Annotated in this window: 45 protein-coding genes, 1 tRNA gene and 1 riboswitch (1 of these 47 cut by a window edge); of the genes, 18 read left to right on the top strand and 28 right to left on the bottom strand. The window is 42.1% G+C overall.

The genetic code is table 11. The features are described from left to right. The coding region (locus tag OU792_RS03970) for a RelA/SpoT family protein (protein WP_274669528.1) at window positions 1-1,023 on the bottom strand (1,023 nt) is incomplete at its 3' end. 150 nt (window positions 1,024-1,173) lie between these two features. On the opposite strand from OU792_RS03970, the gene OU792_RS03965 reads away from it, so the two are divergent. The 4 genes from OU792_RS03965 to clpX all read left to right on the top strand — a co-directional run bounded on the left by OU792_RS03965 (window position 1,174) and on the right by clpX (window position 4,650). After that, window positions 1,174-1,255 (top strand) — tRNA-Leu (locus OU792_RS03965). 89 nt (window positions 1,256-1,344) lie between these two features. Further along, window positions 1,345-2,673, top strand: a complete 1,329-nt coding sequence (gene tig, locus OU792_RS03960; RefSeq protein WP_134201805.1) for a trigger factor — start codon at window positions 1,345-1,347, stop codon at window positions 2,671-2,673. A gap of 76 nt (window positions 2,674-2,749) precedes the next feature. Further along, a complete protein-coding gene (locus tag OU792_RS03955; protein WP_026945583.1) occupies window positions 2,750-3,424 on the top strand; it encodes an ATP-dependent Clp protease proteolytic subunit in 675 nt (224 codons plus the stop codon). Then, window positions 3,424-4,650, top strand: a complete 1,227-nt coding sequence (gene clpX / locus OU792_RS03950; protein ID WP_026945582.1) for an ATP-dependent Clp protease ATP-binding subunit ClpX — start codon at window positions 3,424-3,426, stop codon at window positions 4,648-4,650. The genes OU792_RS03955 and clpX overlap by 1 nt, the downstream gene beginning before the upstream one ends. Window positions 4,651-4,737: 87 nt before the next feature. On the opposite strand, the gene OU792_RS03945 is transcribed toward clpX, so the two are convergent. Then, complete coding sequence (locus OU792_RS03945) at window positions 4,738-6,243, bottom strand: S1C family serine protease (protein WP_134201806.1); 1,506 nt, start codon at window positions 6,241-6,243, stop codon at window positions 4,738-4,740. A gap of 141 nt (window positions 6,244-6,384) precedes the next feature. Then, window positions 6,385-6,813: an Hsp20/alpha crystallin family protein gene (locus OU792_RS03940; RefSeq protein ID WP_134201807.1), complete on the bottom strand. Its 429-nt coding sequence runs from the start codon at window positions 6,811-6,813 to the stop codon at window positions 6,385-6,387. 184 nt (window positions 6,814-6,997) lie between these two features. On the opposite strand from OU792_RS03940, the gene OU792_RS03935 reads away from it, so the two are divergent. Continuing rightward, a complete protein-coding gene (locus OU792_RS03935) occupies window positions 6,998-9,535 on the top strand; it encodes a mechanosensitive ion channel family protein (RefSeq protein WP_134201808.1) in 2,538 nt (845 codons plus the stop codon). 48 nt (window positions 9,536-9,583) lie between these two features. Here OU792_RS03935 and OU792_RS03930 read toward each other — a convergent pair whose 3' ends face one another. Next, window positions 9,584-9,775, bottom strand: a complete 192-nt coding sequence (locus OU792_RS03930; protein WP_024281570.1) for a cold-shock protein — start codon at window positions 9,773-9,775, stop codon at window positions 9,584-9,586. A gap of 90 nt (window positions 9,776-9,865) precedes the next feature. Here OU792_RS03930 and OU792_RS03925 point away from each other — a divergent pair, with 90 nt between their 5' ends. Beyond that, window positions 9,866-10,357, top strand: coding sequence for a SixA phosphatase family protein (locus OU792_RS03925; protein ID WP_134201809.1), 492 nt, complete (start codon window positions 9,866-9,868; stop codon window positions 10,355-10,357). On the opposite strand, the gene OU792_RS03920 is transcribed toward OU792_RS03925, so the two are convergent. From OU792_RS03920 to OU792_RS03900, 5 genes are all read right to left on the bottom strand, one after another. Next, on the bottom strand, window positions 10,354-11,088 hold the full coding sequence (locus OU792_RS03920) for an SDR family NAD(P)-dependent oxidoreductase (RefSeq protein ID WP_134201810.1): 735 nt from the start codon (window positions 11,086-11,088) through the stop codon (window positions 10,354-10,356). The two genes, OU792_RS03925 and OU792_RS03920, sit on opposite strands and share 4 nt — an antisense overlap. Before the next feature lie 125 nt (window positions 11,089-11,213). Next, on the bottom strand, window positions 11,214-12,608 hold the full coding sequence (gene hslU, locus OU792_RS03915) for an ATP-dependent protease ATPase subunit HslU (protein WP_134201811.1): 1,395 nt from the start codon (window positions 12,606-12,608) through the stop codon (window positions 11,214-11,216). Between the two features lie 58 nt (window positions 12,609-12,666). After that, a complete protein-coding gene (gene lon, locus OU792_RS03910) occupies window positions 12,667-15,138 on the bottom strand; it encodes an endopeptidase La (RefSeq protein ID WP_134201812.1) in 2,472 nt (823 codons plus the stop codon). A 167-nt stretch (window positions 15,139-15,305) separates the two neighbouring features. Then, window positions 15,306-16,625 carry an RIP metalloprotease RseP gene (rseP, locus tag OU792_RS03905; protein ID WP_134201813.1) on the bottom strand — a complete coding sequence of 440 codons (1,320 nt, stop codon included), beginning with the start codon at window positions 16,623-16,625 and terminating at the stop codon, window positions 15,306-15,308. Beyond that, the gene (locus OU792_RS03900; protein ID WP_274669525.1) at window positions 16,625-17,791 is read right to left on the bottom strand and encodes a 1-deoxy-D-xylulose-5-phosphate reductoisomerase; all 1,167 of its coding nucleotides are present in this window, start codon (window positions 17,789-17,791) and stop codon (window positions 16,625-16,627) included. Before OU792_RS03900 ends, rseP begins: the two co-directional genes overlap by 1 nt. A gap of 200 nt (window positions 17,792-17,991) precedes the next feature. On the opposite strand from OU792_RS03900, the gene OU792_RS03895 reads away from it, so the two are divergent. Both OU792_RS03895 and OU792_RS03890 read left to right on the top strand, forming a co-directional pair. Next, entirely contained in the window at window positions 17,992-19,440 is a 1,449-nt protein-coding gene (locus OU792_RS03895) for a S1C family serine protease (protein WP_134201815.1), read from the top strand. Window positions 19,441-19,556: 116 nt separating this feature from the next. Continuing rightward, window positions 19,557-19,970 carry a nucleotidyltransferase substrate binding protein gene (locus OU792_RS03890; protein ID WP_100627857.1) on the top strand — a complete coding sequence of 138 codons (414 nt, stop codon included), beginning with the start codon at window positions 19,557-19,559 and terminating at the stop codon, window positions 19,968-19,970. A gap of 4 nt (window positions 19,971-19,974) precedes the next feature. Here the strand turns inward: OU792_RS03890 and dnaA are convergent, their stop codons facing one another. Beyond that, entirely contained in the window at window positions 19,975-21,405 is a 1,431-nt protein-coding gene (dnaA, locus tag OU792_RS03885; RefSeq protein ID WP_100627858.1) for a chromosomal replication initiator protein DnaA, read from the bottom strand. A gap of 308 nt (window positions 21,406-21,713) precedes the next feature. On the opposite strand from dnaA, the gene OU792_RS03880 reads away from it, so the two are divergent. The 3 genes from OU792_RS03880 (at window position 21,714) to OU792_RS03870 (ending at window position 27,197) form a co-directional block, all read left to right on the top strand. After that, complete coding sequence (locus tag OU792_RS03880) at window positions 21,714-23,114, top strand: methylmalonyl-CoA mutase family protein (RefSeq protein ID WP_274669524.1); 1,401 nt, start codon at window positions 21,714-21,716, stop codon at window positions 23,112-23,114. After that, window positions 23,111-25,231, top strand: coding sequence for a methylmalonyl-CoA mutase (scpA, locus tag OU792_RS03875; protein ID WP_274669523.1), 2,121 nt, complete (start codon window positions 23,111-23,113; stop codon window positions 25,229-25,231). The genes OU792_RS03880 and scpA overlap by 4 nt, the downstream gene beginning before the upstream one ends. Window positions 25,232-25,313: 82 nt before the next feature. After that, entirely contained in the window at window positions 25,314-27,197 is a 1,884-nt protein-coding gene (locus tag OU792_RS03870) for a TIGR00341 family protein (RefSeq protein ID WP_274669522.1), read from the top strand. Here the strand turns inward: OU792_RS03870 and OU792_RS03865 are convergent, their stop codons facing one another. The 4 genes from OU792_RS03865 to OU792_RS03850 form a co-directional block, all read right to left on the bottom strand. Continuing rightward, entirely contained in the window at window positions 27,198-27,500 is a 303-nt protein-coding gene (locus tag OU792_RS03865) for an AtuA-related protein (protein WP_274669521.1), read from the bottom strand. A 106-nt stretch (window positions 27,501-27,606) separates the two neighbouring features. Beyond that, window positions 27,607-28,929, bottom strand: a complete 1,323-nt coding sequence (locus OU792_RS03860) for an acyclic terpene utilization AtuA family protein (protein ID WP_274669520.1) — start codon at window positions 28,927-28,929, stop codon at window positions 27,607-27,609. Between the two features lies 1 nt (window position 28,930). Next, window positions 28,931-30,214 (bottom strand): CitMHS family transporter, encoded by a 1,284-nt coding sequence (locus OU792_RS03855; RefSeq protein WP_134201821.1) that lies wholly within the window; start codon window positions 30,212-30,214, stop codon window positions 28,931-28,933. Between the two features lie 165 nt (window positions 30,215-30,379). Beyond that, window positions 30,380-30,760, bottom strand: coding sequence for a hypothetical protein (locus tag OU792_RS03850; RefSeq protein WP_134201822.1), 381 nt, complete (start codon window positions 30,758-30,760; stop codon window positions 30,380-30,382). Window positions 30,761-30,915: 155 nt separating this feature from the next. Between OU792_RS03850 and OU792_RS03845 the strand changes: the two genes are divergently transcribed. After that, window positions 30,916-31,488 (top strand): hypothetical protein, encoded by a 573-nt coding sequence (locus OU792_RS03845; protein ID WP_134201823.1) that lies wholly within the window; start codon window positions 30,916-30,918, stop codon window positions 31,486-31,488. A gap of 63 nt (window positions 31,489-31,551) precedes the next feature. Here OU792_RS03845 and OU792_RS03840 read toward each other — a convergent pair whose 3' ends face one another. The 6 genes from OU792_RS03840 to OU792_RS03815 all read right to left on the bottom strand — a co-directional run bounded on the left by OU792_RS03840 (window position 31,552) and on the right by OU792_RS03815 (window position 36,530). Further along, window positions 31,552-31,875 carry a 2Fe-2S iron-sulfur cluster-binding protein gene (locus OU792_RS03840; RefSeq protein WP_100627867.1) on the bottom strand — a complete coding sequence of 108 codons (324 nt, stop codon included), beginning with the start codon at window positions 31,873-31,875 and terminating at the stop codon, window positions 31,552-31,554. 15 nt (window positions 31,876-31,890) lie between these two features. After that, entirely contained in the window at window positions 31,891-32,895 is a 1,005-nt protein-coding gene (locus tag OU792_RS03835; RefSeq protein ID WP_134201824.1) for an NAD(P)/FAD-dependent oxidoreductase, read from the bottom strand. A gap of 72 nt (window positions 32,896-32,967) precedes the next feature. Then, window positions 32,968-33,417 carry a MarR family winged helix-turn-helix transcriptional regulator gene (locus OU792_RS03830; RefSeq protein WP_035483180.1) on the bottom strand — a complete coding sequence of 150 codons (450 nt, stop codon included), beginning with the start codon at window positions 33,415-33,417 and terminating at the stop codon, window positions 32,968-32,970. A 54-nt stretch (window positions 33,418-33,471) separates the two neighbouring features. Next, window positions 33,472-34,449 (bottom strand): ABC transporter ATP-binding protein, encoded by a 978-nt coding sequence (locus OU792_RS03825; protein WP_134201825.1) that lies wholly within the window; start codon window positions 34,447-34,449, stop codon window positions 33,472-33,474. A gap of 1 nt (window position 34,450) precedes the next feature. Next, window positions 34,451-35,476, bottom strand: coding sequence for an iron ABC transporter permease (locus OU792_RS03820; RefSeq protein ID WP_134201826.1), 1,026 nt, complete (start codon window positions 35,474-35,476; stop codon window positions 34,451-34,453). Continuing rightward, window positions 35,466-36,530, bottom strand: coding sequence for an ABC transporter substrate-binding protein (locus OU792_RS03815; RefSeq protein ID WP_274669519.1), 1,065 nt, complete (start codon window positions 36,528-36,530; stop codon window positions 35,466-35,468). Before OU792_RS03815 ends, OU792_RS03820 begins: the two co-directional genes overlap by 11 nt. A 166-nt stretch (window positions 36,531-36,696) precedes the next feature. After that, window positions 36,697-36,898, top strand: a riboswitch (cobalamin riboswitch). 124 nt (window positions 36,899-37,022) lie between these two features. Between OU792_RS03815 and OU792_RS03810 the strand changes: the two genes are divergently transcribed. Together OU792_RS03810 and OU792_RS03805 are read left to right on the top strand one after the other, a co-directional pair. Further along, window positions 37,023-38,861 carry a TonB-dependent receptor gene (locus tag OU792_RS03810; RefSeq protein ID WP_134201828.1) on the top strand — a complete coding sequence of 613 codons (1,839 nt, stop codon included), beginning with the start codon at window positions 37,023-37,025 and terminating at the stop codon, window positions 38,859-38,861. Continuing rightward, the gene (locus OU792_RS03805; protein WP_134201829.1) at window positions 38,858-39,910 is read left to right on the top strand and encodes a YncE family protein; all 1,053 of its coding nucleotides are present in this window, start codon (window positions 38,858-38,860) and stop codon (window positions 39,908-39,910) included. Before OU792_RS03810 ends, OU792_RS03805 begins: the two co-directional genes overlap by 4 nt. A gap of 71 nt (window positions 39,911-39,981) precedes the next feature. Here OU792_RS03805 and meaB read toward each other — a convergent pair whose 3' ends face one another. Beyond that, window positions 39,982-40,977, bottom strand: a complete 996-nt coding sequence (gene meaB, locus OU792_RS03800; protein WP_134201830.1) for a methylmalonyl Co-A mutase-associated GTPase MeaB — start codon at window positions 40,975-40,977, stop codon at window positions 39,982-39,984. Then, window positions 40,964-41,371, bottom strand: coding sequence for a hypothetical protein (locus tag OU792_RS03795; RefSeq protein WP_134201831.1), 408 nt, complete (start codon window positions 41,369-41,371; stop codon window positions 40,964-40,966). The genes meaB and OU792_RS03795 overlap by 14 nt, the downstream gene beginning before the upstream one ends. A 51-nt stretch (window positions 41,372-41,422) precedes the next feature. Here OU792_RS03795 and OU792_RS03790 point away from each other — a divergent pair, with 51 nt between their 5' ends. Genes OU792_RS03790 through OU792_RS03780 form a run of 3 tightly spaced genes read left to right on the top strand, consistent with a single transcriptional unit; the run spans window position 41,423 to window position 43,063 of the window. Next, on the top strand, window positions 41,423-41,956 hold the full coding sequence (locus tag OU792_RS03790; protein ID WP_026945547.1) for a CopD family protein: 534 nt from the start codon (window positions 41,423-41,425) through the stop codon (window positions 41,954-41,956). 4 nt (window positions 41,957-41,960) lie between these two features. Further along, window positions 41,961-42,617, top strand: a complete 657-nt coding sequence (locus OU792_RS03785; protein ID WP_134201832.1) for an SCO family protein — start codon at window positions 41,961-41,963, stop codon at window positions 42,615-42,617. Continuing rightward, a complete protein-coding gene (locus OU792_RS03780) occupies window positions 42,614-43,063 on the top strand; it encodes a c-type cytochrome (RefSeq protein WP_274669518.1) in 450 nt (149 codons plus the stop codon). Before OU792_RS03785 ends, OU792_RS03780 begins: the two co-directional genes overlap by 4 nt. Here OU792_RS03780 and OU792_RS03775 read toward each other — a convergent pair. After that, window positions 43,057-43,482, bottom strand: coding sequence for a hypothetical protein (locus OU792_RS03775; RefSeq protein ID WP_134201834.1), 426 nt, complete (start codon window positions 43,480-43,482; stop codon window positions 43,057-43,059). The two genes, OU792_RS03780 and OU792_RS03775, sit on opposite strands and share 7 nt — an antisense overlap. Window positions 43,483-43,703: 221 nt before the next feature. On the opposite strand from OU792_RS03775, the gene OU792_RS03770 reads away from it, so the two are divergent. Then, window positions 43,704-44,531, top strand: coding sequence for an aminotransferase class IV (locus OU792_RS03770; RefSeq protein ID WP_134201835.1), 828 nt, complete (start codon window positions 43,704-43,706; stop codon window positions 44,529-44,531). A 5-nt stretch (window positions 44,532-44,536) separates the two neighbouring features. Here OU792_RS03770 and OU792_RS03765 read toward each other — a convergent pair whose 3' ends face one another. The 5 genes from OU792_RS03765 to OU792_RS03745 form a co-directional block, all read right to left on the bottom strand. After that, entirely contained in the window at window positions 44,537-44,944 is a 408-nt protein-coding gene (locus OU792_RS03765) for a hypothetical protein (RefSeq protein ID WP_232724826.1), read from the bottom strand. A gap of 98 nt (window positions 44,945-45,042) precedes the next feature. Beyond that, a complete protein-coding gene (locus OU792_RS03760) occupies window positions 45,043-46,410 on the bottom strand; it encodes an ABC transporter permease (RefSeq protein WP_274669517.1) in 1,368 nt (455 codons plus the stop codon). After that, window positions 46,407-47,039 (bottom strand): ABC transporter ATP-binding protein, encoded by a 633-nt coding sequence (locus tag OU792_RS03755; protein WP_274669516.1) that lies wholly within the window; start codon window positions 47,037-47,039, stop codon window positions 46,407-46,409. The genes OU792_RS03760 and OU792_RS03755 overlap by 4 nt, the downstream gene beginning before the upstream one ends. 4 nt (window positions 47,040-47,043) lie before the next feature. Then, the gene (locus OU792_RS03750; RefSeq protein ID WP_274669515.1) at window positions 47,044-48,219 is read right to left on the bottom strand and encodes a hybrid sensor histidine kinase/response regulator; all 1,176 of its coding nucleotides are present in this window, start codon (window positions 48,217-48,219) and stop codon (window positions 47,044-47,046) included. 42 nt (window positions 48,220-48,261) lie between these two features. Further along, window positions 48,262-48,476 carry the 3' portion of an ATP-binding protein gene (locus tag OU792_RS03745; protein WP_274669514.1) on the bottom strand. The gene runs 3,217 nt beyond the window's last position, so 215 of the gene's 3,432 nt are visible here — the last part of the coding sequence; the start codon falls outside the window, past its right edge; it ends in the stop codon at window positions 48,262-48,264.

Here is a 48,476-nt window from a genome sequence, read left to right as displayed (position 1 = left end):
ACGAATCTGCACTTCCACCCACTGACCGAGATTACTCATGACAGTTGTATGAAGGGATTCATATCCATTTGATCGAGGTGTAGAAATCCAATCTCGAAGACGGTCTGGATTTGGACGATAAAAATCTGTCACGATTGAATACACTTGCCAACAGTCGGCTTTTTCATTTTCCAACTCAGACTCCAAGATGATCCGCACTGCAAAAAGGTCGTATACCTCTTCGAAAGGTATATTTTGCTTTTTCATCTTGTTGTAGATAGAATAAACCGACTTAGGCCTTCCTTTGATGCTAAATTTGAATCCTTGCCGATTGAGCTCCTCCTCGATGGGCTGGATGAACTGCCGGATAAATTTATTTCGGTAGGACTTGGACTCATTGATTTTATGAACGATCGCCTTGTAGGTGGTGGTATCGGTAAATTTTAGATACAAATCCTCGAGTTCGGATTTGATCGCATAAAGCCCTAACCTATGTGCAAGCGGGGCGTATAGGTACATTGTCTCAGAGGCGATTTTCAATTGCTTGTGACGGGGCATGCTGCCCAGCGTACGCATATTGTTCAGACGATCCGCTATCTTGATCAAAATTACTCGGACGTCATCAGATAGCGTCAGGAGCATTTTTCGGAAATTCTCAGCCTGCTGAGAACTCCCATATTCGAATACTCCTGCAATTTTGGTCAATCCATCGATAATGGTCATGACCTTATGACCAAATTCACGCTCAATATCTTCTAGCTCCCAATAGGTATCTTCCACTACGTCGTGCAAAAGCGCAGCTACTATAGATGTTGTTCCCAAGCCAATCTCCTCCACACATACCAAAGCCACCTCCAATGGATGATAGATGTATGGCTCCCCTGATTTGCGGCGCATATCCTTATGCGCCTCCAAAGACACATTAAAGGCCTTTTTGATGATTTTCGCATCTCCTGGCTTTAAGATTGGTTTGGCTTGTCGGAGGAGACGACGATACCTTTTTAGGATTTCTTTTCGCTCTTCTTCTATATCAACTTGGATCATGGACATATTAGAAATTTAACACAAAAATGGTAAGGATGATTTCTATTTCAGAATCTAAAATATTTTTTTCTCGGATGCTTGCAAATATTCAGGAAGTACCTACCTTTGCATCCACAATTGACAGCCGTACGAAAGTGATACGGTCGAAAAGCGGATGTGGCGAAATTGGTAGACGCACTAGACTTAGGATCTAGCGCCGCGAGGCATGGGGGTTCGAGTCCCTCCATCCGCACACAAATCGAACCCTCAATCACTCCCTGAAAACACTCAGGAAAGCGATTGGGGGTTTTTAGTTCGAAATCATCATAAATATTTTATACGTTGGAAATTACACTAGACAAGCATTCCGCAAATCAAGCCTCTATTAAAATTAAACTAACAGAGGCAGATTATCAACCCAAGGTAGACGCCAAGCTAAAAGACTACGCAAAAAAGGTCAGCATTAAGGGCTTTAGACCTGGCAAAGCGCCTGTTTCTATGGTAAAAAACATCTACGGAACTTCTATTCTAGTAGATGAGATCAATTCCATCCTTGGTGATTCACTAAACAACTACATCAAGGAGCAGTCCTTCAGAATTCTAGGAGATCCACTTCCTGTCGAAAAAGTTGAAGATCAAATCGACTGGAAAAAGCAGAAAGACTTTGATTTCGAATACAAAATTGGTTTTGTTGAAAACTTCGAACTTCCAATTGACGAAAGTCTTGAAGCTACCAAATATCAAATCCAAGTAGATGATAAGCTTGTGGACGAGACTATACAAAACCTTAAGTCTCAGTACGGCGAAAGTACTAACCCTGAATCCGTAGAAGCTGGCGATCACGTGTACGGTGATGTTAAAGCTAAAGAGGGTGATTTTGAGCATACCGTTTCTTTGGATCTATCTAAAATCACAAAAAAACTGGCTGAAAAATTCATCGGAAAAGGCAAGGAAGACCTAGTAGACTTCGATGCTAAGGATGTCAAGAAAGGTCAGTGGGAAGAAGCATTTGGATTGACAGAAGAAGATGCGAAGGATCTTTCAGGAGCGCTTTCTTTTTCCATTAAGAATGTAAACAGAAAGGCAGAAGCTGAAATGAATCAGGAATTTTTTGATAAAATCTTTGGTCCTGATCAAGTAAAAACTGAAGAGGAGTTTGTCGCCAAAGTAAAAGAGACCCTTCAGTCTAGCTATGATCGAGAATCTCAAGTTTTCACAGAGGAGGAATTGAAAAAGACCTTGGTGGAGAAAGCTAATCTTGACCTTCCAGAAGAATTCTTGAAAGAATGGTTATTAAGAGCCAATGAAGGTAAAGTGACTGAGAAAGATGTGGAAAATGAATTCCCTGCTTATTCAAGACAGCTGATTTGGTCATTGATCTCGAATGAAATCGCCAGGGCAAACGACATCAAGGCTGAGCATGCAGATGTTATTGAGAAAACTAAGGAAATGATTCGTGAGCAATTTGCTTCATCTGGCCTTGGTTCTTCTATGGAAGAGAGCATGGACATGTTTGTTGACAATTACCTTCAAGGTAATGAAGGTCAAAACTATATGAATATGCTGACCTCAGCTCAGAATGATAAGGTTCTGGCTTATGTCCAGGAGAAAATAAAACTTGTCGAAAAGAACCTAAGCATCGATGACTTTAAGGAACTTTTGGAAAAGTAAATTGCTTTAAAGCTTAAAAAAGTCCTTATTTAAGGGCTTTTTTTATTTTTAAGCGACCATATACAAAAAACCAATTATGATTAACAAAGAGGAATTCAGAAAATTTGCGATTCACAACCAGGGAGTAAGTGGATCGGCATTTGACCAGTACACCCAACATATCGAAAATATGACGCGCGCGGTCATCGAAGAGCGTCCTTCTAACTTCCGCGAAATCGACGTATTCTCTCGATTGATCATGGACCGGATCATCTTTTTGGGAACGCCTGTAGATGATCATATTGCCAATATTATCATTGCTCAATTACTTTTCTTGGAGTCAGTAGACGCTAAGAAAGATGTATTGCTTTACATCAACAGCCCGGGAGGCTCAGTAACAGCAGGCCTTGGTATTTATGACACTATGCAGTATATCGGACCTGATGTAGCCACTATCTGTACGGGAATCGCAGCGTCCATGGGAGCTGTATTGCTAGCAGGTGGAGCAAAAAATAAGCGATCTGCCCTTCAGCATTCGCGAGTGATGATTCATCAGCCTTCAGGTGGTATGCAAGGGCAATCTAAAGACATGGAAATCTCCTTGAAATTAATCCTTTCTATGCGTCAGGAGCTTTATCAGATTTTGGCAAATCACACTGGCAAAACTTACGAAGAAATCGAACGCGACTCGGACCGTGACTATTGGCTAAAGGCACCTGAGGCTAAAGAATACGGACTTATCGACGAAGTTCTAGTTAAAAAATCAGTTTAATGGCACAAGTTACCTGCTCTTTCTGCGGTAGAAACAAAAAAGATGTGGATCTGATGGTCTCCGGAATATCAGCCCATATCTGTAATTTTTGTATCGAACAAGCACATATGATCCTTGGCGAAGAGGAAAAGACAAAGAAGTCTGCCCCTTCTAAACCAAAGTTCAAACTCAAAAAACCGAAGGAGCTTACCGAATTCCTCGGGCAATATGTAATTGGTCAGGAGGATGCAAAAAAAGTACTCACAGTAGCGGTATACAACCACTACAAAAGGCTACAGCAACAAATAGACCCAGATGATATCAAGATTGAAAAATCCAATATCATCATGGTGGGCGATACCGGTACAGGAAAAACCTATCTCGCTAAAACTTTGGCAAGAATCCTTGAGGTACCATTCTGCATCGCAGATGCGACAGTGCTCACTGAGGCAGGATATGTAGGTGAAGATGTGGAAAGCATCTTGACCAGATTGCTTCAAGCAGCAGACTACAATGTGGAAGCTGCCGAGAGAGGGATTGTGTATATCGATGAGATTGACAAAATCGCTCGAAAGTCCGACAATCCTTCTATTACCAGAGACGTAAGTGGTGAGGGCGTTCAACAAGCTATGTTGAAGCTATTGGAGGGAACGGTTGTGAATGTACCGCCTCAGGGTGGCAGAAAGCACCCGGACCAGAAAATGATCGCTGTCAATACTGAAAACATCTTGTTTATCTGCGGGGGAGCTTTTGACGGAATAGCGAGACATATCGCCAAGCGTCTAAATACCCAGCCACTTGGCTTTAGCAAGTCTGCAGGAGCGGCCATGGCTGATAGAGAAAATTTACTCCAATATGTGACTGCCCAGGACCTAAAAGCTTTTGGATTGATTCCAGAACTCATCGGTAGACTTCCAGTATTGACTCATTTGGACCCTCTTCACAAAGAAGCGCTCAAGCAAATCCTAACCGAACCAAAAAACGCCCTTGTGAAGCAATACACCAAACTTCTGGAAATGGAGGGCGTGAAATTAGAATTTAAGGAAAGCGGATTGGATTTTATTGTAGACAAAGCGGTAGAATACAATCTTGGAGCAAGAGGACTCCGATCAATTTGCGAAGCTATTATTACCGATGCCATGTATGAATTACCCTCAGACGATAGCATCAAAAAGCTCGTAATCGATGAAACCTACGCCAAGTCTCAATTTGACAAATCAAAATTCAAGCGACTGCAAGTAGCTTAATATTAAGCTCGGTCTTTTCTACAAACCATATCAAAAAAAATCCCACTACTCATCGTAGTGGGATTTTTTTATTGCCTATTTTCTCTTTCAATCTAGCTCAACTTCGAAGTAATACTCGGTACCATCATTAAACATACCCAATACCACGATTTCTTGACCGCTTAAAGAGCTTAGTTCCTCGAGAAGATTCTCTGCGTCTGAGATTCTAGTACGCCCATCTTCGCTTATAATGGATGTAATGATAAATCCTGGTCTCGCTCCAGCAGACCTCCATGCAGATCGTCCAACTGTGGCAATCATTGCTCCTCCAGAAATCCGAAGTCGCTCTTTCTGCTCATCAGAAATATTTTCAAATATAACACCATCATATTCGAAAGTTTTCTTGACTTCTTTCTCTACAATTTTGGTATTGCCATCAAAGTTTCGAAGAGTAGCCATTGCCTCCATTTTCTTACCATCTCGAAGATACTCCACCTTCACTTGATCACCTGGACGCTTTCTAGCCACCATTTCTTGAAGGATAGAAACAGATGTAGTCTCTCTACCATCCACGCCTACGATGATATCACCTGGCTGCAATCCTGCTTCTTCACCACCACTATTTGGATTTACTCCATTGATATATACGCCTTGATCAACTGGAAACTCCTTGTTCAATTCCTCCGCTAATTCTGGACTCACATCTCTGATGGTTACTCCTAATAAACCACGCTGAACAGTTCCATATTCAAGCAGATCATCGACTACTTTTCGAACAAGAGAACTTGGAACAGCGAATGAATAGCCATTGAAAGTACCCGTACGGGTAGCAATCGCTGTATTTATCCCTATCAATTCTCCTGCTAAGTTGACCAATGCACCTCCAGAATTACCCGGATTGACCACTGCATCAGTCTGAAGGAAGGATTCTATTTGAAGGTTATTTTCTACTCCACGAAGAATCCCGATGTTTCGGGCTTTTGCCGAGATAATCCCCGCTGTCACGGTGGAATTTAGATTGAATGGGTTTCCAACGGCAAGGACCCACTCTCCTATTTTTGTTTGATCAGAATTACCAAACCGCACAAACGGAAGACCGTTAGCTTCAATTTTCAATAATGCTAGGTCAGTAGTAGGATCAGTTCCAATTACTTTGGCGACAAATCGCTTATTGTTATCTAAGGAAATATCAATTTGAGAAGCTCCTTCGACCACATGATTATTGGTCACAATATAACCGTCAGAAGAAATAATTACACCTGAGCCTGAACTCATGGGATTTCTGGATCCCGGGCCTTGCATTGGGTTTTCATCTCCAGGGGGAAAACCAAATAGCTCTTCGATAGGATTCCTTGGTCGGGAAGCTGTAAATCCTAGTGTACTTTTGACGTGTACTACTGCAGGCGTGACGATCTCGGCAGAAGCCACAAAATTAATCCCGTCAGGAATCGTAAAGTTTTCTCCTGCAAGTAGGTTTACGAAACTTGCATTTTGCTTTTCTTCAAATGTGGTAGCTCCCTGTGGTTGGAGGAAATAACTAACCCCAGCCAAAGCCACCATGCCTCCAATGAGGGAGGCCAATAGCATTCCTAGAAAGAATTGTCTTTTGCTCATAGTTTACTTTCTTCTTGTTTTGCTGATTTAACTCAAAAATTATTCAATCAGGTCCATTTGGAAAATCAATTTAACCAGTTTTAACCGGCTTCTATATTATTCTAACCCGAAAAAAAGAGTGGGGTTCACCCACTCTTCAGATTATTTTACCTCAATCAAGGCTTTATTGACTTTTTTCTCAGCTTTTGGAAGGGATATTTTCAAAATTCCATCTTCATAGATAGCCTCGATTTTATCTGCCTCCACGTTATCTGGGACATAAAACACTCTTGAGAATGCACCAAACTGAGATTCAAGGGAGTGAAAGTTTTTACCCTCCTTCTTTTCCTCAATTTTCCGCTCTCCAGATATAGTCAGACGGCCATCAGTAAGGTCTACCTTGAAGTCTTGCTTTTTCATTCCAGGGACTACAACCTGAATTTCGAATTGAGACTCATCTTCTGAAATATCCACTGCTGGGCTAAATCTTTTGTCCATCTCTCCAAATGAATCTTGGAGAAATCTATCCAACAATCCTCCAAAAGCTGAAGGATAAATGGAATTTAAGTGATTATGTTTTACTAGTTTCATAATTGTTTATGGTTAAGTTTCCGATTTAAAACTCATGCAAGAAATATTATACCAAGTAAAAAATCCTGTCATTTTGACTCAAAAAATTAATCAATAAACCAATAAACGGCCATTTTGACATTAAATTCATTTTATTAAAAACAAAACAAGATTTTTTATAACTTCCCAAAAACTAACAGGGGCTATGAACTTGCGCCAATTCATCCTATTCCTACTTATTTTTTGTGTGTCTTCAACAGTGTTGTACTCTTTTCAGGAACAAACGAGTGGAGACTCTTCGCTCGATTTGGCAAATCCTCAAACGCCAGCCACCAGCCAAGATTCAACGCTTCAGAATTTTGAAGAACTGAACAATGTAGAAGTCAAAGAGGAACGACTGAGCACCGTCCTATCTCAACTTATCTCCAAGTCAAAAAAATATGCTATTGACTTGAGTAAAATCCAATTGGGCCTTCAAGAGCCATTGGACACTTTGGAAATGATGGAAAACATTCCTGAAATAAGGAATGCTGTCAACTCCCTTGGGCAATTGGTCCAAGATACCCTGAGGCAAGACAATGTCCGATACATTAAAGGAGTTCTTAATTTATTAGAAGGGGTTAATGCTGAAGTTGAAAAATTTGAAGAAATTATTGATAGCCGTGTAAGCCTAATTGTAAGTTCGGGAGATAAACTCAATGAGATTCAACAGGATTCTATCTTCAGCCTAAATGAAGAAATACTCACAATCGCGCCTGACTTAAATATGGAGATTCGTTTTCTGCAAAATCAGATCATTGAATTGAAAAATGAAATTTTTCAGCAGGAATTGATCCTTACAAGATTTCAGGCTCAACTGAATGAGCTATACGGAAAAATCATCACGATAGGACAATACTTTCGGATCAGATCCAAAGAGCTGAACCGAAGGATGTGGCAAAAGGAAGCCAATTATATATGGGAACCCAGAGACCCAGAGTTTGGATCCCATAAATCTACCTTTGAAATCACGAAAGAATCCTTTTTTGCAAACAGCACCTTTGTATTGTATTTTCTGGAGCGAAATCTCGTTGATCTCACCTTTTACTTTCTTTTAATTTTAACTGTGGGTTTTTTACTCAAGAGAAACATTTGGAAGATCAAAAACCAAAAAGACTTCAGTCAATCCATATTTGCAAAAACTAGCTCCATCACCAAATTTCCTTTCATTGCCTCCTTTTTGATTATCACTCCTCTCTTTTTTGTCTTGTTTGATAGACCTCCATTGGCCTTCAACTCGGGACTATCCTTTGCTTTTGCATTTTTTAGTTCGTGGATGATAGGGGAATTCTTTCCTAAGCCATTCAAGCGAATTTGGTGGATATTTTTACCACTGAGCTTGATTGGACCTACTCTTGGTGTCAATTGGGAACAAAATTATGAAGAACGTTACCTTTTTTTAGTAGTAAATTTTATCACTATTCTCTTCGGATATTTTACCTATAAATCCATTCAAGAAAAAACTTTCAAGGGTAAACAGATTCTACTTTTCTTAATTGGATTTATGGTTTTAACCCAGCTTTTTTCACTTGGCGCAAATATACTTGGACGAGCAAGTATTACTAAGCTTTTTACAATCACTGGTATAACGAGCTTCTTCAGGGGAATATCCCTTTATATTTTCACCAACTTGGTGATGCAATTTTTTTTCCTCACACTTGAAACAAAAAAGAGCTCGGATATTATTTCTAGCTTTTTAGACTTTAAAGAGCTTGAAAAGCGGTTTTTAGGAATATTACAGTTATTTGCCTTCGGGATTTGGTCTTATGGGATTCTGATTCACCTTGGCTATTTCGATATTTTCTATGAGCGAGTTTTAAACTTCCTCACTGAGGAGTATACACTTGGAAACAGCACATTTACTTTTGGAACGATTCTGCTGTTTTTGGTAATTCTTCTGATATCATCATTTTTAGCTAATAGCATCGCCTATTTCTTTTCAACCTTTGACCAAAAGAACGCCACATCCCGAAAAAACCGATTGGGAAGCTCCGTCCTTTTGATACGGTTAGCTGTGATTACCGTAGGTTTTTTCATAGCGCTTACGGCAGCCAAAATTCCACTGGACCGAATCACCATTGTTTTAGGCGCACTATCAGTCGGTATCGGCTTCGGACTTCAAACTATCATCAATAATTTGGTTTCAGGAATAATCCTTGCCTTTGAGCGTCCGATTCAGATAGGAGATGAGATCGAAGTAGGTATCAACAAGGGGACTGTCAAAGAAGTCGGAATCAGGGCAAGTAAGATTCAAGCTTATGATGGTTCCGAAATAGTCGTTCCGAATGGCGATCTACTTTCTCAAAGCCTGATCAACTGGACACTTTCTGATAAAAGACGTCGGGTCGAACTGATCATTGGAGTGGCTTATGATTCCGACATGAAGAAAGTCAAAGAAATATTGACAGAGGTGCTGAATAGAGAAAATATCTTAAAAATCCCTCAGCCAAGAGTTTTTATGCAAAACTTCGGAGAATCATCGGTTGACTTCAGGCTGCTTTTCTGGGTAGGGAGTATGGATATATGGCTGGAAATGAGATCTGAGGTCATGACTTCGATCTTTGAAGCTTTTCTGGAAAATCGGATCGAGATTCCTTTCCCAAAAAGAGATTTGTACCTCAAAACCATTCCTTCCAACTGGCAAGAAAAAGTCTCTAATCCAAATCAGGAAAAACCTGATGACAAATCAGAATCTCAAGCATAAAAAAACCCCGGCCTAACCGGGGATTCATTTTCAAAATCAAAATGGCATTTATGCTTTTTTGACGTTGATGGCATTAGGACCTTTCTTGCCATCTTTGACGTCATAAGTGACTTTGTCATTCTGGGCAACTTTGTCCACCAATCCGGTTGCGTGCACGAAGACGTCACTTTGTGATTCATCGTCCACGATAAAACCGAACCCCTTGGCTTCATTGTAAAACTTTACTGTACCGGTAAACATAATAAATTGATATAAATTGTAATTGAACGTGCTGTTAATGTAAATATTTGTTTATAAATATCAAAAATTCCAAAATTCTATTTTGTTGCTATGAAAAAAATTTTTCTAATCCGACATGCAAAATCTTCTTGGGACGAGACTTGGCTAAGAGACCATGACAGACCGCTTGCCCCAAGAGGTCTTAAGGCTGCTCCCATCATGGGAAAGCGACTTTTAAAAACAGAAATTTTCCCTGATTTAATTATTTCATCTACAGCAAAGCGGGCAAAAGAAACAGCAAGCCTTATCGCAAAGGAACTAGGCATTACCAATCAAAAAATAGTATTGGACTCAAGTCTTTATCATGCTCCGCCCAGCACCTACCTCAACGTAATCAGACAACAACCCGAATCCATTCAAACCTTATTTTTGGTTGGACATAATCCGGGGATGACAGATTTGATTCAAAATTTAGGAGTGCCTCTTGGTAACTTGCCGACGGCTGGTATTTGCGGATTTACCTGCCTAGCCAAAACTTGGAAAGATTTTTCCGAGGAAAATAGCCAATTGATTTTCATTGATTATCCAAAGAAGAGCTCTTAAGGCGCCTCGTACTTGCGGACATCTTGCTGCACATCCTGAAACTCCTCTGGATTACTCAACAAATACTCGATTTTACGAGCAACTTCTTCTGCCTTTACAAGCTCTCCCTGTTCTTTGAACTCCAAAAACTTCTGTAATTCTGGAAAATCACTTTCTGCTGCCTTCCGGATTTCTTCTTGCATGCCAGTATCTACAATTCCTGGCGCCAAGCTAAAAAATCTAAAATCAGAAGCCCCATTTTCTTTGTCGGCCACCATGGTAAACATGGCTAAAGCAGCTTTGGTACTGCAATATCCACCCCAACCTGCTACCGGTCTTGTGGCTGCTCCTGAAGAAATATTACAGACCACTTTCTTCGCCGGGTGGTTTTTATAGGCCTTGATAAAAGCATTTGAAAGGTACATGGGAGCCAGCAGGTTGAGATTGACTTGCATTCGCATTTCGCGCGGATGCATCTTACCGATAGGTTTGATCTCTCCTATCCAGCCAGCATTATTTACCAGGATGATTTGTTCGTAGGACTCTTCTGGAAAAAGCCCCTCCAATTCATTTTTCAACACATCCAGATCCGAAAGATCTAAACTAACCTGAGTTAAGTTGGGTGAATCTATATCTAATCTACTCCTCGATATTCCGATTAACTCAACACTTTCTAAACTCAAGTAATGCTCTAAAAGGGCTTTCCCCAAGCCTTTGGAATGGCCGGTGATTACCACAAGTGACTTATTCATATTTTAATTGATCAGGGTGATGAGTCAATTCCAACAAGTATTAATCCAAATTACAAAACCAGATAAAAAAGTTCCAGTTTAACCATTCAAAGAAAAAAGCCCCGGGTTATTTCGGGGCTTGTCATTTACAGAATGTATTGGGAAAGGTCTCGGTTTTTCACCAAGGTACTTAGACGCTCTTGTACCATTTCCTTTGTCACCATTATCTTCGAGTTAGGTTCGATGGTATCCGGTACATCAAAAAGGAAATCATTTAATAAGTGGGACATGACGGTGTGCAATCTACGTGCACCAATATTTTCCACTTCCTGATTGATCAGAAAAGCAATACGAGCGATTTCCTCGATAGCCTCATCATTAAACTCCAATGAAACCTGCTCTGCATCGAACAGAGCTTGATATTGTTTGGTAAGTGCATTTTTGGGTTCACGAAGAATACGGGAGAAATCCTCCTGCGTCAGACTTTGCAACTCCACTCTTATGGGGAATCTACCTTGGAGCTCAGGGATCAAATCGGAAGGCTTACTGACATGAAATGCACCTGCTGCTATAAAAAGCACATGGTCTGTATTGATCACTCCATATTTGGTATTAACGGCTGATCCTTCTACAATCGGAAGCAGGTCACGCTGCACACCCTCACGACTTACATCCGGTCCTCCTCCATTTTTTCCGGATTTAGAAGCCACTTTATCGATCTCGTCTATAAAGATGATTCCGTTATTCTCGGCGAGTTTGATTGCCTCTTCTTTTACTTCGTCGAAATCTACCAACTTCGCCACCTCCTCTTCCAAAAGGATTTTACGGGCTTCGGCTATACTTACTTTTCGCTTTTTGGTCCGCTTGGGCATCATTCCGGAGATCATATCCTGAAGCCCCTGCATACTGGCATCATCCATCATGCCATTTCCAATCATACCTACTCCGACCGGAGGTGCAGACTTCACATTGACCTCAACCTTGCGGTCATCTAATTCACCATTCCGAAGCTTTTCCCGGAACCGTTCTCTAGTCCGCTCATTCAACTCGCTATCATCAGATGGCTCATCATCCACATTCGCTGCTACGGGAGTTGTCCTGAATCCAGCACCTTTGACTGGAGGGATCAAAATATCCAAAATTTGCTCCTCCACAGCTTCAGCAGCCCGAGCTTTCACAGCCTCATTTTTGACCTCTCTCACGAGATGAACAGACTGCTCAACCAGGTCCCTGACCATGCTTTCGACGTCTCGGCCTACATAGCCTACTTCAGTGAATTTGGACGCTTCCACCTTGGTAAATGGTGCCTGGGCAATTTTTGCCAAGCGGCGTGCAATTTCGGTTTTACCTACACCGGTAGATCCAATCATCAAGATATTATTTGGAACGATGTCCCGCTGAATATCGGATTTGACCATCATCCGGCGTATACGGTTTCGAAGTGCAATAGCTACATTTCTTTTTGCATCGCCTTGTCCGATGATATATTTATCAAGCTCCACGACAATTTGTCTAGGAGTAAGAGATTCAATTTTATTCATTTCAATGTTCTTTTAGTAAACAACCGGATTGATTAGCGGCTGTTTGGATGATTTTCAATCAGCCTTTCTTCTCATCTGGAAAAGAAAACTGTAAAGGCCTATCCACTTTTGACTTCAAGAGCGCAATGTCCAATACCTCACTGACTCGATCCACAAAGTGAAATTCTAGCCCTTTGAGATAATTTTCATCGATCTCATCTATATCCCGCTTATTCTTCTTACAAAGGATGATTTCTTTGATTCCGGCACGCTTGGCCGCTAGGATTTTTTCCTTAATCCCTCCCACTGGCATGACCTTACCAATAAGGCTGATTTCTCCTGTCATAGCGAGCTTCGTTTTTACCTTACGCTGAGTGTAGACAGATGCCATTGCAGTTAGCATGGTGATGCCAGCTGAAGGACCATCCTTGGGAACAGCTCCAGCTGGGACGTGAACATGCAAGTCATAGTGCTCAAACACCCGATGATCGATTCCAAGCTCTTCTGCCCTCGATTTGAGATAAGAAAGAGCAGTCATCGCTGACTCCTTCATTACATCTCCCAATTGTCCGGAAAGGGTAAGTTTTCCTTTTCCTCTGCTCAAGCTTGATTCAATAAAGAGTATTTCCCCTCCTACACTCGTCCAAGCCAGACCGGTAACTACTCCGGCAATCGTATTGTCTTGATAGGTCTCCTTATCAAAAATTTCCGAACCCAATATCTTACGAACTGCCTCAGCGTTAATCTTTGGTTCATATTCCTCCTCCATCGCAATGGATTTGGCGATATTCCTGACGACTTTACCGATGGCTCGCTCAAGATTTCTCACACCAGATTCGCGGGTATAATCTTCGATTATTTTCACCAAAGCAGCCTTGTCAAAACGAATCTGACTGGTCTTTAGACCATGCTCCTTCCGCTGCTTAGGGACCAAGTGGCGTTTGGCTATTTCCACCTTTTCCTCCTGGGTGTAGCCTGTCACCTCGATGATTTCCATTCTATCCCGTAGAGCGGGCTGTATCGTGTCAAGCGAATTAGCCGTAGCGATGAATAGCACCTTACTCAGGTCATACTCCACTTCCAGAAAATTATCCATGAAAGCAAAGTTTTGCTCGGGATCCAAAACCTCTAAAAAAGCAGAGCTTGGGTCACCACGGAAATCAGAAGAAAGTTTATCAATTTCATCCAATACGAATACCGGGTTGGAGGTTTTGACCTTTTTCATATTCTGAATCACCTTGCCAGGCATCGCACCGACGTAGGTTTTCCGATGCCCACGAATCTCTGCCTCGTCATGAAGACCACCTAGAGACATGCGGATATACTTTCGTCCCAAGGCTTTTGCGACTGACTTCCCAAGGGAAGTTTTACCTACCCCTGGAGGGCCATACAGGCAAAGAATCGGACCTTTCAAGTCATTTTTCAATTTCAATACAGCCAAGTACTCGATGATCCGTTCTTTGACTTTATCCAAACCAAAGTGATCTGCATCCAATACTTTTCGGGCATGCTTAAGATCAAAATTATCTTGGGTGAACTCATTCCAGGGTAGTTCAACCATAGTCTCAGCATAGTTCAATGCAATTGGATACTCTGCTGCGGATGGGTTAATCCGTAGAATTTTGTCAAGCTCTTTTTCGAAATGCTTTTTGACTTCAGCCGGCCAATTTTTCTTTTCTCCTCTCATTCGGAGGTCTTCGACTTCTTTCTCCGGTCCTTCTTCACCCAGTTCTGTCTGGAGGACTTTCATCTGCTGTCGCAAAAAGTAATCCCGCTGCTGCTGATCGATATCGGTATGCACCTTCTTTTGGATTTCGGACTTCAGTTCCAGCATCTGAATATCCTTCATCATGTACTCCAAAAGTAGCGTAGCTCTTTCTACTCCATCGTTGATTTCCAAAAGACGCTGCTTTGACTCTACAGGTGCATTGATGTTGGAAGAAAGAAAATGAGTTAGAAATGGCGTATTATCGATGTTATCCAGGGCTACCTGTGCCTCACGAGGAATTTCCGGATTGAGGTGTAGGATACGTACCGCGGCATCCTTTAGTGACTCCTCCAAAGCTTGGATTCGCTTTGAGCTTTTAGGAAAGTTCTCCTCCAAGTATTTTACTTTGGCAATAAAGTAAGGGTCTTCTGTCACTTGCTCTGTGACCTGAAATCTTTTTTTACCCTGAATAATAATTGTCGTATTTCCATCGGGAAGCACGATCATTTTGACAATTTTCGCAACGGTCCCAACCTGATAAATATCCTCCCAGCTTGGGTCGTCCGTATTGGGATTAATCTGGGCACAAACTCCAATCAATTTATCGCCTTTTTGTGCTTTTTTGACCAGCTTGATTGAGCGCTGTCTTCCCACTGTGATCGGAATGACCACCCCAGGAAACAGCACCGTGTTTCTCACTGAAAGTATTGGAATCTCTTCCTTCAAATTATCTGACACCTGCTGACTGTCATCCTCTTCAGTGATTAATTGAATAAGGTCACCCTCATTCGCAAAGTCACTGACCATCAAATTTTCAAGCAGGGATTTTTCGAATTGACTCATATAGACATTTTGACAGGCTAGCTGTCCGTTTTGGCTTAAATAAAAGAAGAACCTTCAATCTACAAAGGTTCTTCCATAAAGTTCAATGGCTGTGCCAAAGCTTATTCGGGTCAGATTGGCAGCTTAGAAAAAGAAACCCACCACCTAAAAGTAAATTCTTGAGGCTATCAACCTCCTGTAAATATTTTAAGAATGTCGTTTCCTATAGCAAATACCATCAAAACCAATAGGATTACCATCCCTACCTTTTGAGCATTTTCCAAGAATTTATCAGAAGGAGCTCTTCCGGACACCATCTCATACAACAGGAACATCACGTGTCCTCCATCCAAGGCCGGAATCGGCAATAAGTTCATAAAGGCCAAGATCATAGAAATCAAGCCAGTGATACTCCAAAATTTACCCCAATCCCAAGAATTGCCATAGATTTTAGCCATTCCGATAGGACCACTTACATTCTTCGCAGAGACCTCACCGGTAAACATCTTACCCAAAGCCTTGGCGTTGATGATCACCACTCCAAATGCTCGCTCCGTTCCTTTACTCAAAGCTTCAGCGAAACCAAATTGTCGCTTCACAGGCTCAATCAATGGATTGGCTGCAATTCCGATCGTTCCTTCAGCTGATACCGGAACTGACACAGTGTCTCTTACTCCATCGGATTCAATTAAAAGTTGCGCTTCTTGGGTTTTTAAGTCAGCTAGGACCGACTGCAATTCATCAAAATAATATACCTGCTGACCATTGACAGCTAAAATCTTGTCCCCTTCTTCCAGTCCTGCTGTCTCAGCAGCCTCTCCAGGTGCCACATCCAAAATCTCAAAAGGAAAGCGGATGGAAACAAACTTAGCGAAAGCTTCTTCGGAATTGAATGAATTGATAAAACCTCTCGGAATTTCGATTTTGACCTGCTCCCCATTACGATCTACGGTGTAGTATCCATTTTCTGAAAGGAGTACACTGCCACTGCTCAGTTCATTTAGGCTTTGGTAAGGTTGACCATTTACATCTAAGATTTTGTCTCCGGTCTGAAAACCTATGGATTCACCGTATTCATATGCAACAATTCCGTTTTCGATAATCTGATCCCTGGAAAAATAGGTCTCTCCGTTATTGTAAACTAGGATCACAAAAATGATTATCCCCGTAATTACATTGACTATAATTCCTCCTAGCATTACGATCAGCCTTTGCCAAGCCGGCTTGGAGCGGAATTCCCACGGCTGAGGTTCAGTAGAAAGTTGCTCTGTATCCATAGACTCATCCACCATACCGGATATCTTCACAAAGCCCCCTAAAGGAATAGCTCCAATCGAATACTCTGTCTCTCCCCACTGAAATCCCGCAATTTTAGGCGGAAAACCAATCGAAAATTTTTCTACCCGCATGCCAAACATTTTGGCAGTCAATAAGTGACCCAACTCGTGCAAGCCTACCAGGATTGATAATCCCAATAAGAGCTGGCCCACCATAATCAATGTATCCATTATTTATACTTTTTAATTAATTCATAAGAAATAGCCCGGACTTCTTCGTCACTCGACACATAGTCTGATAGGCTTGGGTGGCTGATAAAACCAACCTGATTCATAGCATCTTCGATCAAATCAGACATTTGAAGAAAACCAATTTCATCTTTTAGGAATGCCTCAACAGCCACTTCATTGGAAGCATTGAGAAGGCAGGCTGCATTTCCACCCTTATGCAAAGCGTCAAAGGCCAATTGAAGGTTCCTAAAAGTTTTCAAATCCGGCTTTTCAAAAGTCAAATTTGGATAGTTTAAGAAATCAAATCGTTCGAAATCGCTTTTCAATCGATCCGGATAGCTCATCGCAAACTGAATGGGGATACGCATATCCGGAAGTCCGAGTTGTGCTTTGATCGAGCCATCTTCAAACTGTACCAAGGAATGAATTATACTTTGAGGATGAACAACTACATCGATTTGCTCGGGAGTCAATCCAAAAAGCCATTTTGCCTCGATGACCTCCAAGCCTTTATTCATCAATGAGGCCGAATCGATAGTAATTTTCGCGCCCATATCCCAATTCGGATGTTTCAGCGCCTGCTCCTTGGTTACGCTTGCCAAAAACTCTCTGTCTTTGCCACGGAATGGGCCACCTGAGGCAGTTAGGATAATCTTCTCAATCGGATTGTGCCACTCTCCTACCAAGCATTGAAAAATTGCTGAGTGTTCCGAATCGACTGGATAAATGTTAACCGCATGCTCTTTGGCCAATTGGGTAATAATCTCCCCAGCTACCACCAAGGTCTCTTTATTAGCTAGCGCAATTTGCTTCCCTGCTTTGATCGCATGAACTGTGGGAATCAATCCGGCATAACCCACCAAGGCTGTCAAAACCACATCGATGGTTTCCATTTCCACCACCTGAGCAAGGGCTTTCGGCCCAGCAAAAACTTTGATATCATGTGGGATAAGGGCATCTCGCACCACCTGATACTTAGATTCATTGGTGATCACTACCGCATTGGGCTGGAATTCTAGCGCCTGCTTGATCAGCAAGTCACAATTATTTTGGGCCGTGAGTACTTCGACTTGGAAGTTTTCAGGATGCTGACGGATCACATCCAAGGTTTGTGTACCGATGCTACCAGTACTCCCTAGGATGGCTACGCGCTTTACTTCGCTCATTTTTTTGATTTGATGAAAAAACAGACTCCGAATTGGAAAGTTTTTAGAATAGCTGACAAAATTACAAGATGCTGAGAATTTACAGGTACAAATCGTCAGTTTTTACCAAAAGGAAAAGTTTTTGAGTTAGGCAAGCTTAAAATATGTGAATTCGCCCAACAGAAATGAATTTTGGTCGTCAAGTTGAGAAAAGAAAGCGTATGGAAAATTTACTCAAAACTACCCTAGTGGGTTTTTTGGCCGGCCTTTCTGGAGCCGCATTTTGGACACTTGCAGATATCGCCCCAGAAAAAGAAACCTACACTTCCCCTAGCCCAATGGCAGAGAGTTCGGAAGTCCTGAACACCGCAAATACTGAATCTACACCTAGAAGTTTTGCGACAAACCCTCCCGTCTCTTTCGTAGCTGCTTCTGAAAATAGTACGGAGTCAGTCGTTTTTATCAAAAACTTCTCTGGTAGTGATCCCCGCCGATACAGCATGTTTGATTACTTTTTTGGCACTGGCCCTACCCAACAAGTAAGTACTGGCTCAGGCGTAATCATATCAGATGATGGATATATTGTCACCAACAATCACGTGATAGACCGCGCAGAAACCATTGAGGTGATTCATAAGAAAAGAACCTATCAAGCGAGACTGGTAGGAACTGACAAAAACACAGATATCGCGGTTCTCAAGATTGAAGCTGACAATTTACCGGCAATTAGAAAAGGAAGTTCTCGAGACCTTCAAATCGGAGAATGGGTCATTGCCGTCGGCAATCCTTTCAATCTTACCTCCACCGTGACTGCAGGGATTGTCTCTGCCAAGGAGCGTCAAATCAATATTTTGGGAGGTGACTTTCCTCTGGAAAGCTTTATCCAGACAGATGCACCCATCAACCCTGGAAATTCAGGCGGAGCACTCGTTAATGTAAATGGAGAGCTGGTGGGAATCAATACAGCTATCCTATCCCGAACGGGTTCCTATACAGGATATGGATTTGCCGTGCCGGTGGACATCGCCATGAAAGTAGCCAATGACCTAATCAAATATGGAGAGGTACAAAAAGCCATTCCTGGAATTGAGGCGGTAGAAATAACTCCTGAGTTGGCGGAGGAAATGAATATTCAATCCCTCGATGGAGTGATTGTAACTCACGTCATTCGAAATGGAGCAGCTGAACAGGCTGGCATGAAGCGAAATGATGTGATAACCCGAATTGGCGATCAAGTCATCACGGGGATGGGATCTTTCGAAGAAGCGCTTTCATATCACTATCCCGGAGATAAAATTCCAGTTACCTATACCCGAGATGGAAAAGCCAATAACACAACCCTGACATTACAAAACCTGGAAGGTGGCACAGGAGTCTTGAAGAGGGAATACTATAGCTCAAGACTGCTAGGTGCCCGGCTCGAAGCAGTCAATACAATTGAGAAGGATAAGTTGGGTATTTCCTACGGAATTAAAATTACGGCTCTTTCAAGAGGTTATCTCAGAGATTTAGGACTTCGCAATGGTTTTGTCATCACAGAGATCAACAGAGAGCCCGCAAACAACCCGGAAAAGGTGGGTAAATTTTTGGAAGATTACAGCGGAAAATTACTGATAGAGGGGGTGGCATCCAATGGCCAACCGTTCATGCAAAGCTACACAGTACGATAAAAAGAGGGCTTCGGTCCTCTTTTTTTTGAAGACTTGTTGATTTATCCTTAGCTTTAATAAGGTCTCAGAAAATATTTCGAAAAGAATTAAAAGACCAAAACCTAAACGATAATCCAATGAAATCCATGCCGCCATCCTGTGAGGACTGCTTTCAGGAATTCAAAATAGCTTTGGAAGATTTACAGATTTTTGTCAAGCAAGCGCGATTGAGAGAGTTATCTGAATCTCGGAAAAGGGAACTGATTGCCAATTTTGAAGTGGCGCATGAATTGGCTTTGAAAGTCATAAAATCTTATCTAAAAAGATGCGGAAAAGGCCCTTTTACAGGTTCCCGAGATCTGACGGTTGAGGCATTTCATGCAGATTTGATTGATGATGGCAAAGCCTGGCTTGATATGGTCATAGACAGGATTCAATACAATCCTATTTACGAATTAGACAAGCAGCCTGAATTTTTCGAAAATATTGTCAAGAAATATACCCGACTATTGGATAGGTTTGAAGATACGATGGATAAAATACTAGCTTGAGAGGTTAGTAAGATCTCATTTTAAACTTCTTCTTCAGCTCGTTTATGGAGTTTTTGAACTGATTGTCCGTATCAATCATGTCATTAACGGTTGTAAGGGCATGAATCACCGTCGAATGATCCCGACCTCCAAAGTGATAGCCGATGGATTTCAATGAGTGATTGGTGAACTCTTTAGAAAAATACATAGCCACTTGCCTCGCAATTACAATTTCCTTTTTCCTTGTTTTTGCTTTCAGATCATCCAAAGCAATTCCAAAATATTCGGAAACCGTTTTCTGAATGAAATCAATACCAACCTCAGTTTCGATGTCTTTGATGATATTTTTCATCACCGTCTTCGCCAACTGCAGGTCAATATCTACGCGATTCAACGAAGCATGTGCAATCAGTGAAATCAGTATTCCTTCCAGCTCTCTTACATTGGTATCCACCGTGTAAGCCAAATATTCCACCACATCGTCGGGAATAAAAATCCCTTCCGACTGCATTTTCCTTCTGATTATCGCAACCCTCGTCTCAAAATCAGGCATTTGCAAATCAGCTGTCAAGCCCCATTTGAATCGGGAAAGAAGACGCTCTTCCAGACCTTTCAGATCCCTTGGGGGACAGTCTGAGGTCATGATGATTTGCTTTTTACTCTGATGCAAGTGATTGAAAATGTGGAAAAACATTTCCTGCGTTCTATCCTTTCCTGCCAAAAACTGGATATCATCGATAATCAAAACATCCACCTGCATATAAAAATTGGTGAAGCTTTTGACATTACCATCCTTGATAGAGTCCATGAATTGGTTCACAAACTTCTCTGAAGACACATAAAGCACGAACTTATCCTCAGGACCATTTTTAATCTCATTCCCTATGGCTTGCACCAAATGAGTTTTTCCGAGACCAACTCCCCCATACACCATCAACGGGTTGAAAGAGGTAATCCCGGGCTTGGTAGCAACAGCAAAGCCAGCCGACCTCGCCAAACGATTACAGTCACCCTCGATATAAGTACTGAAGGTGTATGTCGGATTCAAGTTACTTTGGGTAAGCATCTCATCGCCCAAACTATCCATCTGGAATGGACTTCTTTGAGATTCATCTTTTCCATTCGATCCTACAGGGACTTTTTTAGCCCCATGATTTCCTTGGGGATAAGAGACCATGTAAGGTTGATTGGAGGAGTTGCCTCGGTCCACGACCACAGCATATTCCAGGCGGCCACCTTGTCCTAGAATGGTCTTAATCGCAAGCTTAAGCTCCTGAATGTAATTGTCTTCTAGCCACTCATAAAAAAATTGGCTTGGCACCTGAATAGTCAAGGAGGTACCCTCAAGCTTAACCGGGTTGATAGGCTTAAACCAAGTAGAAAAGCTCTGCTCGCTAACGTGCTGTTCAATCACACGTAAACACTCATTCCAAACTGCGCTAGCTTCTGAACTCATTTGAGAAGATTTCTGAAAATTGGTAACCGGTCAGGCTTTGACAAGGAGGTCAAAATTGAAGAAAAATCATATAAATAAAAAATGTCTAAGCGCTTGAAAAAGTGATTTTTTTTGCTTTACCCAATTACTAAGAACGCTTGCATAAATTCAAGAATAATTCTTTAAACTGAAAACTAAGGCTATTGCTCTCCTACATTGAATGAATTATAGCTACCTAAAGGTTTTAAGAAAGGTTATCCTTGCAAGGAATCTCATTCGATTCCTTAATTTTGAAAAGAAGTCTTATCGATTTAACCAGATACCCAAATATGACAAATCCAGATTTTTTTCCTTTTCAAGCTACAAGCAAATCTGATTGGAGAAAGCAGATTGAAAAAGACTTGAAAGGAAAAAACTTTGAAGAAACATTAGAAAGCAAAATTTGGTCGACTATTAAGCAGTCACCTTATTATGATTCTTCCGACTCACAAGGATTAGCTACCCAGCTGAGATTTCATCCCGAACCAGAACTTTCAGTTTTGGGACCACGGATTTGGTCAAATGCAGTAGAAATCACTGCTCAATCGCCAAAAGAAGCTAACCAAAGCATCCTATTTCATCTCCAAAATGGTGCTGATGCATTAATAATCCATGCTTCAGAGTCCACAAATTGGAGCATTTTGCTGAAGGATGTGCAATTGGAATATATCTCTGTCTACATTTTACCTAAGAAAGGTATCCGGGATGCCATTTCATTTTTGAATTATTTGGAGCAAGTGAAATTTCCTTCCAAAAAGCTAATAGGAGCCATTCTTTGGTCTCCAACAGGCAGCTTATTTGAGGAAGAAAGAGACTGGACAAAGGCTTTGAAAGATGCTCATTCTTTAATTGAGAAGACAAAGCCATACCCCAATTTTTCGCCCATGACCTTTGATTTTGCGAGATATGCAAATGCAGGTGCTACGGGCCTGACCGAAGTTGAATTTGGCCTAGGAGAAATCATTGAGACAGCTTTCGGACTAAAAACGCAAGGCGTAGAATTGAAAGAGTGGTTTAGTAAAATATGCATTCACACAGCAGTTGGAGAGCCTCATTTCCCAGAAATGGTCAAGTTAAAGGCGATTCGGATTTTGACTTCAGAATTGGCGAAAAAATTTGATGTGAATTTGGGAATTGAACAGATTCAGGTCATTGCATCAAGCAGTCTTTGGACCAAGTCACTTATTGATAAAAACAATAATTTCATCCGTCAGACCTATGAGGGTCTAGCTGGAATTTTAGGTGGCTGTAATGTTCTTTGGGTCCGAAAATGGGATAGTAATGAATCAGATGCACTTAATTCGAGAATTGCACGGAATGTCTCTTCTGTCCTGAAAGAAGAGAGTTATTTAGATAAGGTTATGGATCCTATGGCAGGCAGCTTTTATCTGGAAAGCCTTCAGAAGGAATTTATCGAGCTTATTCAAGCTGCAATTTCCAAACTGGAAAAAGAAGGCGGCTGGCTTTCTCAATTTCAGGCAAAGTCACTTCATCAAAGAGTCAAATCGGAAAGGTTAGCAGCTCAAGAAAAAGTAAAGGGAAATCAACGAAGCAAAGTGGGGGTAAATCGCTACCAAGCAAGTGGAAAATTGATTAATAATTCGGCCTTCCAAGCTATCCAAGAAAGTGGCTACGAACTACAGCCAAGCAGAGAAACATACCTGATCGAACAAGAAATCCTGAAAAAATGAGACCTGACTTTTCTGACTGGAATATAAATAAGCAATCAACCACGACAAGCCAATCGGATGCTCGATGGAAGGCACCCGAGCAAATTGAGGTTCCTCCATTTTTTGATCCTGAGACTATCAAAAAACTGGACCATCTTAAGTTTTCGGCTGGAATCCCACCATACCTAAGAGGCCCCTATGCTTCCATGTATGTGATGAGACCCTGGACTATCCGGCAATATGCCGGATTTTCTACTGCGGAAGAATCCAATGCATTTTACCGGAGAAATTTAGCAGCAGGTCAGAAAGGGCTTTCGGTAGCCTTCGATTTACCAACCCACAGAGGCTATGACTCAGATCATCCACGGGTAGTTGGAGATGTCGGGAAGGCAGGGGTAGCGATCGATACAGTGGAAGACATGAAGCTTCTTTTTGATCAGATTCCTTTGGATCAAATGTCTGTTTCTATGACCATGAATGGGGCAGTCATCCCGATCTTGGCATTTTACATTGTGGCAGCTGAAGAACAGGGAGTAAGTCCCGAAAAACTGAGTGGAACCATACAAAATGATATTTTGAAGGAGTTTATGGTTCGCAACACCTACATCTATCCACCGGTGCCAAGCATGCAGTTGATCGCTGATATTTTCGAATACACATCGAAATACATGCCTCGATTTAACTCTATTTCCATATCTGGCTATCACATGCAAGAAGCTGGTGCCACAGCAGATTTGGAACTGGCCTATACCTTGGCAGATGGTTTGGAATACCTTCGAACGGGAATTAAAGCTGGTCTGGATATTGACGAATTCGCTCCGAGGCTTTCCTTCTTTTGGGCCATCGGGATGAATTACTTTATGGAAATCGCGAAAATGCGTGCCGGAAGATTGCTTTGGGCTAAAATCGTCAAGCAATTTAATCCCAAAAATTCCAAGTCCATGGCTCTCCGGACCCACTGCCAAACCTCTGGATGGTCGCTCACTGAGCAGGATCCCTACAATAACATCACACGGACAGCGATTGAGGCATTAGGCGCTGCCATGGGCCATACACAGTCACTTCACACCAACTCTTTGGATGAGGCGATTGCATTGCCGACCGATTTCTCTGCTAGAATTGCACGGAATACACAGCTTATTCTTCAGGAGGAAACAGGTATCACCGATGTGGTAGACCCTTGGGGAGGTTCTTTGTATGTGGAGTATTTGACAGATCAATTGGTGGATAAAGCTTGGAAACTAATTGAGGAGGTAGAGTCATTGGGAGGAATGGCTAAAGCGATCGAGGCGGGAGTACCTAAGCTTCGAATCGAAGAGGCTGCCGCCAAAAAACAAGCACGAATCGACAGTGGTCAGGATATCATTGTCGGAGTAAATCGCTATCAGATCGATGAAGCGTCTACGATTGAGCTTCTTGAAGTGGATAATCAAGCTGTACGCGAATCGCAAATCAAAAGACTGGAACAAGTCAAGTCATCCAGAAATGAAGCTAAGGTCAAAGAATCCCTAGATCGAATCACGGAAGCCGCTCAAAGCAAATCTGGAAATTTATTAGCTTTAGCAGTAGATGCAGCCAGGAACCGAGCTACCCTTGGAGAGATTTCTGATGCCATGGAAAAAGTTTTTGGAAGGCATCAAGCACAAACTAAATCCGTGACCGGCGTGTATGCAAGTGAAGTAAAAAATCAGGATTCATTTAAAAAGGCACTTTCCCTTTCTGACGAGTTTGAAAAACTGGAGGGAAGAAGACCCCGGATTCTGGTCGCAAAAATGGGTCAGGATGGACATGATCGAGGTGCCAAGGTAATTGCAACAGGCTTCGCCGATATGGGTTTTGATGTGGATATCGGACCACTCTTCCAGACTCCAGCGGAAGTAGCCATGCAGGCAGTTGAAAATGATGTCCATATTGTCGGCGCTTCCTCCTTGGCAGCTGGGCATAAGACACTCATTCCACAATTGATTCAGGAACTAGCCAAGCTTGGTCGAGAAGATATCATGGTGGTAGCAGGTGGAGTTATTCCTCCGAAAGACTATGACTTTCTTTACCAACAAGGTGTGGCTGCTGTATTTGGCCCTGGTACAGTACTTTCTGAAGCGGCAATAAAAATCTTGCAAAAGTTGTTGGAAGAGTAAATCGCAATCAGAGGAATCAGTTTCAATCTTGAGCTTTGAGGATTTTTAGATTACCTTAAGGAAATAAGTTTTAAGTAATCACATGAACAACTACCTCCTCATCTACGATCCAAATTTGGATGAAAGCGAGCGTCAGAATTTTTTCGAGAAACTGGAGCCCCAACCTCAGCAATTTATCGCTTACGAATCTGAGAATTGGGATCAGTTTTCAGAGTCTGACGTACTTCTTCTTTGGGTAAATGATGAGCAGGGCTATTCCATCCTTCGATCGATTCCCGATCAGGGACCTAGCTTGGTATTTTTGCCACATCCAGATCTCAAGATGATCGCTCGATCCTTGAATATCCCGAGCTCAAAAGAAAAGGCTTTTCGACTTTTCTCAGAAAGTGAATCGATTCCAAACTTCGATTTACTCAAGATCAATGAGAAACTCTGTATGAACTCTCTTGTCATCGGAGATTCGCTCAGTGTGCTCTATGATTCATTTGGAAAAAGCTTTTTCGGAAACCTGAAGGATCGATTTTCCAGGTTTTTTATGCTTTTCAGAAAAGTAGATCTCAAGCAAATTAAACTAAGCTACCTCTCCGGAGAGGAAGAAAAAACTATAGAAACTGCGGCGATGGGCATTTTAGCTGTGCCGCATTGTGAGAGCAATTTGATTTTCAAGCGTGTCATCAAAGATAGTGGACTCGATGACGGGCTCATTCACGTGATTTTAGTATCACCGAAAAGTCTTTTTTCTATTATCCAGTTTGGAATCCAGCACCTTTTTTTCCCAATTAAAGGATCTACCATACCTGAATTTTTGACCTATATCTCCACTTCAAAAATGACGATTGAAAGCCAATCTGCTCTGACCTTTGCGATAGATGGAGAAGAACTTCAAGGTGAAAAAATTGAGCTAAATATCGATGAAAGAAAGGTCAAGATTCTTCCAGGATTTGAAAAGCTGAAGGAAAAGGAATTCAAGCAAAAAGAAATAAATGTCCAAAAGCTGCCTACTGGAAAACTTCGAGAGGAGCTGACGCGTCGACACTTACCTTGGGTCAGGCATGCTACCACGGAGGAATTCAAAGAGCTTTTTACCACCCTAAAACAGAATGCACAGGCTTCATCCAGCTATTTGGTCTTGATGGCACTTTCTACATTGATCGCCACATTTGGACTTTTTGGAAACTCCACTCCCGTAGTAATCGGAGCCATGATCCTTGCGCCCCTGATGGGTCCGATTATTTCGCTTTCCATGGGAGTGCTCAGACAAGATGATATTTTGATCAAAAACAGCCTGATCACGCTATTTTGGGGGATAGTGATCGGTCTTTTTTTCGCAGTAATAATTACTTGGATCACTCCCCTCAAAGTCCCCAATTCTGAAATTGTGGCTCGAATCCGTCCTAACTTATTGGATTTGGGAATCGCTATTGCATCGGGTATCGCAGGTGCCTATGCGCATTCCAAGGAAGAAATCGCCAAAACCTTGGCAGGAGTAGCCATATCAGTGGCTTTAGTGCCACCTTTGGCCGTGGCTGGAATAGGCTTGGGCTGGGGTGAATGGAATATCTTCTGGGGCGCAAGTCTACTTCTTGGAACAAACCTTGCCGGCATCGTGATGGCCGCTGCAGTGACATTTCTGATCCTAGGCTTCAGCCCCTTCCGATTGGCAAAAAAAGGAATCCTAATTACGATATTGATGTCGGTATTGGTAACTGCACCGCTGGCTTTGAGTTTCAGAGATATGGTCAAGGAAAATAAGCTGATCCAGGAGCTCAGTGGAAAGGAAATCCCGCATGGATTACTGAGAAAAGTGGATGTGGTAGGGTTAAATCCTTTGCGCCTTTCAGTGACAATTTTATCAGACAAGGAACTTAATCAGGGTGATTTTCAAGCGATCAAAAAAGAAATTGAGGAAAAAATTAATCAGCCCATTGAATTGGAATTAACTCTTGGAGTGAGGGTTTTTGACTAATTAGATTTCCATTTCTAAAAGTGCATAACTCAGACTTTTTCCGTGCGCATCCAAAGCCAAAGAGGTAGTGACCCCACCTGATAATGCATCTTCGCAGGTGAATTGCAATGCATGTATCGATGGTAATACATAGCGGGTTACATTTCCTTTAATCTGCCCTTTAAGATGGCTTTTTACCCGGTCTTCAGTGATATTTTCAACCAGCCAATCAAAGTCTTTTGAATCAAAGGGAATCAGCGAAAGTACAAGTATATTCCCTTTATCCCCTGCTCGACTGTGGGCTATGTCCGCTAATTTTTTCATATGTATATTTTTGCTTTTCAATGGTCATATGGAATCTCGCAGGCTTGATAGTCATACTAGTGTGTGATGCCAACATCATGTCTGCCTGCGGAAGGCAGGCTCGATTTCATGTTGAAAGTAAATGAAAATCAGGTTTAACTTGATCTCTATTTAGAAGTGTGGATACCACACCCACCACTTGAGTAACCATTTTTCTAGCACCTCCTCCCCCTGCAGGCCCATTGGTATAGAGTGCCTCCACTTCCTCTCCGATGAGTTGGGCTAGCACCATCGTATCGCACATTCCGGCCACACGCAGTCTTACTTCGTAAGGGCTGGAATTCTTGGATAATTCAGCGGGATGAAGGGAATTCAAACCGATAAAATCAACCCTAAGGTTTGGAACCAGACTTTTTATCCGCTTTTCGATAATCTCACCTGCCAAACGGGCTCTTTCAACAGCATGGCTTCCAGCATAAGAAATTTCGCCTTCACCTTTGAATCCTGCCTCATATCCAACACTGACCTTATAATTTTCTGGTTTTTCCATTCCACCGCCACCAGTGACTTGAAGTTGGTTGGAAGCAATTTTTTCAAATTGGACACTAGAAAAATCAGCAATCACATCGGGAGTGATGTAGCGATTTGGGTCCAAGACCTCATACAGCAGCTGCTCTTTTGCAATCCGTTCAGAAATGATCCCTCCAGTCCCCTCAACCTTGGAAATAATCCCGCTTCCATTCGGAAATACGTCCACAAATGGATGCCCTAATCGGTCTAAATCAGGAACAGGTTTAGAAATAGGGTCGGCAAAATAGCCGCCTGTCAATTGTCCTGCACATTCCAAAAGATGACCCAAGACCGTACCTTTTCCCAATAAATCAAATTGGTCCAATTCCCAACCAAATTCATAAATCATCGGTGCCAAAAAAAGCGAAGGGTCAGCAACTCTTCCTGTGATAATTATATCAGCATCAGTGGCCAAAGCTGGTAAAATTGCCTCTACACCCAAATATGCATTGGCTGAAACAAGTTTCCCTTCAGATTGCAGGGGCTGATTATTTTCAAGGGAATGCTCCTCGCCGGAAATAAATTCTAAGACATCATCTCCAATGACCGCCGCAACTTTTATTGAAAGATTTTGAGATTTACCCAGCTCTATGATTCTCTTAGCGCCTGCTACCGGATTTGCAGCACCCATATTGGTAACTAGACGTGTTTTGTGTCGAAGTAATAAGGGAAGCAAATCCTTGAGCCGTTTTTCCAAAAGCACGTCATACCCAAATTTGGGATTTTGCAGCTTCCTTTTTTGAGCTAAAGCAATCGTCCGCTCAGCTAGGCATTCCAGGACTAAATAATCCAGATTTCCTTTTTCCGTAAGAATCAATGCAGGCTCGATCCGATCTCCCGAAAAACCCGCTCCACAACCGATTCTGATTTTGTCTTTCATATCAAAGATGGATTACTCCGATTAGTATGGCAACGGTCAACATCACCAAGCTTACCAAGAAAGCCAGAGGAATGGTCTTTTTCTGATGATCTCCTAAATCAACACCTGCCAAACCTACTAATAAGTAGGTGGAGCCTGTCAGAGGACTGACGGGAAAACCGGTGGTCATTTGACCAAAAATAGCTGCCTGTCCTACTTCAAGGCCACTAACTTGGAAAGATTCAGCAGTGGATGCAAGTAGCGGTAAAATCCCAAAATAGAATGAATCCGGATCAAAGATCAGACTGGCAGGCATGGAAATAATTCCCGTCAAAAGTGGAAGTTGTTTTCCTAAAAATTCCGGAAGAATCACCTGAATTCCATCTGCCATCGCTTCCATCATACCACTCCCTTTTAAAATACCTGTAAAACATCCCGCTGCGAATAAAATACTTGCCATCAGCAAGGCTTCCTTAGCATGCGCATCGACTCGTTCCTTTTGATCAGAAACCTTCGGGAAGTTAAAAACAAGGGCTATCCCAAAGGCAATCATGAATACCGCATAGGGAGGAGCCCAGCCCAATACAATGGAAGTAACAGCTAAAAGGATCAACCAGATATTTACCAAAAATTTCCATTTTGGAAGCCTGATATCATCTGCATGAGAACCATCAATTCTGATCGAATCTGAGAGTGGTACGTTTATTCGTTCTTTTTTTCCCAAGAAATAGGCAATCCCCAAAACTGTCAGTAATCCCGCTAAAAAGGGAATAAATACTGGATTGAATAACTCTGTAACGGAAACCTCCAAAGCTGATGCGGCACGAATAGTAGGACCACCCCAAGGCAAAATATTCATAGTACCTGCTGCCAAAGCAGTGGTCGAAGCCAAGGTGAGACGACTCATTCCCAACTGATCATATACTGGCAACATAGCTGGGATTACGACAAGGAAAGTAACCGCACCAGAACCATCCAAATGGACAAGCATAGCCAAAATAGCCGTAACCATGACTATTTTCAAGGGATCATTTCCTGCCAATCGAAGGAGTTTGGAAATAATGGGTTTGAATGTACCTGCATCCATGAGTACTCCAAAAAACAGGATGGCAAAAACGAACATCACGCCAGTTGGCGCTATGGATGAAATCCCTTCCGAAATCATCTGTGGAAGTTCGCTAGTTTTCCCTGCAATAATCCCCGTCAGCACAGGCACTAATATCAATGCAACAACCGCAGAGGTCTTTTTGGTAAGAATCAAAAAGAGAAGCAAAGAGATAGTCAGAACACCTAAGAGTGCGAGCATGGAGTATTGAATGAAACCTTGAATAACAATAGAATCTGAATTGCCCTAAAGTTTAAGCTGGCGGTTAGCCAAAATAATTAAAGGGGTAGCTGTCTATTTTTACCCATACTGGATTAGCTCCTCAAGAAAATCAAAAAAAATATTGTTTCAAAACGAAACAATAACCTATTCATAGACGAAAACTGGTTTTCCTTCCTGGCATATCACGGATTTAGGGGGAGAAACATACATGCAGTCCGAAAAACGATTGTTCTGAATATTATCCTGTTCCTGAAGCTCATTGAAGCGCTTGACTTTTGCTAAAAACTCTGGAACATTGATACTTTTTGGATAGGCAAGGTATTCCCACGGACCACCGCAGGGCTTACTTCCTAAAGGGGTAAAATTCCACTCTTCAGCATCCAAACAGGTCTTCGATTGGGCAAGCTCATCAATTTCTTGTCGAAGTAGAACCATTTCAGTGGCAAGATCTACCTTTTGCTCGCCCTCAAAAGCAAAGCAGGCAGAAAGAAAAAACAGTAAGATCAAAGAGCAATTCGCTTTCATAGCTTTCTAAAAACTTTATACCCATTACGGAATTAGGCGAAAAAGCGATACAGATTTCTAGAAATATTTCTTTCAAAAACCGCAGATAGAAGAAAATCAACTAAAACCCAGTCCACGTGTACAACTATAGACATAAAAATTCGTTATTTTCGAGTATGAGAAACGTACTATCATTTTTTGTTTTGATCTTCCTCCTATTCAGTGCCTGCACAAAAACTGAATTGCCCGATATTCAAGAACGACCTTTTGGAGTCTACAACGCAGTTTCCATTTCCACGGCTATTCCGATCGATATTTCAAGGTCCGGTCGGCAGACTACAGAGCACATAGACGATTTCGCTTATTGCAGTGAGTTTTACTCCATCGAATGGCGCATGAATAAGGAAACCCCCATAATGGATTTTGACTATTTCAACTTCCTAAGATGGTATAATGAAAGGATCATGGAAGAAGAAACCATCATGGGCTGCGGAGTCACAAGAAGAATCGTACAGCTGGGTGCCAATAACAGCCTAGAATTGAGTTTTTTCGGCGATGACGGTACTTATTACACGGATCCATATAGAATAGACACCTATTTTAAAATCAAAAAGCTGGAGTTTTTTCCTAGACAGGAATCCATCAATCTTGTCGCTGACCAGCAATTTTATGACTTCGTGACTGAAGAATTTGTTGAAACTGAAGTCATTTACAAGTTTAAATTTGGTGCTCCTGCTTTTGAGTATTGAAATGAGTGGAAACGAAAAAACCACCCATTTCTAGGTGGTTTTATTCATATCCTATTTTATTTCTTAAATCACATCCTCTCCACGCAACTTCAATACCGCTCCTTCTAGCATATCCGATACCCGGATTTGGCAGGAAAGTCGGGAAGTAGGGAAATATTCCGGTAGGTTTTCCAGTTGATCGAGTTCGATATCTGTCGCTTCGCCTAGCTCATCCGGTCCCTCGAGAATCTCGATATGGCAGGTAGCACAAAGGGCCATTCCTCCACAGGTCGCCAAAATCGGATATTCTGAAGCCTTTAAAATCTCCATGAGGCTGAATCCCATATCGGTTGGAGCCTCTACTTCTTGGCGATTGCCGTCTTGATCTTCAACTGTAAACTTTACCATGCCGCAAAGATAGAATTAAAAGGCATTGACGCCATTAACGGTCGTATATTTGAAACTTAATTTTTGATCAGGATATACATATTTGAAGGCTGAATGCATCATGATCGCTGCCTCGTGGAAACCACAAAGGATCAATTTTAATTTGCCCGGATAGGTATTGATGTCCCCTATCGCATAGATTCGCTCCACTCCTGTCGAATAGTCTCGGGTATCCACCTCAATGGCATTTTTATCAATAGAAAGTCCCCAGTCTGCAATCGGACCAAGCTTTGGACTCAAACCAAATAGCGGAATCAAATAATCGGTTTCTATTTTAAATTCTTTTTTGGTTTTATCAGCGAGCGTCACCGAGTCCAACTTTCCGTTTCCGGAAATCTCTTTCAGGTTTGCAGAAAGAATCAAATCGATTTTTCCTTCACTAGCCAAATCAAAAACCTTGGCAGCAGAATCAGGAGCACCTCTAAAGGTCTCATTTCGGTGAACAAGTGTCACTCGCTTAGCCACATCAGCCAAATAGATGGTCCAGTCCAGTGCAGAGTCACCTCCACCTGCCAAGACCACATTCTTATCTCTGAAAGTCTCCGGGTTTTTCACCATGTAGGTAACTCCTTTGCCTTCAAATGTCTCCAAATTATCCAAAACAGGCTTTCTCGGTTCGAAACAGCCTAGGCCTCCTGCAATAACGATTACTTGAGCATGAACCTGAGTCTTATCGCTCGTGGTTACAATATAGCTTCCATCCTCTTGCTTCTCTAAGTGATCGACACGCTCTCCTAGAGTGAAAGTAGGTTTGAAAGGCTTGATTTGCTCCATCAAATTATCCACAAGTTCCTGCGCTTTGACCTCAGGGTACCCTGGAATATCATAAATTGGTTTTTGAGGATATATCTCTGAAAGCTGACCACCCACCTGCGGTAAAGCGTCAATCAAATGGCATCGCATTTTCAATAAGCCTGCTTCAAAAACTGCAAATAGGCCTACCGGGCCGGCTCCAATGATACAAAGATCTGTCTGAATCATGATAGGTATTTTTTGGGAAAACCCCGTGTTAATCCAATTTGTTCGTATAAATATTATTAGTATGCTAAATAATTATTCTTCCATCACCTGACCGCCAAGGTTCTGATAAATCGTATTCAGAATTCGCTTAAACTCCTCAAAATCCTCTTCGTTCAGATTCTCCCAAGCTTTTTCGCGAATTTGAAGGATTTTTGGACGTAGGGCTGTGACTTTGGACACGCCTGAGTCTGTCAAGTGCAACTGAAAGCTCCTTCTATCTTGAGGATGAGGAACACGCTTTACATATTCCTTTTTGCTAAGCAAATCAATGATCCTGGTCAAGGTCGGATGATCTTTGAATACCAAGTTTGCCAACTCGGTTTGGCTCATCGGACCAAATTCTGAAAGATTTTTCAGAACCAGCCACTGATCGACCGTCACATCAAAATCTCCCTGCTTAAACTGCTGCTGGGCGTATTGTTTTACCTTTCGGGCAGTTCGATCGAGAAGAAATGAATACTTGGCAAATTGCTCCTGTGTCATACAAATAATTAGTGTGACAAATATATGAATTTTCTTTATGATTTAGATAATCACCTATCTCAAAGAAGAAGGGGACTCTTCAAAAAAATCAGCAATTGAATGATAGATTCGCTCCCCTACCTGAATTCGAAATGGATTATCTAGAACTTGGATTCGCTCATCGGTCCAAAAGCTAGATTTACGTTTTTTGAGGGCTTTTTCCAGCCAAAAAACAAGGTCCTCAGAGCCTTGTATTTGCCAGCCTGAATCATCAGAGCGCAGGTTGACTTTCCCTCTTTTTGGATCAAAAAAGAATCTATCCTTTGGAAGCAACTCGTTGATCTGTGCATTCAGGATCAAATCTTCAGGCAGGCCTGCGATCAGCGGACTTCCACAATTCATCAACCATAACTGATGGGCTGTCTCAATCGCAATATCCAAATCATGGGTTACTACAAGGATAGCCTTATCTTGGCTTTTGGCGATCTCCTGAAGCAAGAACATAATCTCATGCCTATTCACCAGGTCCAAATGGGAGGTAGGTTCGTCCAAAATAATGACCTTCCCGTCTTGAGCTAAAGCCCGAGCAATCATGGCCTTTTGGCGTTGTCCATCAGATAACTCTCCGAGTCTCTCTTTCCGGAGAAAATCCATTTTGGTAGCGACCAACGCCTCATTAACATATTTCCTGTCCAGTTCAGACAAGGTCCCGCTCCAATTTAGATAAGGAGTTCTTCCCAATCCTACCAATTGCTCGACAGTCATCTGTGCCGGAATGATCGGTTCACTGAGTACTACCGATAATTTCTTGGAAAGCTTTTCTCTTGGATAGTCTACAGGTGATTTTTCCAAAAGTTTAATCTCTCCTTCAAAAGGCCTGATTCGACCCAAAATCGCCTTGACCAAGGTAGACTTTCCCACACCATTTGGCCCTAATAGACAGGTCAACTGTCCTGAGTAGAGCTGAAAATTCAGGCCAGATAAAATCACCTTTCTTTCTTGGCCTTTTTCATAGCCCAGCGATAGATTTTTACCTGTTAATACCTGATCCATTTCAAAATTCTTTACTGAAGTTTCTTTTTAGAACCAATGCTATCACAACGGGAGCTCCTACCAATGAGGTGACCGCATTGATCGGAAGAGTCTGGGCCGAACCCGGAAGTTGTCCGATGGTATCGCAAAGTAAAAGAAGCCCAGCTCCTAGTAATGCCGAACCGGGAAACAATATCCGGTGATCTGCACTTTTCCAAACCAATCTGGCCAAATGGGGAACAGCTATTCCCACAAAGGCAATAGGACCACAGAATGCGGTGATACTCCCTGCTAAAATCCCAGTACTAATAATCACCAACCAGCGTAATCGAACTGGATTGATCCCCATACTTTCCGCATAGGTCTCCCCGAGAAGTAATGCATTAAATGAGCGTGTCGCCAACAGCAAAGGAAAAGCTCCAATTGCCAGTAAAAGTCCCAAAAGCCCAACTTGATTCCACCCAAGGCCACCCAGACTTCCCATCGACCAAATGGTGTAAAGCTTCAATGCCTCTGCTTCGGAAAAAAAGGCCAATACCGAAATGATAGCCGAAACAGCAGCTCCAAACATAATTCCCACGATCAACAGTGTCATGCTATCCCTGACTCGCCAAGCCACCAAACTCACCAAAGCCAATACTGAAACTGCACCAAAAATCCCTGCTATGGCAGTGGCCCAAGAGGAAATCACTATTCCGGAAAAGCCCAAAAAGGAACCCGCCAAAAGAAGTATCGCAACTCCAAAACCTCCTCCAGAACTAATTCCAAGCACGTAGGGGCCTGCCAATGGATTACGAAAGAAGGTTTGCATCTGAAGACCACTTAGACTTAGTGCGATTCCAGCCATGACTGCTACCAGGGATTTCGGAAATCGATAATTCAAGATAATCTCACGATGAGATAATTTCTCCCATTCTCCCGTGAATAGGCCCGAAAGTATGGTGTCGACCGGAATGGAGACCGAGCCCAAGCCCAGGTTGATCAGAAACAGAAAGACTAGGGCTACTGCAGCTAAAATAAAAAAGAAAGCGTTCCGGTTAGTTTTCATCGAGTTGACGATAAAAATACAAATCATAGCCCGGCAAAAGCTGTGGATGGAGGATTTTGATCAAATCCTTCAAAACCAAATCAGGCCGAACATAACCCAACTCAAAATACTCCAAACCTCCTTTTGGTCCCTTCTTTTTGGTGTAGGTGTAGATGATACCATTCTGGAATGCTTGAAAGGCACGATACCTCGGCTCAGCATCTCCCATTTGCTCTACACTTTCAAAGTCGGCTGAGCCAATCCAAATTGGGGCCTCCATCGCATGATCGAGCACATATTCATAACTCAACTGTATGCTCCCGCTTCCTGCCTGATCCGAAAAGACATAATCTCCACCTGCATTTTGGAGAATTTTCGCCCCCCAGCTATCCGCTCCAGGAACGTACCAGACATCTTCATAAAGCACTCCTGACAAGACTTTTGGCCTTTTCAAATTAGTTTGGTTTTTGATTAATGCCTCAGCTTCTTGGTAGGCCATTTCGATTTCTTCAAAGACCCTGACAGCCTTCTCATATTTACCCAACATAACTCCAGTAAACTTGATCCACTCTGCCCTACCCAGTGGATGCTGCTCCACATATTCTCCGTTAATCAGTGCAGGAACGCCTGATTGCCCCAACAAATCCAATTGCCTTAAATCCTCACCAAGCGTAGAAATCATCACCCAATCAGGCTGTAAATCAATCATCATTTCAAGATTGGCAGATGGTCCTGAGCCTAAATTAGTCATCATTCCTGATTCAATTTGTCCCCAAACCTTTTGGGAAGAAATCAGATCAAAATTGGGAAAGCCAATCAACTTATCTGTGTCACCTAGCAAATCCAAATGTGGAATTTGAGTGGTAGAAGTCAAAATCACCCGCTCGACAGGGAGCTTCACCACTGCGTCAACTTCAAGCTCAGGCTTCTCAACCTCTTCATTTAAAATCAAATAACGATAAGATTTATCCGCTCCTGTCCAAGGCTGATTGACTTCCAAAATCCAAAAACCTTCCCCCTTCTGAACTTCAAAGCCTTTGGCATAGGTCAAGGGGACAGTTTCTAAGCCAATCATCTCAGTTTTTGGAGACTGACAGCTGCTAAAAACTATGACTAAAAAGAAGAAAATTTGGTGAATCGGTCTCAAATTCATGTCATTAATCGATTCAAAGTAAGTGTATTGCCTTTCATAGAACAAAATTTTTTTCAACTACTTCTTTTCACCCGGCAAAAAGTCGCTTATGTTTGTGAAAGAATAAGGTTCCTGATTTTCAGCGAAAATCCAGGATTAAAAGGGAATCCGGTGAAATACCGGAGCTGTCCCCGCAACTGTAAGTTCTGAAGAAGCTTTTGCAAAACACGCCATTGAGTCGATTGAACATGACTTGAGAAGGCCGTAAAAGTAGAACGAGCCAGGAGACCTGCCTAATTCTGACAAGATTCTGTGCTTTCGGAGGAAAAGCGAAGAAGACATGTATTCAAAGGCTATTTGGATCCTTTGCAAGATTCATATCTTCCCATTTCTCTTCAAGCCCGAATCGATTGAACCATTTTCATTCGATCAGGCATGATTTTATTTGTATGGGTACTTAGTCTGTTTGGCTTCCAAGCCGAGCAGCAAGACACGGTACGACTTCAGGAAATTGAGGTAAATGCGGCTGTTTTTGAAACATTTGGGCTAGGCAAAAAGCAGCTCAACTGGGACAAAGCCGCACTTGAATACTATCAATCAAGAAGCCTAAGCGAACTGTTGCAGGAAAAAAGCCCTCTTTTTATCCGTCAATATGGACCAGGAATGCTTGCTTCACCCAATTTTCGTGGGACTTCTGCTGGGCACACGGCCGTTTTTTGGAATGGGATCCCAATCAATAGTCCTTCTTTGGGCCAAAGTGATCTTTCAATCATCCCTTTGGCAACACCTGATCGAATTGACTTGATCTTTGGCTCAGATGGTGCTCTTTTGGGAAATGAAGCATTGGGAGGTTCCATTCTCCTGCAAAGTCAAGCAAGCTTTCAAGACAGTCCAACCGCCTCAATCAGCCAGGAAGTTGGTAGTTTTGGACAAAGTGCCACTGCATTTCAAGCTGGATTTTCTGGAGAAAAATTAGCTTTTCAGACAAAGATTTATTCCCAAAAGGCTGAAAACGATTACACTTTTAGAGACATATCTTTATCAGGAACACCCGAAAAAACCCAGACGCATGCAGCCTTTTCCCAAAAAGGAATCCAACAGGATATTGCTTGGAGAATCAATCCCAGCCAGAGATTAAATACTTCCTTTTGGTACAATGAAGCCGATCGGGAAATCCAACCCCCCATGGGTTCAAGTACTCAGGACATCCAAGAGGATCAAAGCTTTCGACTTTCCCTAGAGTATCTGAAATTCTGGGACAAAAGTAGCTTAGAAATACGCTCAGGTTGGGTCAGAGACGATCAAGTCTTCAATCAATCCTTCAATCAAACCTCCAGCTTTTTCCTGAGTGGTGATTGGGAAGGGGAAATCGGCAAAGAATGGAAAATCAGGCTAGGGAGTCGGGGAACCCACATTCAAGGAAACCTATCTACCTATTCAGCTACAGACCAAAGACTGGAGACCTATCAATTCATCAGATTTTCCGGGCTAAATAATATCAACCTTTCCTTGAACCTTCGGCAATTGGTGGTGGATCAAAAATGGCAGCCTTTGCTTCCTTCATTGGGCATGGATTGGATTTTAAGCCCATCTTTCTCGCTAAAAGCCTCTATTGCCAGAGGACTTAAAGTACCTACACTCAATGACCGCTTCTGGGAACCTGGCGGCAATCCAGAATTACTTCCCGAAGAAAGCTGGCAGGGAGAAACTGGCCTGAGATGGAATAAAGGCTTTTTCCATTCAGAACTTACATTTTTCGCCATGGATGTAGAAAACTGGATTATCTGGATACCAAAGGGAGCCATATGGTCTCCCGATAATATTCGACGAGTAAGAAATACCGGAATTGATTGGGCAGGCGGGACTGAATTCGCTATGGGTTCTACTAGACTTAAAATCGATTTGGCATACAATTACACCCAAGCCATCAATCAATCGAATTCAGAAGAATCTCCAACGTTTTGGAACAGACAGCTCCCCTACACTCCCGTACATCAGGCGCAAGGTGGTGTAGAATTGATTCGGGACGGGTACTCATTCCGTCTGAGCACCCAATATATCGGCCAAAGGGCGACAACGCTCGACCAATCCAGAATCATGGATGCATACTCGCTTTCCCAGCTGCATTTGAATTATAAAAAGCTTTGGCTTGGCCCTGTACAAGTGCCTATTTCTCTCAGAATCGAAAATCTATTCAATAAATCCTATCAAGTACTCTACCTGCGACCGATGCCGGGTAGATCCATTCATTTAAACTTAAAAATCCAACTATGACAAAGAATCTATTCAAACCATTTTTGATCAGCTTTTTAGCAGCATCACTTTTTGCTTGCTCTAAATCAGAGCCAGAAAGACCTCTTGGCGAATACGAACAAGGCATACTCATTATGAATGAGGGAGCCTTTGGTGCCAATGATGGGGAAGTTTTCCATTTGAATACTAACACCGACGAACTAAAGAGTAATATTTTTGAACTGGAAAACGGCCGTCCTTTCGCAGGTCTTTTGCAGGACATGATTTTAGAAGAAGATCGCCTCTATCTGGTAGCCAATACTGGAAAAGTAGAAATTGTAGATGCGCGGGATTTCAAAAGTATAGGTTCAGTGACTGAAAATTTGGATGTACCCCGGTCTTTAGTAGCGAATAGCGGCAAACTCTTCATTTCTGATTATGGGCCATATGAGTCTGATTTCAGTACCCCTAACTCTTACATTGCCGTGGTACAAAGCCTTGATGGAGGGACTGTTTCGAAGAAAATTCCTGTTTCCAGAAAACCAGAGGATATGATTAATGCCGGCAGGTATATTTTAGTGGCTGGCTCCGAGGAGGGTAAAGTAGAAGTGATTGATGCTCAGACAGAAGAAATCTTCAAAACAATCGACGTGGATGGCAGTCCAAAGAAGTTTTTTGAAGCAGATGGATCAGTTTTCCTTTATTCCACCTCCCCGGAAGAAGTCATTTTCTACAGTTTCCATTTAGATAATTTCACTCTGGCGACTACCAATTATTACCCAATTGTCAATGCGACGGGAAAAATTGCGATTTCCCCCGAAGGTGTCGCATACATGCTGACTAGTTCAGGATGGCCTGATTACCAAGACGGAGTAGCTAAACTTGCGCTTTTTGATTCGGAAATAGATCTGGATTGGCACAATGGTTCGGGTTTTTATGGTATTTCCTACTATCCCTTACTGCGTGAGATTTACCTCACCAATTCAAATGGATTTCAAGGAAATGGAACAGTGACTGTTTTGGATGAACAGGCTATAGAAAGAAGAACTTACGAAGTGGGTAGAGGACCATCGGGCTTCCTTTTTAGATAAAAAAATAGCGCTGTCAATCCTATAGGAGTGGCAGCGCTTTTAATTTACAATATCATTTATTTTAAAGCCTTCTACTTTTTGAAGAATAGGCCAGTCAGTTCTTTTGCAAAAGCGATGGGATTGAGGGTTCCTTTTTTGACAGCTTCCTTTCCTTCCGGCAATCGCTTTTGGATTTCTGAATGCTCCAAAAAAGCTTTTCCTAGAATAGACTGAATACTTTCATCTAACCAATTGAGGCGTTGCTTGGCTCGATTTTCATTCCAAAGTCCTCGCTCTACCATATGATTTTGGTATTCGGAAATCTTCTTCCAACAATCGAACAGCCCATCACCTGTCAAAGACGACCCGATCGTGACGCTAGGATACCAGCCACTTTCTGATGGAGGAAAAAGATGCAAGGCATTCTGGTAGTGATTTTTGGCTCGTTTTGCAGCAGGAATAGTATCTCTGTCAGCCTTATTGATAAGAATTCCGTCTGCCATTTCCATGATCCCCTTTTTGATTCCCTGCAATTCATCGCCAGCACCTGCAAGCATCAAGAGGAGAAAAAAGTCCACCATGCCTTTCACGGCTGTTTCAGATTGCCCCACTCCTACTGTTTCAACTAGAATTACATCAAATCCAGCTGCCTCACAAATCAACATGGATTCCCTGGTTTTGGAGCTGACTCCACCTAGTGTCTTGCCTGAAGGACTAGGCCGGATAAAAGCCCTTCGATCAGCTGCCAATTTTTCCATTCGGGTTTTGTCCCCCAATATGCTACCCCCAGTTTTTTGACTGGAAGGATCTACAGCCAAGACAGCCACTTTCTTCCCTTGATCCAATAAAATCCTGCCAAAAGCCTCGATAAATGTACTCTTTCCCACCCCCGGTACTCCGGTGATTCCTATTCGAATCGAATTGCCAGCATAGGGTAAGATTTCTTGAACAAGTGCACTTGCCAAATCCGAATCAGCACTCAGATTACTCTCTACCAAGGTAATTGCCTGCGCCAAAACAGCTCGATTTCCTGCCAAAATCCCCGCTTTGTATTCCTCTAAAGATTTCCGCTTTTTAATCATTGTCATTAAAGGTAAATCGGCTTTCTCCCAGAATGGACTTCTCATAGCTCGCTAATAAATACTTTTCCCACTCTTTTGGAAAATGGGGTTCCTTGGGTGTAAGTGTCAATGATTCGCTAGGAGTATCCTTGAAGAAAAAAACCTTGGTCTTACCGTATTTAGTATGTGGCTGAGCTTCGCCAAATTCCTTCATCCAGCTTGGATCTGCATCCAAGACTTTTACGGCATAAATACGCAGCACCGGACCGGTATTATTTTCATTTCGGTAAAAATCTATTTCCTCATATTTCCCTTCGAATCGCTCCATTCCGGGCTGAGAAAAGCTTTCCATCATAATGTAGATAAGGAGTACTGTTACAGCCAGAGAAATAAACAGAATCAATCGACGAGAGTTCTTCAAATTATTAGGGGTTATTGGCTTTTGGCCTTAATTTAGCCCAAAATTCTGACAATGGGATTCGAATACATCAAAGCCCTTCATATCATTTTTGTAGTCACTTGGTTTGCAGGGCTTTTCTACATCGTCCGCCTTTTTATCTATCAGACGGAAGCCATGGAGCGACCCGAGGCCGAGCGAGCGATTCTCAAGCCTCAACTTGACCTGATGGCCTCTCGACTATGGTATATTATCACTTGGCCATCTGCTGTTTTAACACTCATTTTTGGATTCTGGGTTTTGACCTATCGAATGGGCTACCTTCAGCTGGGATTTATGCATGCCAAACTTGGCTTTGTAGCCTTACTCTACGGATATCACATAGGCTGTCATATTCTTTTCAAAGAAATACAAAAAGGCCGAACTCGCTGGACATCCACACAGTTAAGAATCTGGAATGAGGCTTCGACCCTACTCTTATTTGCCATTGTTTTTCTCATTGTGCTGAAAAGCACAGTCAGTATGCTATGGGGGATTGTAAGTTTGGTTGGGTTAGGCGTCACATTGATGCTGGGAATCCGCATTTATAAAAAATTCAGAAAAGATTAAAAACATGCATAAAGTCAAAATTCTCTTTTTTGCTTTGGGAGCCATCCTCTTCTGGCAGTGTGAAAGCCCTCAATCAGGGTCTGATGGAGGAGGAAGCTTACCGATTTTAGGAAATCGCCATGTGGATCAAATTGAGCGGGATGGAAAAATGGTTGAAGATACCGTATATCATGAAATCGCTGATTTCGAATTCGTCAACCAACTGGGTGATACCATTTCCAATGCGAATGTTGAGGGGAGAATTTATGTGGCAGATTTCTTCTTTACTACTTGCCCCACCATCTGTCCGATCATGAAAAAGGAGATGCTGAGGGTTTATGAAGCTTATAAGGACAACCCAAATTTCCTCATTTTAAGCCACTCCATAGACCCTACACATGATACCCAGGAAGTATTGAAAGTCTACGCCGAAAAGTTAGGGGTGAACGATGCCAAAACTTGGAATTTCCTAACCGGAGATGCTGAAAAGATCTATGAGATTGGTCAAACAAGCTACCTCACCACTGCTATGGAAGATCAAAATGAACCCGGTGGTTTTCTTCACAGTGGAGCTTTTGTGCTTGTAGATGGCGAGGGTCATATCAGGGGAGTGTATGATGGAACCAAATCTGATCAGGTAGATCGCTTGATCCGCGATATTCCAAAATTACTCGAGCAATGAGAAAATCTATCTTTGCTTTTCTGATTTTGGTAGGAATCGCGTGCAGTCCAAAAAGCACCCAAGAGGAGAATTATCTGTCAGAAATCTCCGATCCAGATGTCATGAAATATGCCATACACGGCAAGACACTCTATGAAAACTACTGCGCAAATTGCCATCAGACTGACGGCAAAGGACTTGGAAAACTCATCCCTCCTCTAAAGGATGCAGACTACTTTCGAGCTAGTATTCCGCGGGCAGTTTGGATCATGAAAAATGGGCAAAAGGGCGAAATAATGGTCAACGGACAAGTCTACGATCAGCCTATGCCTGCCAATCCAAACTTAAAACCACTGGATATCGCTCAGATTTCCACGTACTTGTACAATATTTGGGGCATGAATGAAGGTGTAATTACTTCGGCTGAAGTAGAGAAGTATCTCCAAGAAGCACCAGAGAATTATTGATCTTCCAATAGACTGGAAGCTTTTGCTAAAGCAGTCTTGATGTCCTCATTGACTTTTTGGACCTTGACCATTTGATCCTCTAGGTAGGCCTTTACTTCCTCAGGGCTGCGTTCTCCGTTTTCCTGCTCATATTGTCTCATCCAAACAAACATCCCCTCATGGGCTTGGTTCAGATCATAAGCCAGCGCCTTTAGCTCTTGAACCCTCAAGCTATCCCCTTCTTCATTAGACTCAAGTTCCTCAGCCAGATTCAAAGCCTGTTTTTCAAGGTTTTTCAGTTTACCCATCTGAGGCATCACCTCATCATGAACTGCAATGACTTCATCTCTCAGTTCCTTATTTTGATCCGAAAGGGAAGGACCACAAGAGTATATTAAAAAAACAGTCAACAAAGTGAAAATATATGAATACTTAGTCATGATTATCAGATAATTTATATTACTAATTCAATTTTTTCTGAGTTTAATTATAGTTTTTATTGCGAAGTAAACCACATGGCAAATATAGAATTGGATTGGTATTTAAAGCGTACTTTGAAGAAAAATATAAGTTTAAAAATCAATATTTGATTCAAAGGGCTTAATTTCGAATTCAAGTTCTAAGCGGAAATCACCATTCAAATACCACAAATCATTCAATTATGAAACCATACTGTTTTGCAGATAGACAATTCGTCCCAACACAAGATGCTACCCTCCACGCTTCAGATTTAGGTTTGATCAGAGGTTATGGCATTTTTGATTTTTTTAGGACAGTCAACTATCAACCTTTGTTTTTGGAAGATTATTTGGATCGGTTCATTCGCTCTGCGGAAAAAACCTTTATTCCACTTCCCTACAGCCGCTCAGAATTAAAGGAAATCGTCACCGAACTTATCCAAAAAAACGATCTCAAAGCCGGTGGAATTCGAATGGTATTAAGTGGTGGAATGTCTGAAAACCATTTTTCCCCTGGAAAAGGAAAGCTATTTCTATTTGCAGAAGAACTCATTTTCCCTGCAAAAGAAAAATATGAGAAAGGCATCAAGTTATTGACTTTGGAACACGTCAGACCTATCGCCAGTATCAAAACCACCAATTATGCTTTGGCCGTATGGCACTCTCATATTTGGAAGGAGCAAGGAGCCGAAGATGTACTTTACCACCAAAATGGATATGTAAGCGAAAGCTCGAGAAGTAATTTTTTCATTGTGAAAAACGATGAAATCATCACCCCTTCTGAACACATACTATTAGGCATTACCCGTAAAAACATTATAAAACTGGCAGATATCCCTGTCCACATCCGCCCATTAACCCTAAAGGAAACTCTTGAGGCTGATGAAGCTTTTATTACTTCTACAACAAAAATCCTTCTTCCTGTCACCCAAATCGATGAGCAACCAATCGGTACCGGGAAACCGGGCCCTATTTCATTGGACTTATTGAAGCGTTTTAAAAATCTAGAATCGGAGCTTACTAAAGCCTGAAAGCACTATTCAACTAACGTTGCGTCCTGAAGAATATACATGAGTTTTTCAGGATCTTTGGAATTCAAGGTTAACTTGCCACGTACCTTCACTCTTTTCGAAGTGTATTTGATTGGGTTGGAAAGCATGACTTCCATGACCGTCTCAGGGCCTCCGGAACCACAGAAAAAGCATTCAGCCAAAGGAAGGCTTGATAAAATGATGTGATCCGGCTTAAACATCCCTTCAAAAGGAATGATATAGCCATCAGCCTCTACCATTTTGCCCTCAAGCTTCTGAATATTTTCAGAGAAGACAGGGACATAAAGCTCACCAAATTCATCCTCACTGATTTTATAACTTACCTCGGCCAGATTTCTCCAGACATTATCTTGCTGAGCGAAAACAAAGGATGGCTTCGCGGCGAGGATCATGAACGCTAATACTAAAATTGGGCTTATTCTTTTCATCGGTAATTTTCGGTTTACTATCAAAACAGCTTCAAATTTAAGCTTGTTCGAAAGTTGGTTGTTTATTTTCTTGTCAATTGATTGGCGATACTTGTCTGATAAGCGGACCAAGCGGGGATGGCAGAAGCCAAAACACCCACTGTTAACGCATAAATGACTATCCAAAGTTCAGCAGATAGGAAAGTCCATGCCTGCAGGCCAGCAGCAATCCCTTGTTCATTTTGCGCAGCTAAAATAGAGAGGAAACCATGGCCCAGCAATATTCCCAGTAGAGCTCCTAAGAAAGTCAAAGAAATCCCTTCTAGAAATATCAAAATCAGCAATTGAAATTTACTGGCACCAATTGCTCGGAGTACAGCCAAATCATAGCGACGTTCTTTCAGCGAATTGTATAAAGCGATAAATATTCCCAAACCTGAAATCGCGATCAGCACAAAAGCCAGTCCCTCCAATACTTGAATACCAACTCCAAGGAGCTCAAACAAGCGTGACATCTCGAATGAGGGAGAAGCTGCCTGCATATTCGTATTAGAATTGATCATCCGGGGTAGCTGTACGGCAGCCATGGGGCTTCGGTACTGAACCAGCAAGGTGGTAACCTCACGATCTTGATCCGTTGCCGGGAAACCGCTTTTGGCAACTGGGTGATGGAATTTGGCATCGTGGTCATGATCATGATTTTCGTGATCTTCTTCAGTATTTTCATAGTCATCCTCCTCAAGGTCAACTTCTTCGTTCTGATGCTCATGATCATGAGCAAGGGTATCTTGGTCTTCGCTTGTTTCCGAAGTCGGCTCCTCTTCACCTGATTCTTCCTCATCGTGCGTATACCATACTGACTCGATGGAAGTCAGCACCAGTCTATCTACTACATTTCCTTTTGGCTCCAAAACTCCAACCACTCGAAAATCATGATGATCGTGATCATGACTTCCCACACTAATGCCATGACTTCCAGTAAATGTATCTCCAAGCTTTAGACCAGATTTTTCAGCGACCATTGCCCCTAGCACCACCTCAAAAGGTTCTTCCCAGGCTTTCCCTGAAGAAAATCCGACCTCATACAAACTCAAATAGTCATGATTGGTGCCCACGATCCGGTAACCTTGATAGTTATCACCAAGTGCCATGGGGATAGTCTGCTTGACTAGGCGACTTCTAGAAAGGCGAACCGCCTCATTCATAGGAATATTTCCGGTAGGAAAATCAACATGATAGACACTGGAAAGAATCAATTGCAGGGGACTTCCTTTGGCTCCCACCACCAAATCGATGCCAGCTGCATCTTGAGTCATCTTTTTCTCAAACTGGTCCTGAATCAATAAGAGAACGGTAATAATTGCCAGGCCGAGAGCCAGAAGCAATACATTCAGCCCAGTGGATAAGGGACGAAAGGTCAGGTATTTCCAACTTAATTTAAAAAGGTTCATACGGATTTGACTTCGATGTAATTGGAAATTTGTTCTTTGACACGATGGTCATGCGTAACGATAATCAAGGCTGCCTGGATTTTAGTAGCTTGATCCTGCAGCAACTTGACCACTCGTTCTGCATTTTCGTCATCCAAACTTGAGGTAGGTTCGTCAGCAAGGATAAGTTTGGGACGATTGATTAAGGCTCTGGCGATAGAAACCCGCTGAGCTTCCCCTTCACTCAACTGATTCACAGGAGAATGTGATTTTTTTGATAAATCCAGTTCCTGAAGAAGCTCATCAGCATCTTGCCCATTTTTATTTGAAAAATAGCGCGCCATCATGAGGTTTTCCTTTACGTCAAGCGGTGCGAGTAAGTGAGGCTTTTGAAAAACAATCCCAATATTCTCACCCCTAAAACGGTCCATTTTGACGGAGTCAAGCTGATTAATAGCGGTGCCATCTAAAACAACCGAGCCTGAATGAGGGGAGAGTAATCCTGCAATAAGATTGAGCAAGGTGGTTTTTCCACTGCCTGACTTTCCTAAAACTAAGAGAGACTCTCCACGATCCAGGGAAATATCCTGAAAATGGTACTCCTTTTGACCCGGATGGGAAAACTTTAAATCTTTGGTTTGAAAGAGCATAGGATTATTTTACGGGAATCGATACTTCAAAGGTAGTGCCTCTACCTACTTCGCTCGTAAAATTGATTTCACCCTTCATTACTTCCAAGCACTTTTTTACGATTGACAGGCCAAGCCCCGAACCTTCTACGATTCCAACGTTTCTAGCTCTAAAAAAACGGTCATAGAGTTGGCTTTGTTCTGATTTAGGTATACCAATTCCAGAATCTTCAATTTTTCCTTTTAACATCCCGTCTTCGTAATCCAAATTGAAAATCACCTCTCCATTATCCTTGGAGTATTTGATGGCATTGGATAGCAAATTTTCAAAAACCTGATAGAGTAAATCCTGGTCCGATGTGATTGTCTTTGGCAGTTTTCCCAAATTGGTTTTGACCTTTACGCCGTTTTCCACTCCTGCCTGTGTAGTGTCTAGTACCTCCTTCACAAATGCACCCAAAAACAACTTTTTAGGTTTGTACTCCATTTGATTTGCATCTGCCTTTCCAAAAAACAGGACACTCGTTAAAAGATTATTAAGTGCTCGGACAGAGTTCTCGATCTTAAATGCATGCTTACTGATCTTTTGCTTAAAGGGATGATCCTTTTCAGCATACATCTGTAAAAGTTGGGCGGAACTGAGAATAGAAGTAAGCGGAGTCTTAAAACCGTGAGATACATTCAAGACGATCCTCGATTTCAGCTCATTAATCTCCCGCTCCTTTTCCAAAGCCTTGGTAAGCTCTTTATTGGCTTCATAGAGCTCTGCCGTCCGGAGTTTTACTTTTTCCTCCAGTTCATTATTGAGTTTTTGCAGCTCCTTCTCTTTTCTATCCTTGAATATGGCCAGTTCGATAACCATATTTAATTCTCGGATATTAAACGGCTTAATTACATAAGCACTAGGGTTGGTTCCCACCACCTTATTAAGTGTCTCTGCATCCGAACTCGCACTCAAGTAGACAACAGGAATATCATATTTCTCATTGATTATTTCGGTTGTCTTGATTCCATCTAAGTCTCCTGCCAGATTAATATCCATCATGACAATATCAGCTGGCTGCTGTTCAAGGAGTTCCAAGGCTTTTTCCCCAGTATCAGCCACACCGATTATTTGATGGTTATTTTTTTCAAGAGCTCGCTGAAGCAAAAGTGCCGATACCGAGTCATCTTCTACGATGAGAATTTTTAAGGAAAACATCTAGTCGAGTTCAAATTGGATTAGGTGGGAAAAATACAAAATTTATATTTCCGACAAGGGAATCTGTACGATTACGGTTGTACCCTTCCCTTTTTCACTATCGATTTGGATTTTTCCTTCCAGCATTTTCACCAGACTATGCGTTATCGTCATCCCTAGTCCTGTACCGTCAAATTTGCGCCCATTACCTGTACTTTCCTGCTCAAAAGGATCAAATACCTTTTCCAAAAATTCAGGGGAAATCCCGATACCCTCAT

Source organism: Algoriphagus sp. NF, assembly GCF_028823735.1.
GTDB lineage: Bacteria > Bacteroidota > Bacteroidia > Cytophagales > Cyclobacteriaceae > Algoriphagus > Algoriphagus marincola.
Note: the sequence above shows the minus strand (reverse complement) of the source record. Positions and strands in the feature narration are given on the sequence as shown.

Coding starts and splice junctions, on each gene's coding strand:
- OU792_RS03940 (WP_134201807.1), bottom strand. CDS start 6,813: ATGAAACTAGTAAAACATAATCACTTAAATTCCATTTATCCTTCAGCT.
- OU792_RS03820 (WP_134201826.1), bottom strand. CDS start 35,476: ATGAAAACTAACCGGAACGCTTTCTTTTTTATTTTAGCTGCAGTAGCC.
- OU792_RS03790 (WP_026945547.1), top strand. CDS start 41,423: ATGGGATTCGAATACATCAAAGCCCTTCATATCATTTTTGTAGTCACT.
- OU792_RS03775 (WP_134201834.1), bottom strand. CDS start 43,482: ATGACTAAGTATTCATATATTTTCACTTTGTTGACTGTTTTTTTAATA.
- OU792_RS03750 (WP_274669515.1), bottom strand. CDS start 48,219: ATGTTTTCCTTAAAAATTCTCATCGTAGAAGATGACTCGGTATCGGCA.
- hslU (WP_134201811.1), bottom strand. CDS start 12,608: ATGAATAAAATTGAATCTCTTACTCCTAGACAAATTGTCGTGGAGCTT.
- meaB (WP_134201830.1), bottom strand. CDS start 40,977: ATGACAATGATTAAAAAGCGGAAATCTTTAGAGGAATACAAAGCGGGG.
- scpA (WP_274669523.1), top strand. CDS start 23,111: ATGAGACCTGACTTTTCTGACTGGAATATAAATAAGCAATCAACCACG.
- OU792_RS03815 (WP_274669519.1), bottom strand. CDS start 36,530: ATGATTGGCTTAGAAACTGTCCCCTTGACCTATGCCAAAGGCTTTGAA.
- OU792_RS03895 (WP_134201815.1), top strand. CDS start 17,992: ATGGAAAATTTACTCAAAACTACCCTAGTGGGTTTTTTGGCCGGCCTT.
- OU792_RS03780 (WP_274669518.1), top strand. CDS start 42,614: ATGAGAAAATCTATCTTTGCTTTTCTGATTTTGGTAGGAATCGCGTGC.
- OU792_RS03925 (WP_134201809.1), top strand. CDS start 9,866: ATGAAAAAAATTTTTCTAATCCGACATGCAAAATCTTCTTGGGACGAG.
- OU792_RS03880 (WP_274669524.1), top strand. CDS start 21,714: ATGACAAATCCAGATTTTTTTCCTTTTCAAGCTACAAGCAAATCTGAT.
- rseP (WP_134201813.1), bottom strand. CDS start 16,625: ATGGATACATTGATTATGGTGGGCCAGCTCTTATTGGGATTATCAATC.
- OU792_RS03765 (WP_232724826.1), bottom strand. CDS start 44,944: ATGATCCTCGCCGCGAAGCCATCCTTTGTTTTCGCTCAGCAAGATAAT.
- OU792_RS03935 (WP_134201808.1), top strand. CDS start 6,998: ATGAACTTGCGCCAATTCATCCTATTCCTACTTATTTTTTGTGTGTCT.
- OU792_RS03850 (WP_134201822.1), bottom strand. CDS start 30,760: ATGAAAGCGAATTGCTCTTTGATCTTACTGTTTTTTCTTTCTGCCTGC.
- OU792_RS03855 (WP_134201821.1), bottom strand. CDS start 30,214: ATGCTCGCACTCTTAGGTGTTCTGACTATCTCTTTGCTTCTCTTTTTG.
- OU792_RS03870 (WP_274669522.1), top strand. CDS start 25,314: ATGAACAACTACCTCCTCATCTACGATCCAAATTTGGATGAAAGCGAG.
- OU792_RS03865 (WP_274669521.1), bottom strand. CDS start 27,500: ATGAAAAAATTAGCGGACATAGCCCACAGTCGAGCAGGGGATAAAGGG.
- OU792_RS03930 (WP_024281570.1), bottom strand. CDS start 9,775: ATGTTTACCGGTACAGTAAAGTTTTACAATGAAGCCAAGGGGTTCGGT.
- OU792_RS03920 (WP_134201810.1), bottom strand. CDS start 11,088: ATGAATAAGTCACTTGTGGTAATCACCGGCCATTCCAAAGGCTTGGGG.
- OU792_RS03785 (WP_134201832.1), top strand. CDS start 41,961: ATGCATAAAGTCAAAATTCTCTTTTTTGCTTTGGGAGCCATCCTCTTC.
- OU792_RS03835 (WP_134201824.1), bottom strand. CDS start 32,895: ATGATTCAGACAGATCTTTGTATCATTGGAGCCGGCCCGGTAGGCCTA.
- OU792_RS03770 (WP_134201835.1), top strand. CDS start 43,704: ATGAAACCATACTGTTTTGCAGATAGACAATTCGTCCCAACACAAGAT.
- OU792_RS03830 (WP_035483180.1), bottom strand. CDS start 33,417: ATGACACAGGAGCAATTTGCCAAGTATTCATTTCTTCTCGATCGAACT.
- dnaA (WP_100627858.1), bottom strand. CDS start 21,405: ATGAGTTCAGAAGCTAGCGCAGTTTGGAATGAGTGTTTACGTGTGATT.
- OU792_RS03810 (WP_134201828.1), top strand. CDS start 37,023: ATGATTTTATTTGTATGGGTACTTAGTCTGTTTGGCTTCCAAGCCGAG.
- clpX (WP_026945582.1), top strand. CDS start 3,424: ATGGCACAAGTTACCTGCTCTTTCTGCGGTAGAAACAAAAAAGATGTG.
- OU792_RS03755 (WP_274669516.1), bottom strand. CDS start 47,039: ATGCTCTTTCAAACCAAAGATTTAAAGTTTTCCCATCCGGGTCAAAAG.
- OU792_RS03845 (WP_134201823.1), top strand. CDS start 30,916: ATGAGAAACGTACTATCATTTTTTGTTTTGATCTTCCTCCTATTCAGT.
- OU792_RS03945 (WP_134201806.1), bottom strand. CDS start 6,243: ATGAGCAAAAGACAATTCTTTCTAGGAATGCTATTGGCCTCCCTCATT.
- OU792_RS03955 (WP_026945583.1), top strand. CDS start 2,750: ATGATTAACAAAGAGGAATTCAGAAAATTTGCGATTCACAACCAGGGA.
- OU792_RS03840 (WP_100627867.1), bottom strand. CDS start 31,875: ATGGTAAAGTTTACAGTTGAAGATCAAGACGGCAATCGCCAAGAAGTA.
- OU792_RS03890 (WP_100627857.1), top strand. CDS start 19,557: ATGAAATCCATGCCGCCATCCTGTGAGGACTGCTTTCAGGAATTCAAA.
- OU792_RS03760 (WP_274669517.1), bottom strand. CDS start 46,410: ATGAACCTTTTTAAATTAAGTTGGAAATACCTGACCTTTCGTCCCTTA.
- OU792_RS03805 (WP_134201829.1), top strand. CDS start 38,858: ATGACAAAGAATCTATTCAAACCATTTTTGATCAGCTTTTTAGCAGCA.
- OU792_RS03900 (WP_274669525.1), bottom strand. CDS start 17,791: ATGAGCGAAGTAAAGCGCGTAGCCATCCTAGGGAGTACTGGTAGCATC.
- OU792_RS03825 (WP_134201825.1), bottom strand. CDS start 34,449: ATGGATCAGGTATTAACAGGTAAAAATCTATCGCTGGGCTATGAAAAA.
- lon (WP_134201812.1), bottom strand. CDS start 15,138: ATGAGTCAATTCGAAAAATCCCTGCTTGAAAATTTGATGGTCAGTGAC.
- OU792_RS03860 (WP_274669520.1), bottom strand. CDS start 28,929: ATGAAAGACAAAATCAGAATCGGTTGTGGAGCGGGTTTTTCGGGAGAT.